The sequence below is a fragment of the Nisaea acidiphila genome, assembly GCF_024662015.1.
In the GTDB taxonomy this organism is placed as follows: domain Bacteria; phylum Pseudomonadota; class Alphaproteobacteria; order Thalassobaculales; family Thalassobaculaceae; genus Nisaea; species Nisaea acidiphila.
Genome location: NZ_CP102480.1, coordinates 1245750 through 1302833 on the forward strand (window position 1 = coordinate 1245750; position 57084 = coordinate 1302833).

General features: G+C 62.6%; 55 protein-coding genes, 1 tRNA gene and 1 riboswitch (2 of these 57 running past the window's edge). Of the genes, 23 read left to right on the top strand and 33 right to left on the bottom strand.

What is annotated here, in order from left to right; genetic code table 11:
* The 4 genes from NUH88_RS05745 to NUH88_RS05760 all read right to left on the bottom strand — a co-directional run.
* On the bottom strand, positions 1–195 hold the 5' portion of the coding sequence (locus tag NUH88_RS05745) for an efflux RND transporter periplasmic adaptor subunit (protein WP_257770539.1). 921 nt of this gene lie to the left of the window's left edge; the window shows 195 of its 1116 coding nt (coding positions 1–195); it begins with the start codon at positions 193–195; its stop codon lies off the left edge, out of view.
* Between the two features lie 129 nt (positions 196–324).
* Entirely contained in the window at positions 325–1170 is an 846-nt protein-coding gene (locus tag NUH88_RS05750; protein WP_257770540.1) for a magnesium transporter, read from the bottom strand.
* Entirely contained in the window at positions 1163–1717 is a 555-nt protein-coding gene (locus tag NUH88_RS05755) for a magnesium transporter MgtE N-terminal domain-containing protein (RefSeq protein WP_257770541.1), read from the bottom strand. The genes NUH88_RS05750 and NUH88_RS05755 overlap by 8 nt, the downstream gene beginning before the upstream one ends.
* A gap of 85 nt (positions 1718–1802) precedes the next feature.
* A tRNA-Val gene (locus NUH88_RS05760) sits at positions 1803–1877 on the bottom strand.
* Positions 1878–2061: 184 nt separating this feature from the next.
* Between NUH88_RS05760 and NUH88_RS05765 the strand changes: the two genes are divergently transcribed.
* The 6 genes from NUH88_RS05765 to NUH88_RS05790 all read left to right on the top strand — a co-directional run bounded on the left by NUH88_RS05765 (position 2062) and on the right by NUH88_RS05790 (position 8517).
* Entirely contained in the window at positions 2062–3054 is a 993-nt protein-coding gene (locus tag NUH88_RS05765; protein ID WP_257770542.1) for an N-formylglutamate amidohydrolase, read from the top strand.
* A gap of 63 nt (positions 3055–3117) precedes the next feature.
* A complete protein-coding gene (locus NUH88_RS05770) occupies positions 3118–3954 on the top strand; it encodes a transglycosylase SLT domain-containing protein (RefSeq protein ID WP_257770543.1) in 837 nt (278 codons plus the stop codon).
* A gap of 93 nt (positions 3955–4047) precedes the next feature.
* Positions 4048–4770, top strand: a complete 723-nt coding sequence (locus tag NUH88_RS05775) for an HAD family hydrolase (protein WP_257770544.1) — start codon at positions 4048–4050, stop codon at positions 4768–4770.
* Positions 4771–5026: 256 nt separating this feature from the next.
* The gene (locus NUH88_RS05780) at positions 5027–6082 is read left to right on the top strand and encodes a TRAP transporter substrate-binding protein (RefSeq protein ID WP_257770545.1); all 1056 of its coding nucleotides are present in this window, start codon (positions 5027–5029) and stop codon (positions 6080–6082) included.
* A 164-nt stretch (positions 6083–6246) separates the two neighbouring features.
* Positions 6247–6861, top strand: a complete 615-nt coding sequence (locus NUH88_RS05785; RefSeq protein WP_257770546.1) for a TRAP transporter small permease subunit — start codon at positions 6247–6249, stop codon at positions 6859–6861.
* 51 nt (positions 6862–6912) lie between these two features.
* A complete protein-coding gene (locus NUH88_RS05790) occupies positions 6913–8517 on the top strand; it encodes a TRAP transporter large permease (protein WP_257770547.1) in 1605 nt (534 codons plus the stop codon).
* Between the two features lie 68 nt (positions 8518–8585).
* Here NUH88_RS05790 and NUH88_RS05795 read toward each other — a convergent pair whose 3' ends face one another.
* The 9 genes from NUH88_RS05795 to NUH88_RS05835 form a co-directional block, all read right to left on the bottom strand.
* Positions 8586–9710 carry a CaiB/BaiF CoA transferase family protein gene (locus NUH88_RS05795; RefSeq protein WP_257770549.1) on the bottom strand — a complete coding sequence of 375 codons (1125 nt, stop codon included), beginning with the start codon at positions 9708–9710 and terminating at the stop codon, positions 8586–8588.
* Between the two features lie 13 nt (positions 9711–9723).
* Positions 9724–10887 carry an acyl-CoA dehydrogenase family protein gene (locus NUH88_RS05800; protein ID WP_257770550.1) on the bottom strand — a complete coding sequence of 388 codons (1164 nt, stop codon included), beginning with the start codon at positions 10885–10887 and terminating at the stop codon, positions 9724–9726.
* Positions 10888–10924: 37 nt separating this feature from the next.
* Positions 10925–11773 carry a class I SAM-dependent methyltransferase gene (locus NUH88_RS05805; protein WP_257770551.1) on the bottom strand — a complete coding sequence of 283 codons (849 nt, stop codon included), beginning with the start codon at positions 11771–11773 and terminating at the stop codon, positions 10925–10927.
* A 3-nt stretch (positions 11774–11776) separates the two neighbouring features.
* Positions 11777–12763 carry an N-acetyl-D-Glu racemase DgcA gene (gene dgcA / locus NUH88_RS05810; protein ID WP_257770553.1) on the bottom strand — a complete coding sequence of 329 codons (987 nt, stop codon included), beginning with the start codon at positions 12761–12763 and terminating at the stop codon, positions 11777–11779.
* Positions 12764–12795: 32 nt separating this feature from the next.
* The gene (gene dgcN, locus NUH88_RS05815; protein WP_257770555.1) at positions 12796–13797 is read right to left on the bottom strand and encodes an N-acetyltransferase DgcN; all 1002 of its coding nucleotides are present in this window, start codon (positions 13795–13797) and stop codon (positions 12796–12798) included.
* A 126-nt stretch (positions 13798–13923) separates the two neighbouring features.
* Positions 13924–15612, bottom strand: coding sequence for a tripartite tricarboxylate transporter permease (locus tag NUH88_RS05820; protein WP_257770557.1), 1689 nt, complete (start codon positions 15610–15612; stop codon positions 13924–13926).
* Positions 15613–15622: 10 nt separating this feature from the next.
* Positions 15623–16111 carry a tripartite tricarboxylate transporter TctB family protein gene (locus tag NUH88_RS05825; RefSeq protein WP_257770559.1) on the bottom strand — a complete coding sequence of 163 codons (489 nt, stop codon included), beginning with the start codon at positions 16109–16111 and terminating at the stop codon, positions 15623–15625.
* 80 nt (positions 16112–16191) lie between these two features.
* Positions 16192–17163 (bottom strand): Bug family tripartite tricarboxylate transporter substrate binding protein, encoded by a 972-nt coding sequence (locus NUH88_RS05830; RefSeq protein ID WP_257770560.1) that lies wholly within the window; start codon positions 17161–17163, stop codon positions 16192–16194.
* 214 nt (positions 17164–17377) lie between these two features.
* Positions 17378–18388 carry a tripartite tricarboxylate transporter substrate-binding protein gene (locus NUH88_RS05835; RefSeq protein WP_257770562.1) on the bottom strand — a complete coding sequence of 337 codons (1011 nt, stop codon included), beginning with the start codon at positions 18386–18388 and terminating at the stop codon, positions 17378–17380.
* 149 nt (positions 18389–18537) lie between these two features.
* On the opposite strand from NUH88_RS05835, the gene NUH88_RS05840 reads away from it, so the two are divergent.
* The gene (locus NUH88_RS05840; RefSeq protein WP_257770564.1) at positions 18538–19353 is read left to right on the top strand and encodes an aspartate dehydrogenase; all 816 of its coding nucleotides are present in this window, start codon (positions 18538–18540) and stop codon (positions 19351–19353) included.
* Positions 19354–19361: 8 nt separating this feature from the next.
* On the opposite strand, the gene NUH88_RS05845 is transcribed toward NUH88_RS05840, so the two are convergent.
* A complete protein-coding gene (locus tag NUH88_RS05845; RefSeq protein WP_257770566.1) occupies positions 19362–21854 on the bottom strand; it encodes a DUF1217 domain-containing protein in 2493 nt (830 codons plus the stop codon).
* A 210-nt stretch (positions 21855–22064) separates the two neighbouring features.
* Here NUH88_RS05845 and NUH88_RS05850 point away from each other — a divergent pair, with 210 nt between their 5' ends.
* Complete coding sequence (locus tag NUH88_RS05850; protein ID WP_257770568.1) at positions 22065–23846, top strand: gamma-glutamyltransferase family protein; 1782 nt, start codon at positions 22065–22067, stop codon at positions 23844–23846.
* Between the two features lie 29 nt (positions 23847–23875).
* On the opposite strand, the gene NUH88_RS05855 is transcribed toward NUH88_RS05850, so the two are convergent.
* Complete coding sequence (locus NUH88_RS05855; protein ID WP_257770570.1) at positions 23876–24136, bottom strand: hypothetical protein; 261 nt, start codon at positions 24134–24136, stop codon at positions 23876–23878.
* Positions 24137–24273: 137 nt separating this feature from the next.
* Between NUH88_RS05855 and NUH88_RS05860 the strand changes: the two genes are divergently transcribed.
* Positions 24274–24777 (top strand): flagellar basal body-associated FliL family protein, encoded by a 504-nt coding sequence (locus NUH88_RS05860; RefSeq protein ID WP_257770572.1) that lies wholly within the window; start codon positions 24274–24276, stop codon positions 24775–24777.
* On the opposite strand, the gene NUH88_RS05865 is transcribed toward NUH88_RS05860, so the two are convergent.
* Complete coding sequence (locus NUH88_RS05865; protein WP_257770574.1) at positions 24770–25486, bottom strand: lysophospholipid acyltransferase family protein; 717 nt, start codon at positions 25484–25486, stop codon at positions 24770–24772. The genes NUH88_RS05860 and NUH88_RS05865 overlap by 8 nt on opposite strands.
* 82 nt (positions 25487–25568) lie before the next feature.
* Here NUH88_RS05865 and NUH88_RS05870 point away from each other — a divergent pair, with 82 nt between their 5' ends.
* The 8 genes from NUH88_RS05870 to NUH88_RS05905 all read left to right on the top strand — a co-directional run bounded on the left by NUH88_RS05870 (position 25569) and on the right by NUH88_RS05905 (position 32165).
* The gene (locus NUH88_RS05870) at positions 25569–25958 is read left to right on the top strand and encodes a hypothetical protein (RefSeq protein ID WP_257770576.1); all 390 of its coding nucleotides are present in this window, start codon (positions 25569–25571) and stop codon (positions 25956–25958) included.
* 77 nt (positions 25959–26035) lie between these two features.
* Positions 26036–26380, top strand: coding sequence for a cupredoxin domain-containing protein (locus NUH88_RS05875; RefSeq protein WP_257770578.1), 345 nt, complete (start codon positions 26036–26038; stop codon positions 26378–26380).
* A 9-nt stretch (positions 26381–26389) separates the two neighbouring features.
* On the top strand, positions 26390–28690 hold the full coding sequence (locus NUH88_RS05880) for an ATP-binding protein (RefSeq protein ID WP_257770579.1): 2301 nt from the start codon (positions 26390–26392) through the stop codon (positions 28688–28690).
* A complete protein-coding gene (locus NUH88_RS05885) occupies positions 28687–29103 on the top strand; it encodes a response regulator (protein WP_257770580.1) in 417 nt (138 codons plus the stop codon). Before NUH88_RS05880 ends, NUH88_RS05885 begins: the two co-directional genes overlap by 4 nt.
* 82 nt (positions 29104–29185) lie before the next feature.
* Complete coding sequence (locus tag NUH88_RS05890; RefSeq protein WP_257770581.1) at positions 29186–29983, top strand: DUF4394 domain-containing protein; 798 nt, start codon at positions 29186–29188, stop codon at positions 29981–29983.
* A 2-nt stretch (positions 29984–29985) separates the two neighbouring features.
* The gene (locus tag NUH88_RS05895) at positions 29986–30333 is read left to right on the top strand and encodes a cupredoxin domain-containing protein (RefSeq protein ID WP_257770583.1); all 348 of its coding nucleotides are present in this window, start codon (positions 29986–29988) and stop codon (positions 30331–30333) included.
* Positions 30334–30430: 97 nt separating this feature from the next.
* Positions 30431–30892 carry a DUF3237 domain-containing protein gene (locus NUH88_RS05900; RefSeq protein ID WP_257770585.1) on the top strand — a complete coding sequence of 154 codons (462 nt, stop codon included), beginning with the start codon at positions 30431–30433 and terminating at the stop codon, positions 30890–30892.
* A 205-nt stretch (positions 30893–31097) separates the two neighbouring features.
* On the top strand, positions 31098–32165 hold the full coding sequence (locus tag NUH88_RS05905) for a hypothetical protein (protein WP_257770587.1): 1068 nt from the start codon (positions 31098–31100) through the stop codon (positions 32163–32165).
* A 188-nt stretch (positions 32166–32353) separates the two neighbouring features.
* Here NUH88_RS05905 and NUH88_RS05910 read toward each other — a convergent pair whose 3' ends face one another.
* From NUH88_RS05910 to NUH88_RS05940, 7 genes are all read right to left on the bottom strand, one after another.
* A complete protein-coding gene (locus NUH88_RS05910) occupies positions 32354–32584 on the bottom strand; it encodes a hypothetical protein (protein ID WP_257770588.1) in 231 nt (76 codons plus the stop codon).
* Positions 32585–32817: 233 nt separating this feature from the next.
* On the bottom strand, positions 32818–33831 hold the full coding sequence (locus tag NUH88_RS05915; RefSeq protein WP_257770590.1) for a methyltransferase: 1014 nt from the start codon (positions 33829–33831) through the stop codon (positions 32818–32820).
* 152 nt (positions 33832–33983) lie between these two features.
* Positions 33984–35798, bottom strand: coding sequence for a phosphomethylpyrimidine synthase ThiC (gene thiC, locus NUH88_RS05920; RefSeq protein WP_257770592.1), 1815 nt, complete (start codon positions 35796–35798; stop codon positions 33984–33986).
* A gap of 116 nt (positions 35799–35914) precedes the next feature.
* Positions 35915–36035: riboswitch (TPP riboswitch) on the bottom strand.
* Between the two features lie 105 nt (positions 36036–36140).
* Positions 36141–37853: a methyl-accepting chemotaxis protein gene (locus NUH88_RS05925; RefSeq protein WP_257770594.1), complete on the bottom strand. Its 1713-nt coding sequence runs from the start codon at positions 37851–37853 to the stop codon at positions 36141–36143.
* A 189-nt stretch (positions 37854–38042) separates the two neighbouring features.
* Positions 38043–38972, bottom strand: a complete 930-nt coding sequence (locus tag NUH88_RS05930; protein WP_257770596.1) for an amidohydrolase family protein — start codon at positions 38970–38972, stop codon at positions 38043–38045.
* 7 nt (positions 38973–38979) lie between these two features.
* Complete coding sequence (locus NUH88_RS05935; protein WP_257770597.1) at positions 38980–39471, bottom strand: NUDIX domain-containing protein; 492 nt, start codon at positions 39469–39471, stop codon at positions 38980–38982.
* Between the two features lie 19 nt (positions 39472–39490).
* The gene (locus NUH88_RS05940; RefSeq protein WP_257770599.1) at positions 39491–41038 is read right to left on the bottom strand and encodes a UxaA family hydrolase; all 1548 of its coding nucleotides are present in this window, start codon (positions 41036–41038) and stop codon (positions 39491–39493) included.
* A gap of 122 nt (positions 41039–41160) precedes the next feature.
* On the opposite strand from NUH88_RS05940, the gene NUH88_RS05945 reads away from it, so the two are divergent.
* Positions 41161–41901: an SDR family oxidoreductase gene (locus NUH88_RS05945; RefSeq protein WP_257770600.1), complete on the top strand. Its 741-nt coding sequence runs from the start codon at positions 41161–41163 to the stop codon at positions 41899–41901.
* Positions 41898–42854: a threonine ammonia-lyase gene (locus NUH88_RS05950; protein WP_257770601.1), complete on the top strand. Its 957-nt coding sequence runs from the start codon at positions 41898–41900 to the stop codon at positions 42852–42854. The genes NUH88_RS05945 and NUH88_RS05950 overlap by 4 nt, the downstream gene beginning before the upstream one ends.
* A 2-nt stretch (positions 42855–42856) precedes the next feature.
* On the opposite strand, the gene NUH88_RS05955 is transcribed toward NUH88_RS05950, so the two are convergent.
* Complete coding sequence (locus tag NUH88_RS05955) at positions 42857–43471, bottom strand: LysE family translocator (protein ID WP_257770602.1); 615 nt, start codon at positions 43469–43471, stop codon at positions 42857–42859.
* Positions 43472–43562: 91 nt separating this feature from the next.
* Here NUH88_RS05955 and NUH88_RS05960 point away from each other — a divergent pair, with 91 nt between their 5' ends.
* Complete coding sequence (locus NUH88_RS05960) at positions 43563–44327, top strand: AraC family transcriptional regulator (RefSeq protein ID WP_257770603.1); 765 nt, start codon at positions 43563–43565, stop codon at positions 44325–44327.
* 12 nt (positions 44328–44339) lie between these two features.
* Here the strand turns inward: NUH88_RS05960 and NUH88_RS05965 are convergent, their stop codons facing one another.
* From NUH88_RS05965 to speB, 8 genes are all read right to left on the bottom strand, one after another.
* Positions 44340–44705, bottom strand: a complete 366-nt coding sequence (locus tag NUH88_RS05965) for a cache domain-containing protein (RefSeq protein WP_257770605.1) — start codon at positions 44703–44705, stop codon at positions 44340–44342.
* Between the two features lie 117 nt (positions 44706–44822).
* Positions 44823–45056, bottom strand: coding sequence for a sulfurtransferase TusA family protein (locus NUH88_RS05970; protein WP_257770607.1), 234 nt, complete (start codon positions 45054–45056; stop codon positions 44823–44825).
* Positions 44968–45966, bottom strand: a complete 999-nt coding sequence (locus NUH88_RS05975; protein ID WP_257770609.1) for a DUF1194 domain-containing protein — start codon at positions 45964–45966, stop codon at positions 44968–44970. The genes NUH88_RS05970 and NUH88_RS05975 overlap by 89 nt, the downstream gene beginning before the upstream one ends.
* Positions 45967–46279: 313 nt before the next feature.
* Positions 46280–47260 (bottom strand): hypothetical protein, encoded by a 981-nt coding sequence (locus NUH88_RS05980; RefSeq protein ID WP_257770611.1) that lies wholly within the window; start codon positions 47258–47260, stop codon positions 46280–46282.
* Between the two features lie 104 nt (positions 47261–47364).
* Complete coding sequence (locus NUH88_RS05985) at positions 47365–47904, bottom strand: hypothetical protein (RefSeq protein ID WP_257770612.1); 540 nt, start codon at positions 47902–47904, stop codon at positions 47365–47367.
* Positions 47901–49544 (bottom strand): hypothetical protein, encoded by a 1644-nt coding sequence (locus NUH88_RS05990; RefSeq protein WP_257770614.1) that lies wholly within the window; start codon positions 49542–49544, stop codon positions 47901–47903. Before NUH88_RS05990 ends, NUH88_RS05985 begins: the two co-directional genes overlap by 4 nt.
* Positions 49545–49651: 107 nt before the next feature.
* Positions 49652–50452 carry a hypothetical protein gene (locus NUH88_RS05995; RefSeq protein WP_257770616.1) on the bottom strand — a complete coding sequence of 267 codons (801 nt, stop codon included), beginning with the start codon at positions 50450–50452 and terminating at the stop codon, positions 49652–49654.
* Between the two features lie 37 nt (positions 50453–50489).
* Complete coding sequence (gene speB / locus NUH88_RS06000) at positions 50490–51440, bottom strand: agmatinase (protein WP_257770617.1); 951 nt, start codon at positions 51438–51440, stop codon at positions 50490–50492.
* A 130-nt stretch (positions 51441–51570) separates the two neighbouring features.
* On the opposite strand from speB, the gene NUH88_RS06005 reads away from it, so the two are divergent.
* Positions 51571–52689, top strand: a complete 1119-nt coding sequence (locus NUH88_RS06005; protein WP_257770618.1) for a serine hydrolase domain-containing protein — start codon at positions 51571–51573, stop codon at positions 52687–52689.
* Positions 52690–52784: 95 nt separating this feature from the next.
* Positions 52785–55112: a sensor histidine kinase gene (locus NUH88_RS06010; RefSeq protein WP_257770620.1), complete on the top strand. Its 2328-nt coding sequence runs from the start codon at positions 52785–52787 to the stop codon at positions 55110–55112.
* Between the two features lie 9 nt (positions 55113–55121).
* Here the strand turns inward: NUH88_RS06010 and NUH88_RS06015 are convergent, their stop codons facing one another.
* Positions 55122–56525, bottom strand: coding sequence for an FAD-binding oxidoreductase (locus NUH88_RS06015; protein ID WP_257770622.1), 1404 nt, complete (start codon positions 56523–56525; stop codon positions 55122–55124).
* 191 nt (positions 56526–56716) lie between these two features.
* Between NUH88_RS06015 and NUH88_RS06020 the strand changes: the two genes are divergently transcribed.
* Positions 56717–57084 carry the start of a TerB family tellurite resistance protein gene (locus tag NUH88_RS06020; RefSeq protein ID WP_257770624.1) on the top strand. Its footprint extends 376 nt past the window's final position, so 368 of the gene's 744 nt are visible here — the first part of the coding sequence; it begins with the start codon at positions 56717–56719; its stop codon lies off the right edge, out of view.

Below are 57084 nucleotides of genomic sequence, written 5' to 3' on the forward strand. Positions count from 1 at the left end.
GACATCGACCTGCTGCGAGGCCGCCGTCTTTCCGACATACTCAATCGTCGTGGACACATCCTGCGCCTCGACTGTCTTGACGACCACGCTCGGCGGCGTCTGAGTCTGCGCATTTTGCTGTCCCGCATCGTCCCCGCAGGCCGCAAGCCCCACGAGGGAAACACCGAGTATCAGGATTTTCGCCAGTTTCGCCACGCGTCACCTCTTGTGCCAGTTCGCAGGCTGTTTCCCTTGAGGGTTTCCAGCAGCTTCCTACTCTTGCCTATGCAAATCAACCGGGCATGGAGAGAGTTCGCTCTCCGCGCGCGCATCCGGCGGAAATCCTCAGAAATAAAATAGCTCGGCCATGACGAAAAAGACGAAAACGCCGAGCACGTCATTGCCTGTGGTGATAAATACGCCGGTCGCAGCCGCCGGATCTATGCCCGCGCGATCGAGCGCAATCGGCACCAGCGCTCCGACAAGAGCCGCTATTGTGGTCACGGTCAACAGCGAGAAAGCGACCGCAGCCGCGAGCTGGACAGGCGCCTGAAGTCCGACGGCCGGCCCGGCAAGTATGACAAGCACCGCGAGCACCGTTCCGACCGCCGCGCCGTTGGCCAGCGCACCGCCAAGCTCTCGGAGAAATCGCCAGAACACGTCGCCAGGCCAGAGCGTGCCCGACGCCAGCGCCTGCACTGAGACAGCCGAGGCCTGGAGGCCCGAGTTTCCCGCCACGGACATGACGACCGGAATAAAGGCAGCGAGGATCGCAGCCTGCTGCAAAGACTCCTCGAACGAGCCGATTACCAGCGCGGCGAAGGTCGCGCCGATCAGCCCGGCCAGCAGCCAAGGCAGTCGGCCGCGCACGATCCGCGCGACAGAGTCCGTCGTCCTGGCATCGCCCGAGACGCCGCTCATGAAGAGCAGATCCTCCGCCGCCTCCTCGCGCATGATTTGATCCAGCTTCTTGTGGGTGATCTGGCCGATCAGTTTTCCGGCCGCGTCGACCACGGGAAAACTCTTGTGATCGCGGCCGTGGGAGAGCCGGGCCACTTCCTCCTGATCGAGATCCGCCGAAACGACCACGGGGTCGGGCTCCATGATCTCCGAGAGCGGACTGTCCGGCGGGGAGAGCAAAAGCTGGCGCGGCTTGAACTTGCCGACCGGCCGCCCATCCGGATCAAGCACAAATACCGTATTGAACCGTCTCCGCCGCCTGCTGGATCTCCGCCACCGCCTCGGCAACTGTCGTCGTCGCCGGCAGTGCGACGAGCCTCCGGCTCATCATCCGTCCGGCGCTGTCCCCTCCGTAATGCGCTGCGTTCAGGATCTCAGCGCCGTACCGCAGGCGTTCCGCGACCTCCCGCTGGACCTCGTCCGGCAGGGCGGCCACCGTCTCGGCTGCGGTCTCCACCGGCATCCGGTCTATGATCTCCGCAAGCCGTGCGATCGAGGCGCCCTCGGTGATCACGGCGCGAAATTCCGGCCGCAGCTCGGCCAGCACCCGGTCCGACGGATCGTGCGGCAGCCAGGCGAAGAGTTTACGGGCCGTAGAGAGCGGCAGGTGAACCAGCAGATCGAGGATCGTCTCAGGTTCCCACGCCTTCAGATTATGGAGCAGCTGCTTCCTGCGCCCGCCCTTGATCAGCCCGCGCACGGCCTCCAGCGTGCCTTCATTCGCCGCCGCATCGCCGACCTTCCAGGGGGCAAGAATGATCGCGTCACTGTCGTTCATGGTCCGCTCCCAGACTGCACGAACAGCATTACGCCAAAGCGTGACAGCTTGGTGAAGCGGAATAAAGGAACGTTCGGGGGAAGGATGGTGGGCGCGGCTGGGATTGAACCAGCGACCCCTACGATGTCAACGTAGTGCTCTCCCGCTGAGCTACGCGCCCTATATCTCGCGGCATCGGGATGTGCGCCGCGCGAAGGAGGCGTGTGTATAGCCAGCGTCAGTTCGATTTGCAAGACCTGTTTTGCGGCTTTTCGGACGGCCTCGGGAGGTGGTTGCTGGAAGCTTGCCATCAGCGGAATCCATATTAGGTTTGAGGGACGCCGAGAAGATGCGGAGAGCACGGTTTGACAAGTCACAATCCGATGGACGACAGGGTTGCCGCGATCATCGAGCCGGGTTTTCTTTTCTCAGGCAGCGTCGCCGCCGATCCGGTCCCGCCGGTGCCCGACGAGATCGCGGGGATCTACCGCATCGAGCGCCCTGCACGTCCCGACAGTCCGCTCGTGATCGCGTCCCCGCATAGCGGCCGCGACTATCCGTCTGACCTGATCGAGGCGACCCGGCTCGGCCCGCTCGATCTGCGCTCCTCCGAGGATGCCTTCATGGAAGAAGTGCTCGAGGGGGCGGCAGATGCCGGCGCGCCACTTCTGAGTGCGCTCTTTCCCCGGGTCTATGTCGATGTCAACCGCGAGCCTTACGAGCTCGACCCCGACATGTATTCCGACCCCTTGCCTCCAGGTGCCGTCACCGACAGCATCCGAATCTCGGCCGGTCTCGGTACCATCGCCCGCGTGGTCGCCAATTCGGAACCGGTCTACGGCCGGAAACTGACAGTCGCAGAAGCCGAGGACCGGATCCGGCGCTGCTATGCGCCTTATCATCGGGCCCTGCAGCGGCTGATCGCCGAAGCGATGGAACGGTTCGGGTTCTGTCTGCTGATCGACGGGCATTCCATGCCCTCGAGCGCGGTCCGTCACATGCGGAGCGAACGCCGGCCGGTCGATATCGTACTCGGCGACAGTCATGGCGTCACGGCGGCGCCGCGCTTCATCGAGCGAGCCGAGAATTTCTTCCGGGCCCGGCATTACACGGTGCGGCGCAACAGCCCCTATGCAGGCGGCTTCGTGACCCGGCATTACGGCCGCCCGGCGCTCGGCGTTCATGTGCTGCAGATCGAGATCAACCGGGCACTCTATATGGACGAGCGCCGGATCGAGCCGCGCGGCGGGATAGAGCCGCTGAAACGGCACATGCGCGCACTGATGGCTGCGCTCACGGAGACGGCGCTCCAGTTCGCCGCGAACGGAGCTGGAGGCGTCCGCGACGCGGCGGAATAGCTTCCCGGCCTCACGAATTCGGCACGGTCCTTGCTTTATTACTCCCGAAAAGGGAGTCAGACCATGCGCTTACTGTTGAAGCTGGCCTTTATTGCCGCCCCGCTGGCATTACTCGCCGCCCCGGCGGTTGCGAGCGAGACCTCGGACAAGATGTGCGCGAACGCGGCGCGTCATGCCGAGGGGGAACATCGCATGCCCAGGCACCTGCTGTTTGCGATCTCGCTGAAGGAAACCGGCCGTTGGCACGACGACCGGAAGGAGAGCTACACTTGGCCCTGGACCGTCACGTCGGGCGGCGAAGGCAAGCATTTCCCGCATAAGATCGCGGCGATGGCCGAGGTTCGGCGCCTACTCGCCGAGGGCACGACCAACATCGATGTCGGTTGCATGCAGATCAATCTGCACTATCACGGCAAAGCCTTCGACAGTCTCGAGGACGCGTTCGACCCCGAACAGAACGCCGCCTACGCCGCCCGCTTTCTAAGCGAATTGAAGAAGCGTCACGGCTCCTGGCGCGAGGCAATCGAGCATTACCATTCCGGCAACGAGACACGCGGAAGAAATTACCGCCAGGCGGTCTCGCGTCTCCAGCAGCAGGCCTATAAGGGAGTTGCCGTAACCATGGCCGATCCCTCGACCGACGACATCGAACTCGCCGCCGGCGTAGCGAAACGAGCCCAAGAGCTCGACGCGGCGGCCGAAGAGCGCAAGGAACGCCTGGAACGAGAAGCCGCGATCCGAGAAGCGCGCGCCGCCCGCCAGCTCAAAGTCGCGGCGGCCACCGCGCAGCGTCTCAAGAACGAGTTCGAAGACCGCAAGGCGAGCAAACTTGCCGCCTGGAAGAAACTGAAAGCGGAACGCCAGGCAGCAGCCGGTTTCGTTGCAAGCGCCGTGAACTGACGCGAACGGACGGTCGCACCAATCCGCCCTTGCGCCCGCGCGCGCGGCACGCGAGCCTATTGCCTCCGCAACCCGCCGAACCGGAGCCGTCCCTTGGCCCAATCCATTCGCGGCGTGGCGTTCGACAAGGACGGCACGCTCATCGATTTCGAGAAAACCTGGCTGCCGGGATTGATGTCGGCCGCCCGCGACCTTGTCGGCCTGCACGGGATTGACGCCGATCCGGACGCTCTGACCCGCGCCGCAGGAGGGGATCCCGAGGACAACAGCATAGCTCCCGGCACGCTGCTTGCCCAAGGGACGGCTCTCGAGGTGGCGACGCTCTGGCACGGGCTAGCGCCCGGTTTGCCGGATCCGGTGCCGATGGCCGAGTGGCTGGACGATTACTGGCTCAATTACGCTGCCGGTAACCTGACCCCGGTCTGCGACCTCGGCGCCCTGTTTTCAGACCTGCGCGACCGTGATATCCGAATCGCGGTGGTGACCAACGATGCGGAGCGCGGCGCGCGGGACATGATCGCGCGCATGGGGCTCTCCGAACTTGTGGATTTCGTCGCCGGCTACGATAGCGGACATACGCCGAAACCCGCCCCGGACATGATCCGGGCCTTCCTCGCCGCGCATGCACTCACCCCCCGGGAAGCCATCATGGTCGGAGACAACGCGGCGGATATGCAGGCCGGCCGCGCCGCCGGCTGTTTCGCAACGATCGGCGTACTTACCGGTGCCACGCCGGAGGGTGAATTGAGTAAAATTGCAGATTTCGTGTTGCCCGATGCGGGCCATTTGCCGGACTTGATCGCCCGGGCGCTTTGACGCAGAAACCTGCGGATTTCAAGCAAATTAACGTATACATCGACGTATTTCCTCATGCCGGGAAATCTCCTTTTCCAGTCATAGGTTGGGACTCGAAGGCTTTGACGGCGTGAAAATTCGTGGCAATACTTCGCGCTCCACGGGACCAAACGGCCTCGGACAAGCAACCGGACGCCGATAAGAAACCGACTGTGGGGTTAAGCAACGAGATCCGGAAAACCGGATCCGGCTAGACATTGGATTAGGGAGGTAACTCATGAAATTGGGTTTGCTTAAGACTGTCGGGGCGCTTGCGATCGCTTCGACGGTGGCTATCGGTCTTGGCTCCGGCGATGCCGAGGCCAAAAAAGTTCGCTGGAAAATGCACGCTGCGTTCGGTCAGAACGTGAAAGTGATCGGCCCGCCGCCGCACCGGATCTCCGAAGCGGTCGGCAAAATGTCCGGTGGCGATTTCGACATCAAGGTGTTCGAGCCCGGTGCACTGACGGGCGGTTACGCCTATTACGACCCGATCAGCCAGGGCGCGATCGATGCCGCGTTCGGTACCCCGGGCGCCAACCAAGGCAAGAACTCCGCCTACGCGTTCCTGTCGACCTGGCCGTTCGGCCCGGCGGCTCCGGAATTCGTTTCCTGGTTCAAATATGGCGGCGGCGTCGAGATCGGTACCGAATTATACGCCCGCGACAACATCAAGTATCTGCTCTGCGGCATGATCCCGCCGGAAACGTCCGGCTGGTTCCGTGAGGAGATCAAGAGCCTCGATCAGCTGAAGGGCCTGAAAATGCGCTTCTTCGGCGTCGGCGCGAAGGTGATGCAGAAGTTCGGCGTCTCCACCCAGCAGCTCGCTGGCGGCGACATCTACCCGGCGCTGGAGCGTGGCACAATCGACGCCACCGAATTCTCCATGCCGGCGATTGACCGTTCCTACGGTTTCTACCAGATCGCGAAGTACAACTACTTCCCGGGTTGGCACCAGCAGTCCACGTCCAACGAAGTTCTCGTGAACATGGACAAGTGGAACGCTCTGCCGGACGAGAACAAGGCGATGCTCGAAGTCGCTTGTGACCAGTCCCTCATCACCATGATCGCCGACGGCGAGGCTTCCCAGTTCGAAGCCATGATCGCCAACGAAAAAGACGGCGTGAAGAACATGACCTGGCCGGACTCCGTGCTCGACCAGCTCCGCGGTGCATGGGAAGAGGTCCTTGCCGAGGAACTCGCCTCCAACCCCGACGTCAAGAAGCTCTGGGACAGCTACACCAAGTTCCATGAGGGCTACAAAGTCTGGGGTGACCGCGGTTACCTGAAGTAAGAGAAAAAGGTTGCGGGAGACCTTCCCCGGAGGGTCTCCCGCCTTTTCCGTTTTTATTCAGATCATCCCCTTGCGACAGGGCCGGACCAACCGGCACCGAGCCTCCAGCAGACGAGCGCGCCAGGGAAATGGCTACCCACCATCAGGCAATTGAGGTTTCGTTCATGAAAGCCGCGCTGAACCTCGCGAGCGTTCTGGATCGCTGGTCCCGCAAGGCGGGTCAATCCATGGCTTGGCTGATCCTGCCACTCGTCTTCATCATCGTTTTCGACGTCGTGACCCGGAAGGTGGACTTCATCCGGCTCTACTTCTCGGATTTCTCCATCGAATACGGTTATTCCGTTTCCACCATCCTGCAGGATTTCCAGTGGCACCTGCACGGCGTGATCCTGCTGATGACCTTCGGCTTTGGCTATCTCGCCAACGCCCATGTCCGCGTCGACGTCTTCCGCGAGCATGTGCGGCCGCGAAAGCAGGCCTGGCTTGAGTTTCTCGGGCTGCTGCTCCTGGCGATTCCGTTCCTCTTCACGGTCGCATGGGAATCCTGGGTTCTGGTCTCGATCTCCTACGCACAGGGCGAAGGATCGGAGTCCCTGACAGGCATTCCGTGGCGCTATGTCATCAAGTCCTTCATGCTGATCGGCTGCTTCGTTCTCGCATTGGCGATCTTCGCCACCCTCTTCAGGCTTGCCGCCTATCTGTTCGGCACCCGCGAGGAGCACGAGGAAGCGCGCGACGCGTTGGAAATCTTCAACTACGAACACCATAAGCCGGAATGATCGGAGCGATCATGACAACCGGCGGACAATCCAGGGGCGGCGAAATCCAAGATGTTTGAGCTTCTATACGATCATTTCTACGAGTTTCTCGGGGCGTACATGTTCCTTGCGCTCGCCCTGATGCTCTTCACAGGGCTTCCGGTAGCGTTCGCACTCGGCGGTGTCGCGGTCTCGTTCGGCCTTATCGGGATCTGGCTCGAAGTCCTCGACTTCGCGGTCTTCTTCCAGGTCGTCCAGCGGATCTGGGGCGGTGACGGCGCTTCGGGGGCGATCCAGAACCCGATCCTGGTCGCCATTCCCTGTTTCGTCTTCATGGGCACCATGCTGGAGCGTTCGAAGGTGGCGGAAGACCTGCTGCACATCCTGCAGGTCCTGTTCCGCCGCGTCCCTGGCGCCCTCGCTCTCGCCGTGACGGTCATGGGCACGATCATGGCCGCGACCACCGGCATCATCGGCGCGTCGGTCGTCATGATGACCCTGATGGCGCTGCCCACCATGATCTCGCAGAAATACGACCGCTCGCTCGCGACCGGTACGCTGGCGGCGAGCGCAACCCTCGGCATCCTGATCCCGCCCTCGATCATGCTCGTCCTGATGGGCAGCTTGCTCGCGGTTTCGGTCGGCAACCTCTTCGTGGGCGCCATCTTCCCGGGACTGGTGCTGTCCGGTCTCTATGTCGTCTACATCGTCGTAATGGGCATCATCTCGCCGGAGAAAGCGCCTGCGATCGCTGAGGACGCGATCCAGATGGAGCCGACCAACAAGACGAACGTCATCAAGTTCGCCGGTTACAGCGCCGCGGCCATCGCCTTTTGCTACATCATGGCCGAATCCCATCTGGCGGACGTCTTCAACTGGGGTCTGATCGGCTTCCTCTCCGTGTTCGGGATTTCCATGATCATCGGCCGGAAGGAAGGCGACAGCTATCTCGGCGGTATCCTGAAGGGATTCGTGCCCCCGATCTTTCTGATCACGCTGGTTCTCGGCTCGATCTTCGCCGGCTGGGCCACGCCGACGGAAGCCGCCGGTGTGGGCGCCTTCGGCTCGCTGATCCTCGCATTTGCCAACGGGACCCTGACCAGGGAAGTGCTGACAGACGTCGTGCACCGCACGGGCCTCACCACCGCGATGATCTTCCTGATCTTCGTCGGCGCGACGGCCTTCTCGACGATCTTCCGGAACGTCTATGGCGAGGATCTGATCATCGAGTTCATCGAATGGCTTGAGCTTGGCCCCTGGCCGCTGCTCTTCATGCTGATGTTCGTGGTCTTCCTGCTCGGCTTCTTCTTCGACTGGCTGGAAATCACGCTGATCATCCTGCCGGTCTTCGCTCCGGTCATCCAGACCATGGCGCCGGCCTTCGCGCCGCACCTTGGCCTAGAAGTCCCGACCAACATGGCGCAGACCGAGTTCGTTCAGCAGCAGGTGCTCTACTGGTTCGCGATCATCGTCGCGATCAACCTGCAGACCTCGTTCCTGACGCCGCCCTTCGGTTTCGCGCTCTTCTACATGAAAGGCGTAGCCAAGGAGATGGTGTCGATGCAGCAGATCTATCGTGGCATCATCCCGTTCGTGATCCTGCAGTTGATCGGTCTGGCGATCGTGGTTGCCTGGCCGGAGATCACGCTCTGGCTACCGAGCGTCCTGCTGAAATAGCGGGAGCACGCAAAACCAAAAACGCCCGGCCTTGTGCCGGGCGTTTCTTTTTCAGGCGTATACGGGTGTCAGGCTAGGAACTCGCTCCGGATCGCCGCGCTATGCTCCCCAAGGCGCGGAACCGGGCCGAAGCTCTGATCCGCTCCGGCGAAACTCGCCGGCGGCGCAACGGTCTCTATGGTTCCGACAGGCGTCTCGATGGGCACGCGGCGCAGTGCCGGGTGCTCCAGCACGTCGGCGACGCTATTAATCGCGCCGAAGGCGATCCCCGCCGCCGAAAGCATTTCCCTAACCCGGTCCCTGGACAACGTGCGGAAGACTGCATTGATCTCGGCGTTGACGCCGTCGCGATGGGCGACGCGGTCCGTGTTGGTGCAGAACCGCTCGTCGTCGGCGAGGGCCTCGTTGCCCAGAACGTCGCGGCAGAGCTTGCGCCATTCCCGGTCGTTCTGCACCGCGATCAGGATCATGTCCCCGCCGGCGCAGGCATAGGCGCCATACGGCACGATGGCCGGATGGTTGAGGCCGATGCGTTGCTCTTTCAGCACCCCGTAGGCCTCGTGCAGAAGCCAGGGCGACATCCATTCGGTCATACCGCCGAAGAGCGAGACCTTGATCTGGCTTCCCTCGCCCGTCCGTTCGCGCAGCAGCAAGGCTTCCAGCACCGAGATCCGGGCGAACATCCCGCAGGCGATATCGCAGATCGAGACCCCGACCCGGCCCATCTCTTCCTTCGAACCGGTGACGGAAATCAGCCCGCTCTCGGCCTGGACGAGGAAGTCGTAGGCCTTCATCTCCGCATAAGGACCCTCGTCTCCGTAGCCGCTGATATCGACCGTGGTCAGGCGCGGATAGCGTTTGCGGAGCTCGTCCGAGCCGAGCCCCATGCGGTCCGTCGCGCCGGGCGCGAGGTTTTGGATGAAGACATCCGCCTTGGCGAGAATCCGGTGCAGAAGCGCGCGGTCGTCCGGGTTCTTCAGGTCCGCGACTAGGCTTTCCTTGCCGCGGTTGAGCCAAAGGAAGAAGGCGCTTTCGCCATGCACCTCGTGGTCGTAGCCGCGGGCGAAGTCTCCTTCCGCCCGTTCGACCTTGATCACCCGGGCACCAGCATCGGCGAGGCGGGACGCGCAATAGGGCGCCGCCACCGCCTGGTCGATGGAGAGCACCAGCATGCCGTCGAGAGGCTTGGTCATCCCATGCCCCCGCTCAATAGGAGCGCGGCATGCCGAGGACATGCTCCGCGATATAGGCGAGGATCATGTTGGTCGAGATCGGCGCGGTTCGGAACAAACGCGCCTCTCGGAACTTGCGCTCGACATCGTATTCCTCGGCGAAGCCGAACCCGCCATGGGTCTGCATGCAGGTGTCCGCCGCCGCCCAGGCCGCTTCCGCCGCCAGCATCTTCGCCATGTTGGACTCGGCGCCGCAGGGCTCTCCGGCTTCGAAGAGCTGCGCCGCCTTCTCCGCCATCAGCGCCGCCGCCTCGGTCTCCGCATAGGCCTTCGCGATCGGGAACTGGATACCCTGGTTCTGCCCTATCGGCCGGCCGAAGACTTTGCGCTCGCTCGCGTAATTCGTGGCTTTCTTGATGAACCAGCGGGCGTCGCCGAGGCTCTCGTGGGAGATCAGGATGCGCTCCGCGTTCATTCCGTCGAGGATGTAGCGGAAACCCTTGCCTTCCTCGCCGATCAGGCTGTCCGCCGGGATCTCCAGGTTGTCGAAGAAGACTTCGGTGGTGGAGTGATTCACCATGGCGCGGATCGGCCGGATCTCGAGTCCGTTGCCCTTTGCTTCGCGCATGTCGACGATGAAGACGGAGAGACCTTCGGTCCGCTTCTTCACCTCCTCCTTCGGCGTGGTCCGGGCAAGCAGGAGCATGAGGTCGGAATGCTCCGCGCGCGAGGTCCAGACCTTCTGGCCGTTCACGAGATAGCTCAAGTTGCCCTGCTTCACCGCCGTGGTGGAGAGCGAAAGCGTGTCGGTACCGCTGGTCGGCTCGGTCACGCCGAAGGCCTGAAGGCGGAGCTCGCCGCTCGCGATCTTCGGCAGGAATTTCCGTTTCTGCTCTTCCGAGCCGTGCCGGAGCAGCGTGCCCATGATGTACATCTGGGCATGGCAGGCACCGCCGCTACAGCCACTGCGATGGATCGTCTCGAGGATCGCCGCGGCGGCGCTGATCGAGAGGCCGCTACCGCCGTACTCCTCCGGGATCAGAACAGCAAGATAGCCGGACTCCGTGAGCGCCTGCACGAACTCCGTCGGGTAGGCCCGCTCGCGGTCTTTCTCGCGCCAATACTCGCCCGGAAAATCGGCGCAAAGCGCGGCGACCGCGCGTCGGATCTCGGCAATGACATCGCCATCGGTGGTCATGGTTCCTCCCTGCTGCGGCATCTTCGGCCGCTTTCGGTCACGCGTCTTTCAGACGGAAGATACCAAGACGAACCGCGATCCGGCCCTCCTTCAAATTGCGATAGATGTGTTTCTGTTTCCGGGCAAAGGTCTCGCCCATGATGACCGGGGCACCGGACGGCGGTTCTGGCTCGCCTTTTTCCACCCGCTCCTGCCGCGCCGTGCGCTGCGCGTCGAGATACGCCTCCACCAACGCGGACTGGTCCTCAAAACGTTCGGTCTCGAAACCGGCCGCGATCACGGCCGCCTCGACATCCTCCGCCGGAATCAGGTGCGAATGCTCGGGCAAACTCGCCCAGGGCACCGGCAGATGCACCGGTTCGCTCGATCCCGCAACGATGTCATAGAGCCCGAACCGTCCACCGGGTTTCAGAACCCTCGCGATCTCGCGGTAGAGCGCGGGCTTGTCCGCGATATTCATCGCCACATGCAGGGTGAAGACCCTGTCGAAACTGTCGTCTGCGAAGGGCATAGCCAGCGCATCGCCCTGCTCGATCCGGATGTCATCCAACCCGACCAGGGCGTTCAGTTCCCGCGCCGCGTCGCAGAAGTCGGTCGTCAGATCGATCCCCGAAACGTCCGCGCCGTAGCGCGCCGCGGCCATGCGGGACGGTCCGCCGAGGCCGCAACCGACATCGAGAACCTTGTCTCCGGGCCGGATGCCGAGCGCGTCCAGGAACTCCTCGGCGGCAATCCGCCCGCGCAGGTGCAACTGATCGACGCTATGGAGACTGGCCTCGGTGATCTCCGCCCGGGCAATCCCGGATTTCTCGAGGATCTCGATCAGCCGGCCGGCCAGTCCGCCTTCGGAGCTGTAATGGCCCGTGACATCCTGCCGGTCGCCCACGGATCAGCCCCAGAGGCCGAATTCCGGCGGTTGGATGATGCTGCCGTTGAAGACGAGGCCCGGGTCCCTGTCTTTCGCCAGCAGCAGCGGCCCGTCCAGATCGACGACCGCCGCGCCCTGCGCGACGACCACCCCCGGCGCCATTGCCAGAGAGGTGCCCACCATGCAGCCGACCATCACCTCGAAGCCCATGGCGAGCGCCCGGTCGCGCAACTTCAGCGCCTCCGTCAGACCACCGGTCTTGTCGAGCTTGATGTTGATCATGTCGTATTTGCCGACCAGCTCGTCCAGCGTCTTGCTGTCATGGCAGCTCTCGTCGGCACAGACCGGCACGACCCGGTCCAGCCCCTTCAGCCCCTCGTCCTTGCCGGCCGGCAGGGGCTGCTCGATCATGGTGACGCCGAGCCTGGCGAATTTCGGCGCATACTCATTGTACTGCTCGACCGTCCAGCCCTCGTTCGCATCCACCACCAGCTTCGCGTTCGGGGCATTCTCGTGGATGAGCGTGACCCGTTCCAGGTCCTTGCCGTCGCCGGTCATCTTCAGCTTCAGCACCGGACGGGAAGCGTTTTCCTTCGCCTTCGCGCCCATCGCCTCCGGCTCGTCGACGCCGAGGGTGTAGACCGTGGTCACCGGCTCCGGCTCCGGCAGGCCTGCAAGTTCCCAGGCCCGCTTGCCGGTCTTCTTCGCCTCGAAGTCCCAGAGCGCACAGTCGATCGCGTTGCGCGCCGCACCCGGCGGCAAGGCCGAGAGGAGTCCCTCCCGGTCCATGCCGTTGGCGATCTCTCCCGCAACGGATTCGATCTGTGCCACGACGCTATCCAGCGTCTCGCCATAGCGCGCATAGGGGAAGCACTCGCCGAGACCGTCGACATCGTCGCCGGCAATCTCAACCACGATCACGTGCGATTCCGTCCGCGCCCCGCGGGATATCCGGAACACGCCCTGCAAGGGCCAGCTTTCGCGCCTGACCGAGACCGACCGGTACATGAGACTTCCCCTTTATTTCACCGTGCGCCGGATCAGAGCGGCATGTTGTCAACGATGGCGCCGACGCCGTTGCGGATCGGATCGACCGCCGGAAGACCGGTCTCGTCGCTCGCCTTCTTGAGGAAATCCTCGGCCGCCGCATCGTCGAGGCTGGAAGTGTTCACGCAGACTCCGACGAATTGCGCGTCCGGGTTCGTCAGGCGGGCCGCCTGCAGATAGTAGGGAATGCATTCGGAGAGACTCGGGACCGGATATTCCGGCAGGCCGCGCATGTGCGGACGGTTGGCCTCGTGGCAGAGCACCATCGCGTCCGGCTGGGCGCCGTGGATGAGGCCCATCGTCACGCCGGCATAGGAAGCGTGGAAGAGTGAGCCCTGCCCCTCGACCAGGTCCCAGTGATCGGCATCGTTGGCCGGCGCAAGTTCCTCGACCGCGCCGGAGATGAAGTCGGCGACGACCGCATCGACGGAGACGCCGGAGCCGGCGATGAAGATGCCGGTCTGGCCGGTCGCCCGGAAACTCGCCTTAACGCCGCGATTGTGAAGCTCCCGCTCGATGGCGAGCGCGGTGAACATCTTGCCGACGGAACAGTCGGTGCCGACCGGAAGCAGGCGCTTGCCCGGGCGCCTCTTACCGTTGGCAATGGAGAAATTGCCGGTCGGATGGCGTACGTCGTAGAGACCGAGTCCCTTGGCTTTCGCCTTTTCCGCCAGCGACGGAATGGTGCTGATGCGGGTGTGCAGGCCGCTGGCGATTTCCATGCCGAGGTCGAGCGCCTTTTCCAGCTCGACGAGCCAGCTGTCCGGCATGAAACCGCCGCGGTTCGCGACACCGAGAATGACCGTCTTCACACCGGCGGCCGCCGCTTCCTCGATGCTCATATCGGGAAGCTTCAGATCGGCGTTGCAGCCCGGAAGGCGGAACTGTCCGAGGCACCAGTCCTCGCGCCAGACCTTCACGCCGTTCGCGGTCTTGGCTGCGAGCTGATCGGGCGCATCGCCCAGGAACATGAGATAAGGATGGCGGATTTCCACGACGTCACCTTGAGATAAAAATGGTTACGCATCGCCCCGGACGGGGCAGTTCGAGCCGTGCATGGCCTTCGCGGACGCGGGGCGGCCCGCTCCCGGCACCGTGGCCAGGACGCGAGCCGCTGCGGCTCAGGTTTCTTCGAGATGGACTTCGTGGTCGCCGTCGGGCGTCACTTTCCATCCGTTTTTCGCACTTCGCCACAGAAGATAGGCGGAAAGCGCGAGCAACGCCACACCGATAATCGGGCGCACGATGCCTTCCATCATGAACATCGGCACCGACACGCAGGCGAGCAGGACCGGCAGATAGGCCAGTGTCCAAGGCTGCGAGCCGCGCAGCTTCTGGTACCACGGGAACGCTACCGAGAAAGCCGCGACCACGAGGAAGAACAAAGACCACGGACGGCTGACGAACAGCATCAGATCGCTGTCGATCGAGAGCGCCCGCGAAAGGTTCAGCTCCGCCACATGCCCGAGCACGACACCGAGAATGATCGGCGCCAGCGGGAAGCCGAGCAGTCGAAGCACGTAGCCCGCGATGCCGAAAAAGAACAGCACCCAGATATCGTAGACGATGTTGTTCAGCGCGAAGACGCCGATGGCGCAATAGGCGAGGATCACCGAGGCCAGCACATACATCGGGATCCGTGTCACCAGCAGGAACAGCTTCAGCGTCACCGATTGCATGGCGATCATGATGAAGTGAGCCAGGAAGAAGGCGATGAAGATCGCGTAGGCGAGATCCGGATTGTCGCTGATGAAGGTCGGGCTCGGCTGCACGTTGTGGATCAGCAGAGCGCCGAGCATCACCGCGGTGACGATGTCGCCCGGAATGCCGAGAGCCATCATGGTGATCAACGCTCCGCCGGCCGTCGCGTTGTTGGAGGCTTCCGGCGCGATGATCCCGTCGGGTTCGCCTTTGCCGAATCTCTCCGGGGTCTTGGAAGCCTTCTTCGCCTGATCGTAGGCAAGAATATTCGAGATCGAGCCGCCGGCGGCGGGAAGAACACCGGTAAATACGCCGATGAAGGAAGAGCGAATGAGGTTGGTCCAGCGCGCGAAGATCATCCGGATCGCCGTCAGGTGCTCGACCCGGACTTTCGCGTCGGTCTCGCGCGTATCCATCAGCGCGGCGCGCGCCTTGACCCGGTCCTGAATGTCGGAAAGCAGCTGGCTGAAAGCGAAGAGGCCGATCAGCACCGGAAGGAAAGAAAAGCCCGATTCGAGATCGTCGACGCCGAAGGTGAAGCGGGCGACGCCGTTCACCTCGTCCTCGCCGACCGTCCCGATGAAGAGGCCGAGTGCGCCGGCGATCATGCCTTTCATCAGGTTCTCGCCCGAAAGGCTCGCGGTGATGGTCAGCGCGAACAGCACCAGCGAGAAATAATCCCACGGGCCGAACTCGAGGCCGATGACCGCGAGGCTCGGCGCCAGGGTGACCAGCAGCGCCGCGCTGATCAAGCCGCCGAAGAAGGAGGACCAGACCCCGAGCCCGAGCGCCAGCCCCGGCTTGCCGCCGCGGGCCATCGGGAAGCCGTCAAAGGTCGTCGCGATCGAGGACGGCGTGCCGGGTATGCCGGTCAGCATGCCCGACATCAGGCCGCCTGAGAGACCGCCGACAAAGACGCCGATCATCGTGGCCAGCCCCTCGACCGGGCTCAGTCCGAATGTGAACGGCAGCGTGAGCACGATCGCCATGGCGATGGTGAAACCCGGAATTGCGCCGGCGATCAGACCCGCGGTCACCCCGATCGTCATCAGCATCAGGTTTCCGACGGCGAAGACATCGGAGAATGCGTACAGAATGTTCTCAAGCATCGGTCTCTCCTCAGTTCAGCTGCAGGATTTCGCCGTCCGGCAAAAGGACGCCGAGACCGAAAGTGAAGATGCTCCACATCACACCCACCGTCGCGACCGCGACGAGGAGATGCAGAGGGACCCTTTTCAAGCCGGGTTCGCCGAGCAGCGTAAGCGCGAGGAACACGAAGGCGACGCCGCCGAGCAACATGCCGAGGATGTCGAGGGTGAAGAGGAAGAGGAAGAACAGCGCATAAACGATCGCGGCGTTGCGATACTTCCCGATCCCGCCGGGCGCGCTTTCCGCTGTTTCAGCGCCGGGAGCTTCGGCTTTCAGAACGCTCTGACCGAGCAAACCGAGGCTGAAAACCGTCAGGACAGCCAGGACCACCTGCGGCCAGACATGCGACGGCATGGTGCCGTAATTGGTCACTTCGATGTCCTGGCTGGCGGAGAACATCACGCCACAAAAGACCAGGAGCAGAAGCGCGATCAGCGTATCTCGGTTCAACCGGCCCACCAGCGTCCCTCCGAATTATCGTTTGAAAACGCAAACGGCGGCCCCCGGGATCGGGAGCCGCCGCCCGCAGAGCTGTTTAATCAGCTGCCTTTGTAAAGTCCAACCTCAATCGCGATCCGCTTCCAGTCCGCGAAGGTCTTCTCGAAATAGGCCGTGTAGTCTTTCGGGCCGAGATAGTTGACCGAAGTGCCTTTGGCTTTCATCGCCTCGACGACCTTCGGGTCTTCGGCGGCCTTCTTGAAGACCTCGGCATAGTGCGCGATCACTTCCGGGCTTGCGCCTTTCGGCAGAACGACACCGCGGTCCGTACCGTAGATCAGGTCATAGCCCTGCTCTTTCAGGGTCATGACGTCCGAGATCTCCGGGTTGCGTTCCGGAGTGGTGATACCCAGCGCCTTCAGCTCATTGGTCTGAATATACTTCTTGGCAGCGGCGAGGTTGATTTCGCCGATCTCGATATTCTTCGCCAGAAGCGCGGTCATCCGCTGGCGGGTGCCGTCATAGGAAACGTGCTTGAACTTCACACCCGCAGCGTCTTCCAGCAGCAGGAAGATGAAGTGGCTGGTGGAGCCCAGCGTTCCGCCGGCGGTCACGGTGCCCGGCGCCTTCTTTGCGGCTTCGACCAGTTCCTTGACGTTGTTGAACGGGACACCCGAGTTCGCGCCGATGATGGCCGGGGTCCGGGTAAGAAGCGCGACCGGCTCGAACGCGTCCCAGGTGAAATCGACGCGGCCGTTGAAGAAACTGGTCAGCGCGCTCTGGTGAATGGCGAACAGCGTGCAGCCGTCCGGCTTCGCCTTGCGGGCTTCCTTGGCACCCTTGTTACCGCCCTGGCCGCCGATGTTCACGACCTGCAGTTTCGGCTTCGCACCGGCTTCGTTCACGGATTCCACGAACTGACGGAACACGACATCGGTACCGCCGCCGGCGCCCCACGGAACGATCAGCTTGGCGGTGCGGCAGGACAGATCGGCGGCCTGCACGCCGGGCGCTCCGGAAAGAGCGACAGACGCGGTCGCAAAGGCCGCGAGAAGTGCTGTCTTGATCTTCATTTCTTGTCTCCCTGAAATCACGTTGGCCGAAAACCAACGCTTAGATATCTCGCGAGCGCACCGCCGGCACGCCCGTCCAGTGGCAGTAACCCTATGAATAAGGTTTCGGGTGTCAACCTTTCGCGACTGCCGCAAAACCGAGTCATCGCGCGGTCGAATGTCGCCCGATCTAAGTCGTCGGATTGCAGTGCGTTGATTCAACTAGAGAACTTCTTCAGCTCTTCTGGCCAAGTCGCCCCCGGTTATTCTGGCGCTGCAACATTTCCTTCCAATCAGCCGCGAGATTTTCCAGGTAGCGGGAAAAGCCGTCGGCGGTGATCAGGCGCGACTCAGTGCCGTACTCCTTGTGTAGCTCCGAAAGCACGCCGCGGGTCTCCATTACCTTCTGGAAAATGTTTGCGTGCGCCGCGACCAGTTCGGCCGGCAGCCCCGCGGGACCGTAAATGCCGTGGTCGACGCCCAGCGTCAGCCCTCCGGCGTGCATCCCGAGAGTCGGGATGTCAGGCATGTCCTCGGACGGCGCGGCCCCCGTTACGGCAAGGGTGTGAAGCTGTTTCTCGTGCATGCGCGCCTCGGCGGCCCGCAGCGAGACAAAGGACAGAAGACCGGCGGGTCCATTCAGCATCTCCCTGAAACGCGCCATTCCGGTCGGAAAGCTTCGGATCCGGAACCGGACATCCAATGCCTCCTCCATCTGCAGGAAGAGCAACTGCTCCAGGGGGTCGTCGACCAGCGCGAAGGAGACGGACTCCGGCTTGGCGCGAAGCTCGGAGACAATCTGCGCCAGGCTCGGGGTCTCCGGCTCCTCGCCTTTCGGCGCCGGCTTCGCCGGTCCACCGGACGAGAGAGCGATCGCCATCGGCGTTCGGGTCAGCAAAGCGACAGGCGTCAACGCGCGCCACGCTTCGCGATCACCCTTCAAGATCTCGAAAGCCACCCGAATCTGGGTATCGAGCAACAAGGTGCATCCGTTCGGAGCGGCACTCTCTATCAGTTCGCGCGCGATACCGCGCGGTCGATTGCGGACCCGGTACGTGGTTGTACCGACCTTGCTTGCACCCTCCGCAATCGCCCGGGCCACCAGATCGCTTCCGGATTCGACCGCTGCGGGGACGATAATCGATACCGTAATGCAGGAGAGTTCCTGAGCGCGCACAGTATCGGCCCGCGCAAAAATCGCCGCTCCCGCCAGAACCAGAGACAATAAGAACCTGAACCGTCGCATCCTGCCCCCACCCGAATCGCGCCAGACTATACGTTGCCTCCGATTGCCGTCCAGCGGCGCGCCGCTGCAACCTCATTTGAACGACGGCGAAATTGAGCTACAGAGGACCCTTCATCATGAATGCACCTCAATAGCGGGAAACCGAATCCATGAGCGAGAAGCTGAAAGTTGGAATTGGCGGCCTTGGTGCCATCGGACTCACGCTTGCACGCGCGATCGCCGACGGCACTTTGCCGGATCTAACACTCGGAGCTGTTTCCGCCAGAGATGCCGAGAAAGCCAAAGGCAATCTCGCTGCCATCGGCGCCGAAGCACCGATCGTGCCGCTGGAGAGTCTCGCCGAGACCTGCGACATCGTCGTGGAATGCGCGCCCGCCTCGGTGTTCGAGACCATCGCCCGCCCGGCGATCGAAACCGGCCGGATATTTGTGCCGGTCAGCATCGGCGCCCTGCTGAACCACATGGATCTGGTCGACCGCGCGAAGGATACAGGCGCGCGTCTCGTGCTTCCGACGGGCGCACTGATCGGCCTCGATGCGGTACGCGCCGCCGCCGAAGGCGAAATCGAGTCGGTGACGCTGGAGACCCGCAAGCCGCCGCTTGGCCTCGCCGGTGCTCCCTATCTGGTCGAGAACGATATTTCCGTCGAGCGGCTCAACGAGGCCAAGAAAGTTTTCGAGGGCAATGCCCGCGAAGCCGCCAAAGGCTTTCCGGCCAATGTAAACGTCGCCGCCGCTCTCAGCCTCGCAGGCGTTGGCCCGGAACGCACCAGCGTCGAGATCTGGGCCGACCCGGACGTGACACGGAACACTCACACGATCAGGGTCGAGGCGGACAGCGCACGTTTCACGATGACGATCGAGAATATTCCGACGGAGGAAAATCCGAAAACGGGGAAGATCACCGCGCTTAGCGTGATTGCCACCCTCCGGCGACTTACAGCACCGCTGACCGCGGGCACCTGAGGGTCGGGTCAGCTGGTCAGATTGAGCAATCCACCGCCGCCGCTGATATTCGTGAACAGACTCACCAAGTGAGCATTTGACGATCCGGCCGAAGTCGAGCCACCGACCGCCTCAAGATCGACCTTGATCAGATACTGCTCAATGAACTTGATGGCGTAATTGGTGTTCTCAAGCGGCTTCAGGAAGCTGAGATTCTCGGCCGAGCCGCTGGTTCCGGTCAATGCGCTCTTCTGCTCTTCCAGAATCGTGTTCTGAATGTTCAGGGTATACTGCTCTGCCTTGATCCGGCTCAGCGTGGAACCCACAGAGAAGAGTGCATCGTTCAGCAGTTCCTCGCGGTCCTCCGCAGTCGCACCGCTGACGGCGAGATATTGCAACGAACTGAGTGAACTCTCGAAGTTGTCCTTGAAGTCGTTCTGAGCATCGACGGTAATCACCGTACCAAGCGTACCCAGCGTCACCTTCAGGTCGCTCGCGAACTCTTCCAGCAGGTTGTCACCGCTCTCGCCCGCCTGCTCGATGATATTATCCAGATCGCTGCGGATCTGCCGAATCTCCGCATCGATCGAGCCCAGCGGGTCGGCGATGTTCGCCGCAAAATCGAACACCCTCCGGTCCGTGACCAGATTGTCCTTAAGTTCCGATAGGGCGTCTGTGAATGTGGTGTCGACGTCCGAAATGATGCCGTTAGCGTTTGCGGCCGAAAGAGTCGTCGGCAAGGCCGCGAGAATATCGGCATTAAGCGTGCCGCCGCGCGCATCGATACTCTTGCCGGAATTGGCATCGGCCTCGTAGATGAGCGTACCGCTCGTGAGCAAGTTATCGAATGTATAGGTACTCACGCCATCGGATGCAGAGCCCGCTTCATTGATTAGCGCGCTCAACTCGTCATACTTGGCGCCATATTGGGTATTCAGTTCCGTTATATCGGCATCGTCCTGCTGCGCCTCGAAGGCGAGAGCCCGAATCTCGGAAAGCACGCTGGCGGCATCGGCGAGCCGCGTCAAAGCGTCGTCTACGGCGGAAACTCCCTGAGACAGCTCTTGTGAGTTCAGGGTGTACCCGAAATTCACGTCGTCGATACTGTTGGTGAAGCTTGAGCCGTTGACCGCGTTCTGGATCTCTGCCGAAGCGAACGCGGACTCCGCATCATCAAAAATCGACTCGGCGGCAGCAATGCCCGACGACAGCGACCCCAGAGCAACCGACTGGAACGCGGTGTTCGCATCGTCAAGATCGCTCAGAAAAGTGGAGAGATCGTAAGATGACGTAACGACGGCAGTGCCTTCCGAATCTACCGCGGTCGTGACCTTGGACGAGGGAAGCGCATCGATACCGCTCCCTCCATCGCCCGCCGGCACAAAAAGGTTCTCCGTCGTACCTGAAGTACTGTCTATATAATTCGCGCTCTTGATTGTGCCGTCTGCGGCAGTGATCTCACTGACCAGATCTGCGAATTCAGCCTTCAGACTATCCAGTTCGTCCTGGTCTTCCACGTCGGCGGCAGCATCGAAGATCTCGTTAAGACGTGTAAGTTTCGGATCCGTATCCGCCAATGCCTGGTCCGCGGCAGCGATCAGCCCTTGCTGACGAATTAGTTCTGGAATCGCGGCTTCCTGAACGGGTATCTCGCTCGCGAGAACGCCGCCAGGATCGGTGACATTATCGAAATCCTGGAGCCTTATCCGCAAATCCTCCAGTTGCTCCTGGAGGGAAGTGAGCTCAATGCTCGCGTTCGTCGTCGCAGCCAGTCCTGACTTCAATTCAGCAAGGTCGTCGTTAACCTGATCGAGCTGCGTCTTGCTCGCATTCTCCTCGTCACGGTCGAGCGTGTTCAGCTTGTCAAAATCAAGCTTCGCATCCAGCAGCGCTTCCTGCTTCAGGACGGACTGATTGGCGATCTCGGCCGGCAGGCCGAGCGCCGTAGTGACGATACTGCGAAGCGCGATATCCCCGAGAACCTCGAGAGAGGAGTCGACTTCGTTTATCTTCCGCAAGAAGTAGAGCGCTTCGCGGGCCGCCGGGTTTTCGTTGCCGATCTGGATCTCGAACGCGTTGGTCAGATACTTGTCGATAACCTCGGTCTGCGTTGTCGCGTCGCTGAACTTCGACACGCCCTCGTTCGCGACATTGAAGAAGGACGCGAGTTCAGCGTAACGCGGATCCGCGAGCCGGTTCGCGTAGGAGTTCGGATCGTCCTTGTCACTGTTGAAAATCGCCTTCAGCTTGCCCGGATTGCCGATCTCGGACTCGAGACCGAAAGCTGTCAGAACGAACTCAAGTGCCTTCCGGTCCTCGAGCAGATCGTCGAGCGACGAAATCTCGTTCGCGGATTCCTGAAAGTTGGAAATGTTTTTCTGGACGTCGGCGCGATTGTAGAACGCGAGGCGCGCAGCTTCGGGATCTGCCTTGTATTTTGCGAATGCGGCGACACCGGTCGTCGAGTAGGACGACGAGGCGCTTCCGCCAAGAATGGCCAGTGCGACCGATGCGTTTGACATGATACCCTCTGCTTCTGCAGCCGGTTCTACGGCCCGACTCTAGCCGCATTATGATGTGCAGGAATCGGACCACCCCTTCTGAGGCCCCTAATCTGTAGCATTTAGGAGGTTAAAATTCAATTTAAGAAATGTTATGGGGCAGGAATTGCGAACCCGCAGTTTACAGCCTTATAGTCGGTCCTCCTCGACACCTCCGTTCCAGGAACAACGATGTTTACGACCAGACCGGAAATCCGCGGCACCTTCGGTGTCGTCGCCTCGACCCATTGGCTCGCCTCCTCGGCGGGCATGGCCATCCTTGAGCGCGGCGGCAACGCCTTCGACGCGGCCGTCGCGGCAGGTTTCGTGCTGCAGATCGTCGAGCCGCACCTGAACGGCCCGGGCGGCGACCTGCCGCTGATCATGCACAGCGCGAAGGAAAACCGGACGCGGGTGATCTGCGGCCAGGGCCCGGCGCCGCAAAACGCGACTATCCCGGCGATCCGCGATCTCGGCCTCGATCTCATTCCCGGCAGCGGCCTGCTCGCCGCAGTAACGCCCGGCGCGTTCGACGCCTGGATGCTGATGCTGCGCGATCACGGCACGATGGGCCTCGCCCAGATCCTCGAATATGCCATCGGCTACGCGCGCAACGGCTACCCTGTGGTACCGAAAATCACGGACACGGTGGAGACCGTGCGCGACCTCTTCCTGAACGAGTGGAAGACCTCGGCCGCGATCTATCTGAAAGATGGAAAGGCGCCGGTTCCGGGCGGCATGTTTTCCAACCCGAAGCTGGCCGACACCTATGAGCGCATCGTGCGCGAAGCGGAAGCCGGCGGCGGAAGCCGCGAGGCGCAGATCGACCGCGCCCGCGACATCTGGTACCGCGGCTGGATCGCCGAGACGATCGACCGTTTCTGCCGCGATGCCTACATGGACGCCACCGGGCGCCGCCACAAAGGCCTGCTGACCGGCGACGACCTTTCCGGCTGGTCGGCCACCTACGAGGCCCCGCTCAGCTACGATTATGGCCGCTACACGGTGATGAAACCGGGCGCCTGGAGCCAGGGCCCTGTACTGCTGCAACAGCTGTCCCTGCTGAAGTCCATGGGCCTTGCCGATATGGACCCGACCGGTCCGGATTTCGTCCATGCCGTGACCGAGACGTCCAAGCTCTCTTATGCCGACCGCGAGGCCTATTACGGCGATCCGAATTTCGTCGACGTGCCGATGGAGACGCTGCTGAGCGACGCCTATGCCGAGAGCCGGCGGGCACTGGTCGGCAAGGAAGCCTCCGATGCCTTCGTCGCCGGCACGATCGAGGGCTACAGCAACAACATCGCCTTCACGCTGGAGCCGCATGCGGCGGACATTTCCGGCGCCGGCCTCGGCGTCGGCGAGCCGACCGTCGGCAAGATGGGCGAGGCCAAGGGCGACACCGTTCATATCGATATCATTGATCGCGACGGCAACATGGTCTCGGCGACGCCGAGCGGCGGCTGGCTGCAGAGCTCGCCGATCATCCCGGAACTCGGCTTCTGCCTCGGCAACCGGGCGCAGATGTTCTGGCTCGAGGAGGGCTCGCCCTCCACGCTCGCACCGGGCAAGCGTCCGCGCACCACGCTCTCGCCCTGCTTCGCGCTACGCGACGGCGAGGCCTACATGCCGTTCGGCACGCCGGGGGGCGACCAGCAGGACCAGTGGTCCCTGCTGCTTTTCCTGCACCATGCGGAGCACGGCATGAACCTGCAGGAGGCGATCGACTGCCCGGCCTTCCACAACGAGCATTTCCCGAGCTCCTTCTGGCCGCGCGGCCGGATCGATAAGCGACTGGTGGTCGAAGGAAGGTTCCCGGAAGAGACCGTCAAGGAACTGCGCCGCCGCGGCCACGATGTCGAGGTCGGCGAGGACTGGTCGGAAGGCCGCCTTACGGCCGCCGCCAAGGACGGCGAGATGCTGCGCGCCGCTGCAAATCCGCGCGGCATGCAAGGCTACGCGGTCGGACGCTGAACGGAGATTTGAGGCCCCAGGCGGCCGCTTTAGCGGCCCCGTGCGGCCCGCTCCATCAGCCCCGTCGTCAGATATTCGCGCAGAAACAGCGCTCGGTCTTCGCTGAGCGCGATCGCGCGCTCGCGCCCGTCGTCGAAGCGGAAGGTGATGTAGAAGCGGTCATCGACAAGATCAATCACGAAGGATTCCACGCCCGGCGCCTCGGCCCGAAGCTTCTCGGCATGGCGCTCTTCCGGCTGCTTCATATAGAATTCCAGCCACTCTCGCGCATCCTTGTCTTGCATCGACACACTCATCCTCCGTACGCAGAGCCTATCATAGGACCGAAAGACCGGCCCTTTGCACCGGAAATGCTGTTCAGACGAACAGCATAGCTGCTAGTTGAAGGGCTTGAGACAGTCCATCGCGCGAACGGAGCCTGTACCAAGTGAAGAAGCTGATCATCTTCGTGACCCTGCCGCTGATGCTCATCGTCGGCGCCGGAATGGGGGCCGTGATGTTCGGGCTGATCCCGGGATTCGATCCACTTGGAAAGCGCCGGGCCGCGATGAATGGCGCCGAGATGGCACCGAAGGAAGAGCCCTATCTGAACAAGGCGCCTCCGCCTTTCGCCGAGACCACCCCCAACGCCGTCGTTTTCCAGCTCGAAGAATTCGTTATCAACCTGCAGACCGAGCGCCGTTACCCGGTTTTCATGCTGCTGAGTCTCGCGCTTGAGCTGAAGGACCCGGCCGCTCAGGCCCGGGTCGCAAGCCTGGAACCGCGCATCCGCGATGCGGTCATCGTCTATGCGAGCCGTTTCACGCAGGACGACCTGAACGGATTCGACGGCATCAACAAGATCCGGGACGGGCTCTGGGTCCGGTTGCGCGACATCATCGACAAGGATGACCTGCTGAACGTCCAGGTCATGAAGATGACGATCAAGTAGAGGCCGCCGCCTCCAGTCTTGCGGTCTCTTCCTCGATCGCCGCTTCGAGCCGGCTCATGAAGCTCTTGCGGTCCAGTCCCGGCGGGATCGGCGCCAGCACACGGACATCGATCGTTCCCGGATATTTTATGAAGCTGTCCTTGGCCCAGAATTTCCCGGAATTGAGCGCAATCGGCACGGCCGGCAGGCCAAGTGCGCGATAAAGCGCGTAGACGCCCGGATGATAAGCTCTCTCATCGCCCGGCGCGACGCGGGTTCCTTGCGGGAAGATCACCACCGGGCGCCCCTCGGCCGCCCGCTCCTCCGCGGCTTTCACCATCAGCTTCAGGGCTCCGGCGCCGGCGGAGCGATCGATCGGGACCATGCCCACCTTGCGGAAATACCATCCGACTACCGGCAGTTTCAGCAATTCCTGCTTCAATACGATCGCCGGATCGGGGCAGAAGAGCTGCAGCGCGATGGTTTCCCAGGCAGACTGATGCTTGCAGGCGACGAGACACGGGCCTTGCGGCAGGTGCTCCGTGCCTTCGATCCGCCAGCGCAACCCGACCGTCAGCGCCAGCAGGGCCAGCGTGCCGCGGCACCAGGCATCGCGCACCCAGCAGACCCAGCTCCGCGGGCCGAGAAAAGCCGGAAGCGCCAGCAGGCCGATGATGGGGGTGAAAATGTAGAAGAGGACGTTGAAAAGCGTCGCCCTGAAAGCCGTCATTTTTGGTTCCACATGCTTTGCTTCACCCTTTACTGAAGAAACCGTCCCCTGTCACGTAGCCCTTCCGGCCGAAGAGGAACAGATGACCGCGCCTGAACCGGAAACTCCGCCCGCACCGGACTGGTATCCGCGCCTGCTTGAGGTCCTCGAACGGTATGCGCGCGAGCGACGCTGCATCGCCTACGCGGAACTCGCCGCCGAGGCCGCGATTCCCGGCCCGAAGGCCATTCACAAGCTGACAGAAGCGCTTGAACGGCTGGTGAGCCGGGATCATGCGGAAGGCCGGCCATTGCGTGCGGCAGTCGTTGTCTCGAAATCCGGCAGGAAGCTCCCGGCCCCGGGCTTCTTCCAGCATTGCGCCGCTCTCGGGCTCTATTTCGGTCCCGACAGGGGAGCGCAAGCCGAGCTGTTTCATCGACTCGAGCTGGATCGCCTGTTTGTGAACGACGGCATCGGTCACGAGGATTTATAGACTTGGAGGCTTCTCTCAAGTAAACCCGCGGAAATTGCGGTATAATGATTTTTTCCGGCCACAGATTGGACGTTCGCATGTCCCTCAGGAGAACACTTGGCGCCGCTCTGCTGGCAGCCACATTGTCGCTGACAGCGGGCGTCGCGGTTCCGCTTGCCGCCGATCCCGCCGCCATTGTCAGTCAGAAGGGTCGCCACTTCACACCGAAGGAAATAGAGGTGAAGCGGGGCGACATGGTTCGCTTCGTGAATGACGATTTTTATGGCCACAACGTCTATTCCGAGACCGAAGGCGCGGGTTTCGATATCGGCCTGCAGGCCCCCGGCGAAGAGCGCGACGTGGTGCTCGAGAAGCTTGGCATCGTCGATGTGCGCTGCCGCATCCATCCGCGCATGCGGCTGAAGATCACCGTCACCGAATAGTCCGGGCCAATGTCCCTCCGCTTCAAACTGATCGGCGCGTTCCTGGTGGCCGTGCTGGCTGCGGGCGCCCTTGCGGGAACGAGCCTCTTCGCAACATGGTCGCTCGGCGACATCGCCAAAGCGATGTATGACAAGCCTTTCCAGGCGATCAATTTCGCACGCGCCGCGCAGTCGGATTTCCTGATCCTCGAACTCGAGGAACGGCTTTCCGTCGGCGCCAGCGAGGACAACCTTCAGCGTCTTCGGGAGGACTTTTTCCTCGATCTCGACGTCGCGCTGGAACGGCGGATGTCCGAACGGACCAAGGAACTCGCGACCAAGATCGAACGCGAATTCAATGATTGGTGGAAGATCGCGATGGCGGCCCGTGCCGATCCTCAAAGAGTCGAGGAACGGGACCGAATCGCTGAGCGGGTAAAGACCGATCTCGATATTCTGGTGCAGACTGCGGCCGAGGACGGCTATCGGTTTTGGCTTGCTGCCGAAGACGAAGTCGACCAGACAAGACGCTTCATCATCTGGATCCTGATCGGCGTGCTCCTGGTCTCGCTGCTCGTGGCGGCCCTATTGGCGCGCGATATCATTCGCCCGCTGAACCGGCTCGGACGGCGCACCATCGAGCTCGCCTCCGGCGACCGCTCGATCAAGGTCGACCCCAAGGATCTCCGCCGCGGAGACGAAATCGGCGGCATGGCGCGCTCGCTCATGGTGTTCCGCGACGTGATGACCGAGGTGAGGGAAGCGCGCGATACGGCGGAGGCCGCGGCGAAGGCGAAGTCCGACTTCCTCGCCATGATGAGCCACGAGATCCGCACCCCGATGAACGGCGTCATCGGCATGACCCGTCTGCTGCTGCGCAAGCCGCTCGGCAAGGAGGAGCGGCATTTCGCCGAAACCGTGCTGGAGAGCGCCGAGGGGCTGATGCACCTGCTGAACGGCATCCTCGATTTCTCCAAGCTGGAAGCCGGCAAGCTCGACCTGGAAGTGCTCGACTTCGATCTCCGCCGCCTGATCGAGGGCTCGCTCGCCCTGATGCAGGGCCGCGCCGAGGAGAAAGGGCTTTCCTTCAGCACCGAGATCGACGCGGACTGCCCGGCGCACCTTAAGGGCGACAGCGCCCGGCTCCGGCAGATCCTCTTGAACCTTGTCGGCAACGGGTTGAAATTCACCGAGAGCGGCGGCGTCACCATCGCCGTCGCACCGGGTGCTCAGCCGGGTTTTTACCGCTTCGCCGTCAGCGATACGGGGATCGGAATTCCCGAGGACAAGCTCGGGCGGCTCTTTCAGGAATTCAGCCAGGCCGATAATTCCACCGCGCGGCAATATGGCGGCACCGGGCTCGGGCTCGCGATCTGCAAACAGCTTGTCGAGCTGATGGGCGGCACCATCGGCGTCGACAGCGTCGCCGGCGAGGGCAGCACCTTCTGGTTCGAACTGCCCCTCGCGCTCGGCGAAGCGCCGGACGAGAACGCCGATGCCGTCACCGCCACGCTGCCGCCGCTCTCGCTCCTCGTTGCGGAGGACAATCTGGTGAACCAGCAGGTCGCCCGCGGGCTGCTCGAAGCCGAGGGGCACACGCTCCGCATCGTCGGAGACGGCGCCGCCGCACTCGCCGCGATCGAAATCGAGCCGGCCGGGACCTTCGACGCCATCCTGATGGACATGAACATGCCGGGTATGGACGGACTGGAAGCCACGCGCCGCATTCGCGCGCTGCCGCCGCCCCGCTCCGATATCCCGATCCTCGCCGCGACAGCCGCGGCGACAGCCGAGGAGATCTCCCGCTGCATGGAGGCCGGCATGGACGGATACGTCGCCAAGCCGATCCATCCGGGCCTGCTCTTCGAGGCGCTGGCCCGGGTGCTCGGCCCGGTCATTCCGGAGACGGAAACGGGCGAGGATCTGTTCCCCGATGCCGGGGACGCGCCTCCCCCCGCCTCGCCGGTGGCGGAGAAACTGATGCAGGACGGCCCGGCGCTGGAGCCGGAGGTGCTGGACACCTACCGCGCCCAGCTCGGCGACGACTTCGCGGCCGAAATGGTGACGGATTTTCTCTCCGGCCTCGGCGACCACAGCGCCGCGATATCCGGCCATCTCGCGGCGCAGGATGCGGCCGCGCTCGGCGAAGCGGCCCACACATTGAAAAGCGCGGCCGCCTCGGTCGGCCTCCGCCGGGTCTATCGCGACGCGCTTTCGCTTGAAACTGCCGCCGGAACGCTTCATGTAGACGAATACGCGGCGGCGGCGGAACGGCTGCTCGCCGCGCTTGAGGAAAGCCGTACCCTTTTGGAGAGCCAGGCCGCTCAATGAACAGCCAGACCGATCCTCTCGCCGCCATCCGCCCGAATTTCTCGGAATTCCAGGTGATCGTCGCCGAAGACGAGCCGATGGCGACCAAACTCGCCCAGGGCTCCCTGAAACTGATGGGCTTCAAGCGCATCTTCCACGCGCCCGATGGGTTGAAGGCACTGAAGATCCTGCGCGAGCTCGACGGCGACGTGCAGCTCATCGTCTCAGACTGGAACATGCCGGAGATCAACGGGCTCGAATTCCTGAAGGCGGTACGCAAGATCTTTCCGAAGATGAAATTCATCATGCTGACCGGGAACGCCAACAAGGACTTCGTCATCGAGGCCCGCCGCGCCGGGGTCGACGCCTATATCGCCAAGCCCTTCACCCCGGACCAGCTGAAGGCCAAGGTCGAGGCGATCTTCAAACTCTGATCCGCCGCCCGGCGAATCCGATCCGTTCCCCGTGCCGCGTCGTATGCAAGGCAAGTCGCAAACGGGAAACGGACACAATCCGATGATTCTCTCCAAGACTCTTGCCGCGGTTCTGCTCGCCGCCGGCATTGCCTGGGCGGCCCCCGCCGCCGCGCTCGACCTGATCGCCCTCACCGCCCGCAACCAGCTCGTACTGCTGACCGACAGCGCGCCCTCCAGGACCAGGATCGTCGATATCACCGGTGTCGACACCAAGGTGCTCGGGATCGATATCCGCCCGGCCGATCTCGCGCTCTATGCCGTGACGGCCTCGGGGGCGATCTACACGATCGATCCGGAGAGCGGCGCCGCGACCCTGAAGTCCAAGATCTCCGAGCGGCTGGAAGCGGTCGATAATCTGGTGGTCGACTTCAACCCGCAGGCCGACAGGCTCCGGGTGATGGCCTCGAACGGTCAGAATCTCCGCGTCAATGTCGAGACCGGCGCCGCCATCGTGGACGGCCGCCTCGCCTATGCCGCCGGCGACCGCAACGCCGGCAAGACGACCGGCGTGCTGGCCGGCGCCTATATCAATGCCTATAAGGGCACGAAATACACCCAGCTCTTCGACGTTGACAGCCTGCACGGAATCTACGCCGTGCAGGACCCGCCGAACGACGGCGTGCTGAAGAGCGTCGGCCCGACAGGACTCGCGCCCGGAACGACGGTCGAGGCGATCGACATCCACACCGACCCGCAGGACGAGTATCACGGCTTCGCCGTCGCCGGCCGGGAGCTCTACCGCCTCGACGTCGCGCGCGGCGGGCTCGCGAGGATCGGCCGCATCGCCTCCGGCGGCGGTGCGGTAATCGACATCGCCGCGCCCGTGGTGAACCGTTGACGATGGCGCCCCGGACGCGGACACGCATCGCCCGAAGCCTCGCCCTCGCGACCGCGGGGGCCTGGCTTTCCGTCGGCGCCCTTTCTGCCGCGACGCCGGCGGTGATCGAGCAGGCCGGTATCGCCTTCCGGCCGAAAGCGGTCACCATCAAGGCGGGCGAACATGTCCTCTTCCTGAATTCCGACGTCTTCGGCCACAATGTCTATTCCGATACCGAGGGCGGCGCCTTCGATATCGGCCTGCAGAATTCCGGCAGCGAGGTCGCCGTGACTTTCGAGAACCCGGGCCGCTTCATCCTGCGCTGCCGGATCCACCCGAAGATGCGGGCGACGGTCACCGTCACCGAATAGGTTCGCGCCGGGCCGTTCCGCGATGCGGAGCGAGCGATTTCCAAGCGCCGGCGAAACGGCCATACTCCCATTAACGATAAACGGGAGGACCGGCCCCATGAGCCATATCCAGACGGAACATCTCTTCGACATCACGCTGGAAGTGGAAGCCCCGCTCCAGCTCCTCGGCCACACGCCCTACGGCGAGCGCAAGATCGCCAAGGTCACCGGCGGCACGTTCGAGGGCCCGGGGCTCAAGGGGACGGTGCGCGGCGGCGGCGGGGACTGGATCCTGGTCCGCCAGGACGGCGTCACCCAGCTCGACGTCCGCCTGGTGCTGGAAACCGACGACGGCGCATTGATCTACATGACCTATGCCGGGCTCCGGCACGGGCCGGAAGAGGTGATGGCGCGGCTGAACGCGGGCCAGCCGGTGAACCGCGACGACTATTACTTCCGCATCACGCCGCGCTTCGAGACCAGCGCGGACAAGTATCTCTGGCTGAACAAGGCGGTCTGCGTCGGGACGGGGGACCGGACGCCGAGCGGTCCGGTTTATAATGTGTATCGGGTGTTGTGAGGGAAACCCGAGCTGATCCACTCCTATATTGTTTGCCAACATAAACTGACTTTGTTCAGCAGAACTTTCCGCACGGCCCGATCCGAGCTTCTGCAAACTCAATTTTTGCGAAAACAACCATAGAACCGTACGATTTTCTCGGGATTGACTGCACTTTTTTCGTGTGAAAATAATATGAAAAGAAAAACTTTATGTGAGCTTGTTAGTGTTCGACGTTAAAGAATTTGAGCAAGGTGACAGCACCAAAACCCTGCGAAATGTTCTATTCTGGTGGAAGATTGTCGGCATCGCAGCCAATATGGCTGCTGTTTCCAGCTTAATCGACCGGTTTGTGAACTATCAACCTGGAAAAATACTCTCCAATATTATTATTTCCTATAATTTCTACATTCTTCCATTTGGCGAAACGATATCATATTCGATTTGGAAGATTTGTTATTTTTTCAATATTTCAATACCATTACCGCCCGCGCACTTTGTAATTCCTTATTTTATAATGTGGTTTACTCTAAGTAGAGCCATTATAGAAGCATATGCTAGAATTAGACTGACCGGAAGTCAGTTCGATAAAATGTATCGTGAAATATTATTGTCCAAGCCCGATATAATTGAAGCTCATAAATTAGCAGAAAGACTCTCTCTTATTCGAAAAATGATTTTAATGCGCAGCGCATCCATTCTCACAAAATACACCCATGGCCTTTCAAGCTTCTTTGATGAAATATTAGAAACCGAAATTGGCAAAAAACTCTCCGTATACGGAAATAAATATCAATACTATAGTGAAAACTATATATCACCAATACTAATTGCATTTTATTGGCCATTATCACCACTTTTTTTATTATTTGCCATCGCATTCAATGCTGAAAAAAAATTTACGTCTTACCTAGATGTCAGGATCAAATATATCGAACATAAACTTACAGAATTAATCCCCAAACGGGACGAAGAAAGAGAAAAAATTATTGCTATATTGAAAAAATACGACCCCGAAAGATTTGGAGAACAAATATCAAAAGACGCTATATCTAAAGCCCGCAAAGATATTGATGTTATTTTATCCAAAATAAATAAAGAAATAAGCATTTATGAGAACACATTAAGCACATTAATTCGCTTAAAAAACGGCGGACCCATATTAAAACAAGGACTGAAAACGTGGCTATCAGAACTTTTCATAATAATAATGCTACTCAGTATTTTATTAATATTTGGCGGAGAGCTCATCGATGACACTGATAGCTCAATATATATTGACATTCTATTTTAAATAAAAATTAATTGGACGCACTACTTAATTCTCGACTCAATTCTCCATTGCCAGCGTTAAAAGATACAACGCCTGCATTCTCGATTTACCCGGAGTCTCTCCGAGGGGAAACAAGGGGACACACTACCGAATTCTCTAACTAATTCTCCATTGCCAGCGTTAAAAGATACAACGCCTGCATTCTCGATTTACCCGGAGTCTCTCCGGGAACGCATCTCAGCCTTGAATGCCGCGAGGTCCATTCGGACAGGCGCGCCGCTGGCAATGCCTTCGTCGATTGCCGCCTGAAACGCTGCGAAGATTTTTTCACCGTCGATCGAAGCCTGCCCGTTATCGAGACGCCGACCCATCTCCGCTATGATCTCGGTGCGGCGCGCTTCGAGATCAGGTTTGTCGGCAGTGTCGGTTTTCTCGCTCATGGTGCCTGCATCCTAGCGCTTCGGGACCATGGGGGCACGACACGCTTCTGCCAAATCCAGACCGTCATCCCGGACCTGATCCGGGATCCATTTCCGCGCCGTCACCGCTCTTCGAAATGCTGGGTCCCGGCTCTCCGGCCGGGATGACGACTGTTGTGGGGCCGGGATAGAGACCGGGTGGGGACGGCGGTCAGGTGCGGGAGCGGCGGGCCGTGGGTGGGGAAACGGCGGGCTCACCCCGGCTTCACCGCTTCCGCGAGCATCGTCATGCCGGGGATCATCGGCTCGACCTTCACGTCGACAAAGCCCGTCGCTTCCAGTTTCTCCTGCAGCCACGCGTCGTCGAGCGAGCGCGCCTCCGGGGTGAAGGCCGTGTGCTGGAGCTGCCAGAGGGCGGCGAGTTTCGGGCCGGTGCGGTCGGCACTGACGATGAAATCGTGGATCAGCAGGCGGCCGCCGGGGACCAGCTTGTTCCAGGCGCCCTGCAGCAGGTTCTCGTGCTCGTCGCCGGGCACGCCGGAGAAGAGGTAGGACATCAGGATGGCGTCCTGCCCCTCCGGCCACTCGGTGCGGAGCGCGTTGCCGCGGATATATCTGATCCGGTCGGAAAGGCCGGCCTTCTCGATATATTGCTCGCCGAGATCGGCGACGTTCGGGAAATCGACGATGGTGGCGGTCAGGTCCGGGAAAGCCCTGGCCAGCGTGATGGCGAAGGCGCCGGTGCCGCCGCCGACATCGAGCAGCTTCTTGCCGCCGGAGAGATCGACCTGCTTGGCGAGGCCGCGCGCCGGGCCTAGGGAGCCGGCATGCTGGCTCCTGGAATAGAGCCGCGCCTGCTCCGGGTCGGAGAACCAGTCGGCATAGGAGCTGGTCGCGTCGTCCGGCAGGTTGTTGGCGATCGCGTCCTCGATCTGGTCGAGCAGCCCGTACATCTGCCGATCCACCTGCAAGCGGAGATAGTCGCCGAAATCGTATTTCGCGCCCTTCACCAGGAAGGCCTCGGCGGCGGGCGAATTGGCGAAACGGCCGTCCTCGGTCGAGACCACGCCGAGCGCGGCGAGCGCGGTCAGCAGGGTCTGCACCCGGTCGGGATGCAGTCCGGTCGCCTCGCCGATCTCCCCGACGGAGAGCGGGCCGTCGGCCAGGGCGGTGAAAACTCCATGATGCAGCGCAGCGAAAAGCGCCTTCGAGCCCATGAACCCGAAGGCAATATCGGAAATCTCTTCCGCTTTCGTCAGCAACGCCATGACCTTCACCTCTCCCGTTTATCGTTCTTACGACATAAGTTATCCGATAACGACAGAAGAGGCAAAAGCACTGGGGATTTCCGAGGCTCTGGAAGGGGTTAGCGCGTTGCGGCGCAACAAAATCACGCCGCAACGCAACATGAAATGCGGCCTCAGCTCTCCCCAACCGGCATGTAAAGATCTCCGCCGGCGCGATATTTCTCCGCCATCGCCGCCATGCCCTCCTTCTGCGCCTCGCCGCGGATCTCGTGACTGATCCGCATGGAGCAGAATTTCGGCCCGCACATGGAGCAGAAATGCGCCAGCTTGTGCGCCTCCTTCGGCAGGGTCTGGTCATGGAAACTGCGCGCCGTTTCCGGGTCGAGGGAGAGGTTGAACTGGTCCTCCCAGCGGAACTCGAAACGGGCCCGGCTGAGGGCGTCGTCGCGCCGTTTCGCCGCCGGATGGCCCTTGGCGAGGTCGGCTGCATGGGCGGCGATCTTGTAGGTGATGACGCCGGTCTTCACGTCGTCCCGGTCGGGCAGGCCGAGATGCTCCTTCGGGGTGACGTAGCAAAGCATCGCGGTGCCGAACCAGCCGATCATCGCCGCCCCGATGCCGGAGGTGATGTGATCGTAGCCGGGCGCGATGTCGGTCGTGAGCGGGCCGAGTGTGTAGAACGGCGCCTCGCCGCAGACCTCGAGCTGCTTCGTCATGTTCTCCCGGATCTTGTGCATCGGGACGTGGCCCGGGCCCTCGATCATCACCTGGCAATCCTTCGCCCAGGCGATCTGCGTCAGCTCGCCGAGGGTCTCCAGCTCGGCGAACTGGGCGGCGTCGTTGGCATCCGCGATGGAGCCCGGACGCAGCCCGTCCCCGAGGGAGAAGGAAACGTCATAGGCGCGGGCGATGTCGCAGATCTCCCCGAAATGCTCGTAGAGGAAGCTCTCGCGGTGATGATGCAGGCACCATTTCGCCATGATCGAGCCGCCGCGGCTGACGATCCCGGTGACCCGGTCCACCGTAAGCGGCACGTGATGCAGGCGCAGGCCCGCATGGATGGTGAAATAGTCGACGCCCTGCTCCGCCTGCTCGACCAGCGTGTCGCGGTAAAGCTCCCAGGTCAGGTCCTCGGCCACGCCGCCAACCTTCTCCAGCGCCTGGTAGAGCGGCACGGTGCCGATCGGGACCGCCGAATTGCGGAGGATCCAGTCGCGGATATTGTGGATGTTCCGCCCGGTGGAGAGATCCATCACCGTGTCGGCGCCCCAGCGCGTGGCCCAGACCATCTTCTCGACCTCCTCCTCCATCGAGGAGGTGACCGCCGAGTTGCCGATATTGGCGTTGATCTTCACCAGAAAGTTCCGGCCGATCGCCATCGGCTCGCTCTCCGGGTGGTTGATGTTGGCCGGGATGATCGCCCGCCCGCGCGCCACCTCGTCGCGCACGAACTCGGGCGTGACGAAATCAGGGATCGAGGCGCCGAAACTCTCCCCATCACGCTCCAGGGACTCGCGCGCCAGCGCCTCCTTCGCGGCGGCACGGCCAAGATTTTCGCGGATCGCGACGAACTCCATCTCGGGCGTCACGATCCCGGCCCGCGCATAGGCGAGCTGGGTCACCGCCTTGCCGCCGGTGGCCCGGCGCGGCGCATAACGGACCGGGAATTCCGGTGTCAGCCGGGTTCCCTCGGCGAAACCGTTATCCATCGCCTGCACGCGGCGCCCGTCATAGCCCTCTGTATCCCCGCGCACCGCGATCCAGTCCTCGCGCAGCCTAGGCAGACCTTTTGCGATCTCGATATCCGTCGCCGGGTCGCTGTAGGGGCCGGACGAGTCATAGACCGTCAGCGGCGGCTCGCCGGCACTCGGATGGACCGCGATTTCGCGCATCGGCACACGGATATCGGGATGCAGCGTGCCGGGCACGTGGATCTTGCGGGACGCGGGCAGCGCACCGGTGGTCACTTTCGGATGGATGGCATTCATGGGCTCGGAGCCTCCTCAGCTCGCTCGGGCGTTGGAGACCCAGTTCGCGGAGTGAGGGGCTTTGGCTTCGGGTGTTTCGAGGGTCTGCCCCTGTCCGTCCGCACTCATGCAAGAGTGCCCCGAAGCGCGCACCGTCCCTACGCCAGTATGAACTGGATCAGGTTCGTCGGGTCATTGCGCTGCTCCGGAGAGCCAGCAATATCTCAGCCCCTTGTCGGGACCCCCCGGGTGATAAGGCGATGATGGGAGGCGGCACGGCGCTTTGTCAATCCGTACCCCGGACAGGAAAAAGGGCGGCCGCAAATGCGGCCGCCCATCAGGCTGTTGAATGTTCCGTCCGCGTCAGCCGCGGATGCCCGCGAGGAAACGCTGGATCTCGGCCTTGAGCTGCTCCGATTTCTCGGAGAGCGCCACGGACTCGGTCTCGATCCGGTGGGCCAGATCGCCGGTCGTCTGGGTCGCGCCGGAGACCTCCTGGATATTACCCGTCACCTGCGTGGTGCCGGCCGAGGCCTCTTCCACGTTTCGGGCGATTTCCTGGGTCGCGGCGGTCTGCTGCTCGACCGCGGCGGCGATGGCGGCAGCGATCGAGTCCACCTGCTCGATGGTCTGGGTGATGGCGCCGATGGCGGTCACCGATTCCTGCGTCGAGGACTGGATGCCCTGGATCTGCGCCGAGATCTCCTCGGTCGCGCTCGCCGTCTGGCTCGCCAGGTTCTTCACCTCGGAGGCCACGACCGCGAAGCCCTTGCCCGCCTCGCCGGCCCGCGCCGCCTCGATGGTGGCGTTAAGGGCCAGCAGGTTGGTCTGCTCCGCGATGTCGGTGATGAGACCGACCACCTCGCCGATCTTCTGCGCCGCCTCGGCAAGCCCCTGGACCTTGTTGTTGGTCTCCGCCGCCTCGCGGACCGCGCCGGACGCGACATTTGAGGCCTGCGCGACCTGACGGCCGATCTCGGTGATGGAGGCGCTCAACTCCTCCGTCGCCGAGGCAACGGTCTGGATATTGCGGGAAGCGTCCTCGGAAGCGGTGACGACGATCCCGGCCTTCGCCTTGCTGTCCTCGGCGGTGCTGGACATCTCCCGGGCGGAGCGGCTGAATTCCTGCAGCGCGCCGGAAACCTGATCGACCGTGCCGCCGACCGATGCCTCGAACTCTTCCGCCGTGCGGCTCATCATCTGCCGCTTCTCGGCTTCGGAGCGTTGCTCGTCCTGCACCCGCTGCTCGGCGATGCGCTGGGTCTCGAGAGAAGCGGATTTGAACATCTCCACCGCCTTTGCGAGGTCCCCGATATCGTCCTTGCGGTCGAGATAGGGCACGGCGACGTCAAGCTCGTTGGAGGAGAGGCGCTGGATCACGCCGCGCAGGACCGGGAACGGCTTCATAAGGCGTCCGATCAGCAGAACGGAAATCGCGACGGCGATCACCGCCAGCACGGCCATGACGCTGAGCAGGCTAACCCTCAGTTCCTTTTCGATCTGCTCGATCGCGCTACGCCCAACGCCGACATAAAGAATTCCGACGACCTTGGTCTTGTCTTCGGCGGAGAAGATCGGCTGATAGAGCGTGAAATATTCCTTGCCGAGAATGGTCGCGAGGCCGCGATAGGTCTCACCCTTCATGATCACCGAATAGACCTTGCCGGTCTTGCCGAGCGGCGTGCCTATGGCGCGGCTGCCGTCATTCTTTTTGATGTTGGTGGTGCGGCGCCAGAAATCCTCGCTCTCCGGATCCCAGGCGAAGATGGTTGCCGTCTCGCCGGTCGCGAGTCCGACATCATCGATCGCAGCATGTTCCTCGAAAGCCGGGATCAGGCCTTTCCAGGATACTTCCAAGCTGTCGCTCTTGCGCTCCACGACGAGGTCCGGGTAGCGGTCGCCGAGCATGAGCGCCGCCGTCCGGTAATTACCGGCCTGAGCCGAGGATGCACGGCCTTGAACATAGTCGCCGATCACGAAGATCGCGGATGCGGCGGTGGCCAGCATCGCAACCACGACGAGAACAACCGAGACCGCAGTTACCTTGTTGCGCACGCTGATACTTGAGAACGTCATCTATCTGCCTTTTGCAAGAGAGCCGAAGCTTCTATCACACCGAATTGGCGAGCAAACTAGACGATCAATATTAACCAATAATTACCAAATCTTGCTCGATGCGTTGATTTTGCAGGCCAAATTAACCATAAATTAATTGTGTTAATTTGACGCCGGGGGCTTCAATCTGCCCGCAGGCGCGCCGCGATGTTATTGCTCGGGCGCTATGGGCCACGGCTCGAAACCGTAGAGTTCCTCGGGGTTGCGCAGCAGAATGCGCGTCCGCGTCTCTTTCGACGGTGCCCAGTCGGCGAGCAGATCGAGCAGGACCGCAGCCCCGCTCCTCTCTTGTTCGTCTTCCCGGGCCGGGGCTCCGTCGGCATTCGGCCAGCCGCTGCCCCAGAGCATCCGCTCCGGCGCCCAGTCGACGAGTGCGCGCGCAATCTCGCCGACTTCCGTATCGCCTGCATCGCCGGTCTTCGAGATCCGGTAGGGACATGCGAGCTTCACCCAGAGACGTCCCCGGTCGATGAGACGCCGCAGTGCCCGGAAGCCGGGCTGGGTCAGGCTTCGGGAAAAGCGGAACCCGCCGCAATCCGACAGGATCGTCTCGCCGGGCCAGCCGCGGATCGTCTGCTCCAGTTCATGCAGGTCCGATCCGTCGAGCGCGATCTCCCGGTTCCAGCCGGTCAGGTCATGGGTCCGCCGGACATGGCGGTCGAGATCGTCCCAGGAACAGGTCTCGCGCCCCCGCAGCATGGTCAGTTTCAGCCCGCCAATCCCCGCTTCGGCCAGATCCGCCAAACGCGCCGGATCCTCCCCCGACCCGAGTCCGGCGAAGACGCGCACGCAATCCTCGACGAGGTCACCGCGCGAGACCGCGAGCGCATCCCTCGCCTTCAGCAGCAGATCGGTATCGCCCCCTCCCTCGGGCGGCAGCAGAACAAGCCGGTCGAGACCGAGCTCTTCCTGAACCTCGCGATAGGCATGCGGCGGATGCTCCGGCTGGCCCGCCGGAGCCGCCTCGCCATCAAGGCTGGTGACCGAGACCGCGCAATCGACGGCCCCCGGCGGCGGTGCGACCCGCGCTTTTTCATCCGCGTCCGCGCGCAGTTCGCCGAGAAAACTTTCAAACGACATGACGGCCTCAGAAGAGTTGAAACGCGCCGGTTTCGCGGTAGCGCCGGAAGTAATCCAGCGTCAGCCGATGCGAGGGCAGCATCTCCGGCAGGTCGTCCAGACCGAACCAGTCGAGCGCAAGGGTCTCCTCCCCGTCCGCATGCAGCTCGCCTTCCCATTTCCGGGCGACGAAGTCGAGGCCGAAACCCTGGATCATGTCCCCGTTCGGATAGGTCAGCGTGTTGCTGTCCGGATCCGAGGCATGGCCCCAGGGCACCGGGTCCAGAACGGTCAGCCCGGTTTCCTCGGCAACCTCGCGAACCAGCGTGGTCGCCACACTCTCTCCGGCCTCGCAGAAGCCGGCAGGCAGGCCCCAGACATGCATGTCGCCGCGCAGCTGCAGCAGCACGCGTCCCGCCTCGTCCTCGATCACGCAGCGCGCGCCCGGCATCAGCACCAGCCGGTTGCCGATCAGCTTGCGCAGCTGGCCGAGATAGCTCTGCTCGAAATCCTCGCTCACGGGCGGCTGGCCCCGCCGCTCACATTACCGCGCCGATCTGCCACGGAATGAACTCGTGATCGCCGATCCCGAGCCGCTCGCTCTTGGTCTTCTCGCCGGAGGCGACACGGAGCACCTGCTCGAAGATCTGCGTGCCCATCTCCTCGATCGAGACGCCCTGGTCCATCACCGGGCCGCAATTGATATCCATATCCTCGGACATGCGGTCGTACATGGCGGAATTGGTCGCGAGTTTCATCGAGGGAGCGGGCTTGCAGCCGTAACAGGAGCCGCGCCCGGTGGTGAAGGCGACAACGTTGCTGCCGCTCGCCACCTGTCCGGTGATCGACGCCGGATCGTAGCCGGGGCTGTCCATGAAGACGAAGCCCTTGGTGTCGATCTTCTCGCCGTACTTGTAGACCCCGGTGAGGTTCGTGGTCCCGCCCTTGGCGGTTGCGCCGAGGCTCTTCTCGAGAATGGTCGTCAGCCCGCCCGCCTTGTTGCCGGGAGACGGATTATTGTTCATCTCGCCGCCGTTGCGCGCGCAGTACTCTTCCCACCACTTGATGCGCTCGACCAGTTTCTCGCCGACCTCCTTGCTGACGGCGCGGCGAGTCAGCAGGTGCTCGGCACCGTAGATCTCCGGCGTCTCCGCCAGCACCGCGGTGCCGCCGTGGCGCACCAGCAGGTCGGCCGCGTAGCCGAGCGCCGGGTTCGCAGTCATTCCGGAATAGGCGTCCGAGCCGCCGCATTGCAGCGCCAGGGTCAGTTCCGACGCCGGACAGGTCTCGCGCCGGCTCTGGTTGGCGAGCGGTAGCATCTCCTCGATCAGGGAGAGCCCCTTCTCGATGGTCTTCCGGGTCCCGCCGGTTTCCTGCAAGGTCATGGTGCGCAGGCGCGGGCCGCGTTCGAGCTGGTTTGCTTCCAGCAGGAAGTCGATCTGGTTCACCTCGCAACCCAGGCCGACCATGATAATGCCGGCGAAGTTCGGATGCCCGGCGAAGCCCCAGAGCACACGCTGCAGGTTCGCATAACCCTCGCCCGTATCGGCCATGCCGCAGCCGGTCGCATGGCTTAGCGCCACCACCCCGTCCACGTTCGGATATTTCTCCAGCAGCTCCGGCTTCACCGCTTCGGCGAGATATTTCGCCGCCGAGGCCGAACAGTTCACGCTGGTAAGCACGCCGATATAGTTCCGCGTGCCGACCCGGCCATTGGGGCGCTTGAAGCCCTGGAACGTCGCCCGGTCCTTTTCCGGCACGTAATCCGTATCGTGCCGGTCCATGCAGAAGGCGTAGTCGCGCTCGAAATCCTTCATCGCAACATTCTGAGTATGGACATGATCGCCCGGACGGATGTCCTGGGTCGCGAAACCGATCACCTGGTTGTATTTCCTCACCGGCTCGCCGACCCCGATCTTGCGGGTCGCGATTTTGTGGCCGCGCGGAATCGGCGCCAGCGTGGCAACCATCTCCTCCGCGATCTTCACATTCGCCGCGATCTCGGTGCGCGACGTGACGACATTGTCCGCCGGGTTGAGCCTCACCGTCAGTCTTTCGCCGCCGCGGTTCCCGTCAGCTTCGGCCATCACACATCTCCCTTGGATTAATTGCTGCAATGATAGCTCAGCAGCGGTGCCGCGCAAAAGCTTGCGACGTGGAATGCCGATGCTTACTCATTGGCCATAATCATATCAAAGCGGGGGAAATCATGGCAGGACGTCTGGAAGGCAAGAAAGCCCTGATTACGGCGGCGGCGCAGGGCATCGGCCGCGCCAGTGCGGAGGCTTTCGTCCGGGAAGGCGCGGAAGTGATCGCGACCGATATCAACATGGATGCGCTTGGCGCGCTCAAAGACCAGCCCGGGGTAACGCTGCGTAAGCTCGATGTGCTGGACGGCGATGCCGTCAAAGAGGCGGCGGGGCAGATCGGCGCAGTGGACGCGCTCTTCAACTGCGCCGGGTTCGTCCATCACGGCACACTGCTCGACACGACCGACGAGGATTGGGATTTCTCCTTCAATCTCAACGTGAAGGCCATGTTCCGCATGTGCCGTGCCTTCCTCCCGGCGATGCTGGAGAATGGCGGCGGCTCGATCATCAACATGTCCTCGGTCAGCTCCAGCCTGAAAGGCATCCCGACGCGCTGCGTCTACGGCGCCAGCAAGGCCGCCGTACTGGGCCTCACCAAGTCGATTTCGGCCGATTATCTGAAGCAGGGCATCCGATGCAACGCGGTCTGCCCCGGCACCGTGCAATCGCCGTCGCTCGACGGCCGGATCAATGCCTTCGACGATCCCGTCCAGGCCCGCAAGGATTTCATCGCCCGCCAGCCGCTGGGCCGTCTCGGGACCGCCGAGGAGATCGCCGCCATGGTGCTCTACCTCGCCTCGGACGAAAGCGCGTACACCACCGGTCAGTTCTTCGTTGTCGATGGAGGCATCCTCAATTGAATTCCCAGACGTCCCTCAGCCGCGTCGATTTTGACGCCGCCGCCGCCCGTATCCGCGGAAGGGTTCGCCGGACACCTACGCTCGAGGCGCTTGCCTGCAGGAGCGAGGCAGCGCCGGGTACCCGGCTGCTGCTGAAACTCGAGAACCTGCAGCCGACCGGGTCGTTCAAAGTGCGCGGCGCGACCAATACGGTGATGTCGCTCTCGGAAGAGGAAAAGGCGCGCGGCCTGATCACGGCCTCCGGGGGCAATCACGGGCTCGGCGTCGCTTTCGGAGCACGGATGAGCGGATGTCCGGCAGTGATCTATCTGCCGGAAAGCACGCCGTCGGCAAAGGCCGCGAAACTGAAGGACTGGGGTGCCGAGGTGATTGTGCATGGCGCCGTCTGGGACGATGCCAACGAGGCGGCGATGGTCCGGGCGGATGCAGACGGTCTGACCTATATCCATCCCTTCGCAGATCCCCGCGTCGTCGCGGGCCAGGGGACGATCGCGCTGGAAATGCTGGCCGACAATCCGGAGATCGACACGCTGGTGGTCGCGATCGGCGGCGGCGGACTGATCGCCGGGATCTCGACGGCGGCGAAGCTGCTGAAGCCGGGTATCCGCGTGATCGGCGTCGAGCCGGTCGGCGCCCCCACCCATCACGCGGCCCGCGCCGCCGGACATCTGGTCACGCTGGACAAGATCGAAACCGCCGCCGGCACGCTTGCTCCGCGCACCTCGGCCGAGCTCAATTTCGGGCTGATCTCGGAAAATGTCGACGAACTGGCGCTGGTTTCCGACCCGGAGATGAAAGCCGCCGCCGAATGGCTTTGGAGCGAGGCCGGTATCGCGGCGGAACTCAGCGGCGCGGCCGCGCTCGCTGCTCTTCGGACAGGTGCCGCCAAGGTCGCGGAAGGCGCCAATATCGGCGTCGTTGTCTGCGGTGCGGGAACCGACGGGATCGGCTGACGTCAGATCCCCGAAAGGGCCAGCGCGACCGACGCCAGCAGCATGGCGGCGAACGCGATGTTCGCCGCACGCCCGAGCCTCGGGTCGTTGAGCAACCGCGCGAAGAGCGAACCGAAGGCCAGCCAGGATGTGTTGACCACGAGGATCACGATCGTGAGCGCTGCGATCTTGGCGAGCGAGTCGGTCAGATAATCGCCCGGCAACAGGGTCTGGCTGGCAAAGACCGCGCCGATGGCCGCGAAGGCCTTCGGATTGGCGAGCGCGAGGAACAGCGCCGGGAGAAATCCCGGCGCCGTGCCTTCGCCGTCGCTCCGCACGCCGGCCGGCGCGGATGCGATTTTCCAGGCTAGATAAAGAATATAGACGGCGGCCGCAGCGGTCAGAACCGTCACCAGAGCCGGCTCCGCCAGAACCAGAGCGGTGACGCCGCTCGCGATCATCAGCAGAACACAGGTCGTGCCGAGGACGATCCCGCCGAGATACGGCAATCCTGCCCGGAACCCATAGGCCGTGCCGAGCCCGGCGAGACTGAGAGTCGCCGGACCGGGGCTTCCCATGAGCGGAAAGGCGGCCAGCCAGAGCAGGAGAAGGCTGCTTGTCATTTCCATCACCGTCATGAATGCTTTCCGAACATTGCACGCGGCCAACGAGGGCGGTCTTGAACGAATGTGCAGCCTGAACGCCCCGCCCGAACCCGGGCGGATACGCATGCTCTCCCTCGGCGACGGAGTTCAGATCGTGGAGACCGGCGACCTGCGTCACGCCTTTGCGCCCCACCGCCACGACGAGTACGTCATCGGGATCACAACGCAAGGGGTCCAGAGCTTTCGCTACCGCCGCGAGGATCGCGCCGCCCTGCCCGGCCAGGCCTTCGTTATTCATCCCGACGAGCTCCATGACGGCCGCCCCGGCACGGAGTCCGGCTACGGGTATCGCGCCGCCTATATCTCCCCCGAACTGATCGGCGAGGCTCTCGGCGGCGTCTCCCTGCCGTTCGTCCGGCAGGTCGTCGGCTCCGACAGAGGATTGTTTGCGGCGATCTCCGGACTTTTGGAGGCAGGGTCGGAGACGGAGCGTGAGCCGGCAGCCGCCCTCGCCCGTCTAGCGGACGTACTGGCCCGGATGTCGGGCATGCCGCCCCGACGTGCCCCCGAACATCGCACGGCCCTTCTGCGGATCCGCGATCATCTCGCGGACTGCTGGCGCGACGGGATATCCATGGCGGAGATCGAGGCGGAACACGGCCTCGACCGTTTCACCGTCGCACGCCATTTTCGCCGCTATTTCGGAGTCAGTCCGCACCGCTTCCTGACTCTGCGCCGGCTGGACCGGGCGCGACACATGATCCGGAACGGGGCGGAACTCGCCGACGTGGCGGCTGCGGCCGGCTTCGCCGACCAGAGCCACATGACCCGCCTGTTCAAGAAGGCTTTCGGTGTCACGCCGGGTCAGTGGCGAACCTTGATGAGCTGAGCCGGTCGGTCGTCAGACATCCGCTCCGGCATAACCGGCACAGACGATCACGCCCCCGACACGCTTGGCATAGGTCTTTTTCGGAACCAGGGTCCCGGTCACCGGATCCGGCCACATATAGAGCGTCCAGGCGCCGGCTGGACGCAGCGTCGTGGCCTCGATGATCTCGCGGATGAAGTATCTGCCGTTGCGGTCCTTGCTGCCGGCGACATTGTCGCCCTCGACCCGCTTGTTCGGATGCAGCAAAAGCGCGCCATCCGGATCCATGACATAGACATAAAGCCCTTCATCCGGCCTCGTCCAGGCATGCCGCGGGCTCTCGGAGAGTGCCTTCGGAAAACCATGTGCCGCGATCGCCGCCGAAGCGGTCTCGACCATCTCTATGACCGACTCGCGTGTGCCGTATGCCCATGCGCGCGCCGGTAACGCGGCGGCAATAGTTCCTGCCAGCAGCCAGCAAAGAGCGCCACGGCGTGAGACATCATGCACGGCGCGTCATGCCCCCTTGCGGATCAGAAAGGTGAAGGTTCCCTCGGACTCGGCCTCGCTAACCAACTCGTGTCCGCTGCTATTACAGAAATGCTTGAAATCGAGGGGAGAAGCCGGGTCCGTCGAGTGAACGGAGATCGTCTGGCCAGCCTCAAGGCCTTTGATCGCCTTTCGGGCCTTCAGGACCGGCAGCGGACATTTTAGTCCACTGGCATCCAGCGTCAGGGCCGGTTCGCTCATCGTCTTTCGCCTCGCATGTCGTCAGGTCCGCTGAATATTGGTGTGGATCATCCCGCCTGCCAACCCCAGCAAGACTGCGGCCAGCGCCGGTCGGCCGGGCATCGGCGATTTCCCTGATGATTTTCGCCAGCAGGACCTCGGCGAACGGCGTCTTCTCGTCCGCCACCATGACGAAGGCTCCGACGCCGCCAATGATGTCGAGCCGGTAATGCATCTCAAGCGGCATGCCGCCGGGCCCCGGGCGGTTCCGGCCCCGGCTTTTGACCGCGAGCGCGTTTACCGTGATACCCGCATCGACCGCGCGGTCACGCGCCCAGTCGATCGGCCGGCCGCCGATCTGCGGCCCGTCGCCAGAGACGTCGATCACGAGACGGGCGCCATCATAGGCGTTTTCGACGATCCGGTCGGTCGAGAACGCGATCGCCTCGCTGATTGAGTTATATCCCCAGGCCGCCCGCGGCGCGGCGAGCAGGGCTTCTCCGAATGCGCGAGCATCTTCAACGCCCGCAATTTCCGTCCAGTCAACGATGATATGCTGCGACGACGGATCGCCCCATTCGATATAAGTGACCACAATCTTCCCTGTGCGACCTGAATTCACCGCGTCGACAACTCTGGGGTCGATCAGAGCATCCGCGTAACCCTTGCGTTGAAGATAGAGCTCGTCGTCGTCGATCGAACCGGACCCGTCCGCCGCAAAAACCAATTCAAGATCGACGGCTTCTGCGTGAGCGGGTCCACTGCGGGAACAGGTCAGAGCAAGCGCAAAAACAGCGCAGGGAATCGTGAATCCTGCGCCGCAAATGCCGCGTAATATATTTGAAACACAACGGATTCTTCCTGTGGATAACTTTTTTCGCGCTGCAGAACACCGCGAAGTCCGGGATATCGAAGATACGGTTCGGCCCATGTCCACCCGCCTCGAAACATTGCATTCAAAAAGTCAACCCAGCCTTTAGCTTTAAAAAACGAAAGAGCCTCATTATTCACAAGCCATTCACAGGCGCGATCCAATCCTCCATTGCGATCTTGCCCCCGGCACAAATGGACAGTCAGCACGAGACCTCGCCAACAACTATAGAATTCGGAGTCGCGCTGGAAACCTGAAATCGGATTGCGGCCCAATCAAGAGTCCGTCAGGAGCCGCAAGACCGCATGCGATTTGAACGCATTTTAAGACAACGAGAAAATCAGTAAAATTTTACTCAGATGCGGATCTCCGTTTATTCGGCCACCCTTCCGGGGTGCACCTCAATACTTCTACGGGCGGTCAGAATGCGCGCCCCATCCAGCGACAGCTGGGTGACTTCGGCCTCAAGCGTCATGGGGCGCCGCACCCAATAGGGGAAATCGATGCGCCGAACCAGCCAATCGCCGCCGCTCGCATAACCATGATGCTCAAGCCGATACCTTTGAGCGTCGACGTATTCGAGGAAAGCACCGGAAACAGACATCATTATCCAGAACTCCCCGTCCCGCCGGACGGAGACGATCGCGGCGCATGCCATGCCGTCGAACCGGTCGACGTCCGGGCCTATCGGAAGCGGCGCTCCGCATCCCTCGTGGTCCCTCGGAATGATCTCCACCGCCATGATCGACTGCCCCGCCGGAGCGGGCGCGCGCGCCGCATCTCCAGTGCCGGGCAATTGTCGAACCGCGAACGCACCGCCCAGCAGACAGGCCAATCCCAGACCGGCCGCGAACCACAGCCTTCCGGGCCACGGCGCCGCGCGCAAGGCAGTGGCAGCCGGTTCAAGCAGCCGATTTGCGCGCGCCTCACCGAGGCAGGCGCGCAAGGCGTCCTTGGCATCGGCAACCGGCCTGCAATCCCATCCCGTGTTTTCCGGGGGATGCTCGCCTTCCAGCGGAAACAGGAACAACCCGCCGCCATCGTCAGTCGGGCCGGCCCGGGCCAGTTTCTCGGCGACAAAGTCGACCGGACCGACATCGAGGTCTCGATTGAGACGCCCCGTCACGAGAACCTGCAGCGCGGCCGGCTCGTCTCCTTCGGCCAGTTTGTCCTCCCGTTTCAGGAGATGCGCCAGGAACAGCCCGAGCTGCCAGCTGTCACCGCTTTCGATCGCGGCGGACAGATCGGTGCGATACACCGGATGGCCCGTATATTGTTCAACGATCCCCGTCGGCCTCCGTACGAATGCGTCGTAATCGCGGCTGACCGGCAGGGAAGCCAGCGAACCGGACACGCAGACCACCGAATTGACTGAGGGATGCTCCGGCTGGATACGCACAACCGCGACCGGTCCGCGGGTTGTCGCGACAAGAATGCGGACGCGCGTGGTCGCACTTGTCACGTCAGGAAGAACCTGGTGTCCGGATCGCGGAAAGCCTCGACCAACGGCGCATCCGGTGCGAGCAGGAGCTGGAGCGGATAGTCCCCGTCCTCCGGCAAGGGCGTCAGAACCGGTTCACCCCTGACCGGAATGCAGACAAGCAATCGCGGGGCGCCCGCTCCGGCCTCCGTCCGGTCGACAAGAAGGTAGAGCGGACCGTCTTCCGCGAGCGATGCCAGCAGACGGAGGTTGAATCCGTCCGCCGTTCGATGAGCAAGATCGCCGGAACTCGCCGCCGCGACCTCCGCGAATGTGGCAACCGCGACCCTGCGCGCCACCTGTTCCAGCATGCGGGCCGCTATCGGGTCCTGGACCGCTCGATCAAGAACGACTTGCGCTTCCGGCGTGTCTGGCACCAAGAGGCTGTGGGCCAGTTCGGATAACCCGATCCGGGGAACCGCCTCGAAGACGGCCGCACGCAGGTCCTGCGCCAGAGAAGATGCAAGAAACAGCTGCTCCTCAAGCGAAGCCCTTTCGTGCCCACCTCCCGTCGTCATGCCGGCTCCCTGTAGAGCGCGGAGAGTGCGGCACGGAAGCGGCGGCAATCATCGATGAAAACCTGATCGGCCGGAATGAGATCGAAATGCCGTGTCAGCGCCCCGAGCAGGTCCTGCAGCGTTGCATTACACCTCTCGATCAAAGGATCGCTTGCCTCCGCAGCCTCGACGGTCTCCGGATCGAAGACCAGATGCTCTTCGAAGCCGCGCCGGTTTACCTTTGCGAACGCGATCCGCGCCGAGCGATAAAGCGCGGCTTCGGGACAGGTATCCGGGTCTCCTGTCAAAGCGCTCCCGATCAGATCCCTCGCGGCCCGGTCAGGGTGCAGGAGCACGACATTTTCCGTGTATTGCCCGTCGCCCGTGAGGCTTGCCCTGAGAGCCGGGAGCGCGTCCGGGCAGAGCGCGGCCGCGATCGACAGCGCTTCCGGCCTGCGGTTCCGGAATAGAATATACATCAGGGCCTTACGGGTCTTGCGGAGCTGAGTTGAAATCGCGGAATAACCGGTAACCGCCGCATTGTAGGTTTCGTCGGGCTCGGCGCCGATCAGACCGGCCGCGGCCTCCCCCATGCCGTCTCCGCCATGCCGGCGCAGCGCTTGGATGATGCGCGCCTGATGCGCGCCGAAAACTTCGGAGCGTAGAATGGTCAAAGGCAGGAGACCGGCCGCTTCTCCGGCTTCGAGAACCGTTTCAAGCCTGGCCGCCTCGCGCTTGTTCACCGATTTCAGCCTGTCTGCGGGCGGCGCCGCGAGCTCCGCCAGGACTGCGCGCTTCTCGTCTATTGTCTCCAGCGCTTCCCGAACCTGCTCCGGATCGACCTCCCCCTGATCCCTCGCCGGCCCGATTGGCGCCGCGCTTTCCACCGCCCGGCGGGCCGACGCTTCCTTCAGAGCCGCACGCAAACGCAGGCAGTCTAGCGCGACCGTGCGGAATCCCCTGAAATCGCCAACGGCGCCATGCTCCTTGCAGCGCTGCTCCCAGAAAGCGAGCACCGTCCGGTCATCGACATCCTCGGCAATGGGCCGCTGCCCCGTCCGTTCCGAGATGAAGCCGCAAATTGCATTGAACTTGCGTTCATATTGCTGGGACGGCAGATGCCCTTTCAGGAACTCGTAGAGCTTCCGGGAGAGCGCATTCGCAAGCTCCTGAGCCCCGGAATGATCCCTCGGCCCAGCGAGATAGGACGATATCTCGCCATCGACGACATCGAAGCCGAGCGACGTAACGCAGAAATCGAGCAAAGCCGCCAGAAACGGAATACGGCTGTAGCTGATGCGAAATTCCGGCCGCATATTGAGCAGGACCAGTTCTCCGGCCTCTGCCCTGACATCGTCTCCCGTGGCCGGAGAGGCCAGTGCTGACGCTTTGAAGGCGGAAGCCGTCGCTGCGCGCACCCCCCAGAGAAACCCGACATAGCTGCCCCGACCGGCAATCCGGTCCGCCGCGCCAATGAGAAAGGCAAGTTCCAGAAGCGGACGTCCATAAGCCCGGGCGGCGATGGTCTGCACCAGAGAGCGGCAAGCCCGCGCCCCGTATCTTCGTCCGCCCTCCGCGGAGGTTTCAACCACGGCGGCGAGCGCGGAGGCCAACTCCCCGCTTATTTCCGTTCTGAGCCCGAATGCGCTTCCCTGTTCCAACTCACCTCCGGACATCACCCTTTGATGAATATATTATTATTTTTTCATGCTTTACGTGTTCATCTTCGGTGATTTGATCGCGTCCCGCAACGGCTCTCTGGCCCGGGCTAGTCCGGAGACCGGTACTCCGCGGTGACGCTGACTTTTCCGGGGGCCGACGTGATGGCAACCGGCGAGCTTACCGCATCGAGATCCGCGACGATGGCTTCCAGAAGGCTGGCGATATGATCCGCGCCGAGCACCGTGCCGACACGCATTTCCACCCGGCCCGCTCCCTCGAGGCGGACCGGAAATACCGGCGCGGGGACACCACCGGTCTCGACCGACAGGATATCCGCAACGCTGAGAACCCTGTCGAGCGGGAAGCCGGAAAACGAGACCAATACTTTCCTACCTTCCTCCCAGATCCTGACTGTCTCTGAGGTGTTCCGCTCCGCCGAGATCTCATATGGGACGATGTGAGTCTCCACATCCGCGATCCAGGACGCCTTCGCAAGCCTGCGGAAAAACAGGTCGACCTGCGGTGCGTTGTCCGGCACCAGCGCGCGTGCAATCGGCGCGAGACCGCCCAGGTCCGGCACGGCACCGGCCACGACCAACACGATCAGCGCCTCACGGTCGACGGATTTTCCGCTGCGGGGAACCGCGAAGTAGCCTGAACTTCCACCGACCCAGAATCGGCGCTCCGGTCCCGAACGGACACGGAGCACCGGGCCGTCTTTCAGATCCAGGGCCACCACCCGTCCGGCGCCGGTTCGCACATAAACGGCAGCGGTCCGGTCCACCGGCCAGGGCGCAAAATGCAGTTCGGGTACCGCGCCCGTATTGAGCCGCGCATTGGCCAGATATACCCAGTGCCCCGTCTCACCGGCACTCGCAAGGGCACTCCATGCGAGCCCCAAAACCACAAACGACAACCGAGAAAACGGGTGCCACCACATTGGCTCAGCCCTTTCGGGCGGCGACCGCTTCGGCGAGGATGCAGAGAAGCTCGAACATGATCGTCGCACCGGTGAGAGCGGTGATGCCGCTCGGGTCGAAAGGCGGGGCGACCTCGACGATGTCGGCGCCGACAAGGTTCACCCCGCTCATGCCGCGGACCAGAAGCTGCGCCTCCAGCGCGGTGAAGCCCCCGATTTCCGGCGTTCCCGTACCTGGCGCATAGGCCGGGTCGATCCCGTCGATATCGAAGGTGAAATAGGTCGGCCCGTCGCCGACCACCCGGCGCGCCTCCGCGATCACCGCGTCGAGCCCCATCTCGTGCGCCTCGTGCATCTGGATGACCCGCATCCCGTGCTCATAGCTGAAGGCCCACTGATCCCGACCGTTGATACCGCCGCGGATGCCGATCTGCACGCAGCGCTTCGGGTCCAGTACGCCCTCATCCACCGCACGAGAGAAAGGCGAGCCGTGATGGAAACGCGAGCCGAGATAATCGTCGCCGGTATCGCAATGGGCATCGATCTGGATCAGCCCGACCGGCCGATCGCGTCCGAGCACACGCAGGATCGGCAGCGTGATCGAATGATCGCCGCCGGCGCTGAGAGGAACGGCGCCGGTCGCCGCCAATTTTTCATACCATGCCTGTATCTGCTCGTGCGCCTGCTCGAGCTGGAACGGCCTTTCGACGACCGCATCGCCCACATCCGCGATATCGCAGAGCTCATAGGGCGAGACACCGGTCGCCTGGTTGATGGTCCGCATCAGGCTGCTTTGATTGCGGATCTCCCGCGGACCGTGACGGGCGCCGGGACGGTTGGTGACGCCACCGTCATAAGGCACTCCGATCAATGCGATGTCGAGACCGGCGGCGCTTTCCCGGTAGGGCATGCGCATGAAGGTCGGCACTCCTGTATATCGCGGCGCCTGCATCGCCTTCAGGTCCTGCTCCGACATGCCCATCGTTCTCTCCTCCGGCTGCTTTCGTTCCAGTCTGCGATTGCGCCTGATCGGAATGCAAGTCTGGACCGCTTCTCCGGAGCGGCGCTACTGTCGCGCCTCCCGCCGCGCTAGCTCAGAGATCGAGATGACACAGTATTTTCCCGCCTCCAGCACTTCCTGGGATCGTATCGACCCGCGCGATGCCGGCTTCGACGCCGACGGTCTGAAAGCCGCGAGCGACTTTGCGGTCGCCAATGAATCCCAAATGGACCGTGACGTGCGCAAGGCTCTCGACAACGATCTTTTCGGGGAACCGGAAGGGCTGCGCGACGTCATCGGCATCACCCGGCCGCGCGAGGATCCGCACGGACTGATCGTCCGCGGCGGAAAGATCGTGCACGAATGGGGCGACACACAGCGCCCGGACATCACGTTCAGCATCGCCAAGAGCTATCTCTCGCTCTGCGCCGGCCTCGCACTGGACGAAGGCCTGATCCCGAGCTTCGACCGTCCCGTCGCAGAACTGGTCGACGATGGCGGCTTCGATAGCGACCAGAACAGGGAGATCACCTGGGCGCAGTTGCTGCAACAGACCAGCGAATGGGAAGGCACACTGTGGAGCAAGCCGGACTGGATCGACCACAACCGCGATCTCGACGCCTCGGCCGGCGAAGGCACCATGAAGGGCAAGGCCCGCGACATGCAGGCGCCGGGTACCTTCTGGGAATATAACGACGTCCGCGTGAACCGCCTCGCGCTGGCCCTGCTCCGGGTCTGGAAGCGTCCGCTGCCGGAGGTTCTCAAGGAAAAGATCATGGCCCCGATCGGCGCCTCGTCCGATTGGGAATGGCACGGCTACGAGAATTCCTGGGTCGAGATCGACGGCAAACGCATCCAGTCCGTCTCCGGCGGTTCGCACTGGGGCGGCGGCATGTTCATCAGCTCCCGCGACCAGGCGCTCACCGGCCTGATGATGGCGCGCGGCGGCACCTGGAGCGGCAAGCGGTTGGTCTCGAAAGCTTATATCGAGGCCGCGACAACGCCCTGTCCGATCAATGACGATTACGGCTATCTCTGGTGGCTGAACGGCGCCGGCGGCAGTGCGCCCTCCGCCCCACGCTCCAGCTATTTCGCCAAAGGGAAGGGCTCGAACGTCATCTGGATCGACCCGGAACTCGACCTGGTCGCCGTCGTGCGCTGGATCGAACGCGATGCGTTCGACGGCTTCTGCGGCAAGGTGATGGAAGCCTTCAGAGAAGCGTAAGCAATTTCTTAACATTAACCGAGGATTGTTAAGCGACCGGTCGAGTGACCGGAGCGCGGAACCTGCTCGCGCAAAGGACAACAGAAGGGCATCGAATGCGCGGACGTATCCTCAGGTTCGCATTCCTTCTGCTGGCGGCAATTGCCGCGACGGCAGCGCTCGGCCCTGCCCGCGCGGAGGCCATGCTCGCCGATAAGCGGGTCCTGTTTGTCAGCTCCTATCACCTAGGATTTCATAGCGTCCCCAAGCAGATAGAGGGAATTCGCGCAGGCTTCGAAGAGTTCCTTCAGGGAGGGACACAGCCACTTATCGATGTGGAGTTCATGGACACCAAACGCCTTGGCTCCGCCATTTACGGCCGGGTGTTCAAGGAAAGCCTGCAAGCGAAACTCGACGCCGTCGAACCTTACGATCTCGTCATCATCGGTGACGACAATGCGCTGGATTTCGCCATTCAGGAACGGGACGGCCTGTTCAAGGGGCTGCCGATCGTCTTTCACAGCGTGAACAATGTCGAGAAGGCGAAGTCCCTGGACGGCGATCCGCAATTCACGGGTGTTGTCGAGATCCTGTCCCTGTCCGATACGGTTCGCCTGATCAAGGACCTGATACCGTCGTCGAAACGGCTCTATGTCATCGGCGACGCGACTCCTACAGGCCGCCTGAATCTTGTCCAGATGGAGAAGATCCCAAGCACGGACATGCCATTCGAGATCGTGCCCCTTTCGCTCGAAAGCATGACCCACGAAGACCTCGCGCTTGCACTCGGGGTTCTGGAGCCGGACCAGCCCGTGCTCCTGCTCTCCGCCTTCCGGGATTATACCGGTCGCTCCCGGTCGCGTTCCCAGGTCTTCGACATGATCAACGCGAACCTGAGGGCGCCGTTCTTTCACCCGATGCCGTTCGTTCCGGGGGACGGTCCGGCCGGCGGGCGTGTTGTCAGCCATTACGAACAGGGCAGGGCATCCGCGGGCATGGCAGCCCGAATCCTCACAGGAACGCCCATAAGCGAGATCGCGGTACAGATCGAGAGCCCGAACGTCACCTATGTCGACATGGAAGCCGTCAGGAAGTTCGGCCTGAACAGCGACGGAATTCCGAAAGGCTCGAGACGCTTCAACGACGTCACGAAGATTGCAGGGCTCGACGTTCAGGTCATCTGGATCGGCGCGCTGTTCATTCTGTTCCAGAGCGCGCTTATCGCGATGCTGGTCGTCAACCACCTCTACCGCAGGCGGGCACGCATCGCCTTGAAACAGAGCGAGCGCCGGTTCCGCGACATCGCGGCAATCTCGTCGGACTGGTTCTGGGAGTCGGACGAGAACATGCGTCTGACCGAACTGTCGGACCGCTTCGAGGCCGTGACCGGAGACACGGCCGCCTCGCGCCTCGGGACCTCTCATCTCGACTATCAGGATCTCGACTGGAACGTTTCGAACGCCACCGACTGGGAGAACCATCGCGCGCAGCTCGAGGCACGTGCCCCGTTCCGGAACTTCGAATATGCGCGTATCGGGTCCGGCGGGGAGCGGCGCTACGAGCGCATCAGCGGCACGCCGATTTTCGATGACGGTGTCCTGACCGGCTATCGCGGCATCGGCTCGGACGTTACGGAAGAGTATGAGCGCCGGAACCAGTTGCTCCGGGCGATCAACGAAGCGGATCTCGCCAACCGGACCAAGAGTGCGTTCCTCGCGAACATGAGCCACGAGCTCCGCACTCCGCTCAATGCGATCATCGGCTTCTCCGAAATTCTCACCGGCCAGTTGTTCGGCAAGATGGAGAACGAGCGCTATCTCGATTACGCCAACGACATCAACGAGACCGGAAAGCATCTTCTTACGGTCCTGAACGACCTGCTGGACATTTCCCGGATCGAGGCGGGCTTCGTAAAACTGGACGAAAGCGTGATCGATATCCGCCAGATGCTGCGCTCCTGCGCCCGCATGCTCGGCGACCGGGTCACCGAAGCCAATCTCAGCCTGACCCTCGACATCCAGGAAGACCTGCCGGCGCTTTACGGGGACGAGACCCGGCTTCGTCAGGTCCTGATCAACCTGCTGATCAACTCCGTGAAATTCACCCCGTCCGGCGGCGAAATCACGATGCGCGCGGCCCTTGCAGGGAAAGGCGGGATCGACATTGAGGTGATGGACACCGGTGTCGGAATCTCGCAGCAGGACATTCAGCGGGTGATGGAGCCATTCCAACAGGCCGAGCAGGCCCTGTCGCGCCGCTATGGCGGCGTCGGGCTCGGCCTGTCCCTCGCCCGCAATCTCACCGAGCTCCACGGCGGCGAAATCACGGTGGAAAGCGAACAGGGATCCTGGACCCGCGTCCGCATTCACCTCCCTGCCGAGCGGGTTCGCGCTTACCCAGAACGGGAAAACGACGACAGTCTCAGCGACGCCGCGGCGTTATAAGCCCGTCGCTCAGACCCTGACGATCTTGCCGGGGTTCATGATGTTGTTCGGGTCGATTGCCTGCTTGACCGAACGCATCAGGTTGAGCGCCGCTCCGTGCTCCTCTTCGAGATAGGGCATCTTCCCGTAGCCGACGCCGTGCTCGCCGGTACAGGTGCCGTCCATCGCCAGGGCGCGTCGCACCATGCGCTCGCTATGCGCCTTCGCCCGGCCCATCTCGTCCGGATTGTCCAGGTCAATGATATAGACGAGGTGGAAATTGCCGTCACCGACATGTCCCACCAGTGGCGCGTAGAGGCCGGTCTCTTCCAGATCTTTCTTGGTCTCGAGAATGCACTCGGCAAGCCGCGAGACCGGAACGCAAACGTCGGTCGGCCAGCCTTGCGCGCCCGGACGCTGGGCGAGCGCGGCGTAATAGGCGTCATGTCGCGCCTGCCAGAGTACGTTGCGATCCTCGGTCCGGGTTGCCCATTGGAAAGAAGAGCCGCCAAATTCCGCGGCGATCGCCTCGACCGTTTCGGCCTGTTCTTTCACCCCGGCTTCGCTGCCGTGAAACTCGAAGAAGATGGTCGGCTTCGCCTCGTAGCCTTCAAGTTTCGAATAATCGATGCAGGCCCCCATCTGCACTTCGTCGAGCAACTCCATGCGCGCCACCGGCACACCCGCGTGGATCGTGGTGATCACCGAGTCGACCGCGCCTTCCAAGTCCTCGAACTGGCAGACCGCGGACGAAATTGCTTCCGGAATACCGTAAACCTTCAGCGTGATCTCGGTAATGATGCCGAGCGTTCCTTCGGAGCCGACAAAAAGCCGCGTCAGATCATAGCCGGCCGAGCTCTTACGGGCGCGCCGGGAGGTGCGGATCACCTCGCCTGTCGGCGTGACGACGCGGAGCGACAGCACGTTCTCGCGCATGGTCCCGTAGCGCACCGCGTTGGTGCCCGAGGCACGGGTCGCGGTCATGCCGCCGATCGACGCGTCGGCGCCTGGATCGATCGGGAAGAACAGACCTGTATCGCGCAGATGCTCGTTCAGCTGCTTGCGGGTGACGCCCGGCTGCACGACGACGTCGAGGTCCTCGGCATTGACGGAAAGAATGCGGTCCATCAGCGAGGTATCGATCGTCACCCCGCCTTTCATCGCCGCGACATGCCCTTCCAGCGAGGTTCCGGTGCCGAACGGGATGACCGGGAAACCGAGCCGGTTGCACACGGTGACGGCCTGGGCGATCTCGTCTTCGGTCTCGGCGAACACGACAGCGTCCGGGGCCATGGGCGTATGATAGCTCTCGTCCTTGCCGTGCTGCTCGCGCACCGCCTCGGCGGTCGTGAAACGGTCTCCGAAAATCTGCTTCAACGCATCGAGCGCCGCCCCGCGGGTCTTCTCATCCACGCGATCTGCCTTCACATCCATCTTGGCGGCCTCCGTATTCGACTGGATTCTTTGGCGTTGCCGGCAACCTACTCCCGCTTGACGCACGCCAGCAAGAGGCCGTCGCCACAGCAAGGCTGGCCTCCACGACTGGCTGTTGACGGAAAGGGCCTCAGCCGACATGTTCCACCTGTGTTCCAATTTCGCACTGTCTTGGCAACCGAGCGTCGAACGTGAGTATCTGGGGTAAAATCATCGGGGGCGCGGCCGGTCTCGCGCTGGGTGGGCCGATCGGCGCGATGCTCGGCGCGACGGCGGGCCATGCCGTGGACCGTTTCGCCAGCGCCGACGCGCCGAAAGACGACAAGGACGAGCAGGCGGCGACCAAGAAGATCGCCTTCACCATCGGCGTCGTCGTGCTGAGTGCGAAGATGGCCAAGGCGGACGGCGTGGTCACGCGCGACGAAATCGCCGCCTTCCGCGAAGTCTTCCATATCCCGCCCGAAGAGGTGCGCAATGTCGGCCGGGTCTGGGACATGGCGCGGCGGGACGTCGCCGGATTTGAGATCTATGCACAGCAGATCGCACGCCTCTTCAATCC

Bases quoted from the DNA above. Each gene is read 5' to 3' on its own strand.
- NUH88_RS05955 (WP_257770602.1), bottom strand. From the start codon at position 43,471: ATGACGGTGATGGAAATGACAAGCAGCCTTCTCCTGCTCTGGCTGGCC.
- NUH88_RS05970 (WP_257770607.1), bottom strand. From the start codon at position 45,056: ATGAGCGAACCGGCCCTGACGCTGGATGCCAGTGGACTAAAATGTCCG.
- NUH88_RS05795 (WP_257770549.1), bottom strand. From the start codon at position 9,710: ATGACCAAGCCTCTCGACGGCATGCTGGTGCTCTCCATCGACCAGGCG.
- NUH88_RS05875 (WP_257770578.1), top strand. From the start codon at position 26,036: ATGTCCCTCAGGAGAACACTTGGCGCCGCTCTGCTGGCAGCCACATTG.
- NUH88_RS05880 (WP_257770579.1), top strand. From the start codon at position 26,390: ATGTCCCTCCGCTTCAAACTGATCGGCGCGTTCCTGGTGGCCGTGCTG.
- NUH88_RS05945 (WP_257770600.1), top strand. From the start codon at position 41,161: ATGGCAGGACGTCTGGAAGGCAAGAAAGCCCTGATTACGGCGGCGGCG.
- NUH88_RS05835 (WP_257770562.1), bottom strand. From the start codon at position 18,388: ATGCGACGGTTCAGGTTCTTATTGTCTCTGGTTCTGGCGGGAGCGGCG.
- NUH88_RS05925 (WP_257770594.1), bottom strand. From the start codon at position 37,853: ATGACGTTCTCAAGTATCAGCGTGCGCAACAAGGTAACTGCGGTCTCG.
- speB (WP_257770617.1), bottom strand. From the start codon at position 51,440: ATGTCGGAGCAGGACCTGAAGGCGATGCAGGCGCCGCGATATACAGGA.
- NUH88_RS05800 (WP_257770550.1), bottom strand. From the start codon at position 10,887: ATGACCACCGATGGCGATGTCATTGCCGAGATCCGACGCGCGGTCGCC.
- NUH88_RS05820 (WP_257770557.1), bottom strand. From the start codon at position 15,612: ATGCTTGAGAACATTCTGTACGCATTCTCCGATGTCTTCGCCGTCGGA.
- thiC (WP_257770592.1), bottom strand. From the start codon at position 35,798: ATGAATGCCATCCATCCGAAAGTGACCACCGGTGCGCTGCCCGCGTCC.
- NUH88_RS05975 (WP_257770609.1), bottom strand. From the start codon at position 45,966: ATGGGCCGAACCGTATCTTCGATATCCCGGACTTCGCGGTGTTCTGCA.
- NUH88_RS05780 (WP_257770545.1), top strand. From the start codon at position 5,027: ATGAAATTGGGTTTGCTTAAGACTGTCGGGGCGCTTGCGATCGCTTCG.
- dgcA (WP_257770553.1), bottom strand. From the start codon at position 12,763: ATGTACCGGTCGGTCTCGGTCAGGCGCGAAAGCTGGCCCTTGCAGGGC.
- NUH88_RS05865 (WP_257770574.1), bottom strand. From the start codon at position 25,486: ATGACGGCTTTCAGGGCGACGCTTTTCAACGTCCTCTTCTACATTTTC.
- NUH88_RS05960 (WP_257770603.1), top strand. From the start codon at position 43,563: ATGCTCTCCCTCGGCGACGGAGTTCAGATCGTGGAGACCGGCGACCTG.
- NUH88_RS05985 (WP_257770612.1), bottom strand. From the start codon at position 47,904: ATGACGACGGGAGGTGGGCACGAAAGGGCTTCGCTTGAGGAGCAGCTG.
- NUH88_RS05770 (WP_257770543.1), top strand. From the start codon at position 3,118: ATGCGCTTACTGTTGAAGCTGGCCTTTATTGCCGCCCCGCTGGCATTA.
- NUH88_RS05915 (WP_257770590.1), bottom strand. From the start codon at position 33,831: ATGGCGTTGCTGACGAAAGCGGAAGAGATTTCCGATATTGCCTTCGGG.
- NUH88_RS05870 (WP_257770576.1), top strand. From the start codon at position 25,569: ATGACCGCGCCTGAACCGGAAACTCCGCCCGCACCGGACTGGTATCCG.
- NUH88_RS05840 (WP_257770564.1), top strand. From the start codon at position 18,538: ATGAGCGAGAAGCTGAAAGTTGGAATTGGCGGCCTTGGTGCCATCGGA.
- NUH88_RS05830 (WP_257770560.1), bottom strand. From the start codon at position 17,163: ATGAAGATCAAGACAGCACTTCTCGCGGCCTTTGCGACCGCGTCTGTC.
- NUH88_RS05930 (WP_257770596.1), bottom strand. From the start codon at position 38,972: ATGTCGTTTGAAAGTTTTCTCGGCGAACTGCGCGCGGACGCGGATGAA.
- NUH88_RS06010 (WP_257770620.1), top strand. From the start codon at position 52,785: ATGCGCGGACGTATCCTCAGGTTCGCATTCCTTCTGCTGGCGGCAATT.
- NUH88_RS05910 (WP_257770588.1), bottom strand. From the start codon at position 32,584: ATGAGCGAGAAAACCGACACTGCCGACAAACCTGATCTCGAAGCGCGC.
- NUH88_RS05845 (WP_257770566.1), bottom strand. From the start codon at position 21,854: ATGTCAAACGCATCGGTCGCACTGGCCATTCTTGGCGGAAGCGCCTCG.
- NUH88_RS05790 (WP_257770547.1), top strand. From the start codon at position 6,913: ATGTTTGAGCTTCTATACGATCATTTCTACGAGTTTCTCGGGGCGTAC.
- NUH88_RS05965 (WP_257770605.1), bottom strand. From the start codon at position 44,705: ATGGTCGAGACCGCTTCGGCGGCGATCGCGGCACATGGTTTTCCGAAG.
- NUH88_RS05850 (WP_257770568.1), top strand. From the start codon at position 22,065: ATGTTTACGACCAGACCGGAAATCCGCGGCACCTTCGGTGTCGTCGCC.
- NUH88_RS05755 (WP_257770541.1), bottom strand. From the start codon at position 1,717: ATGAACGACAGTGACGCGATCATTCTTGCCCCCTGGAAGGTCGGCGAT.
- NUH88_RS05785 (WP_257770546.1), top strand. From the start codon at position 6,247: ATGAAAGCCGCGCTGAACCTCGCGAGCGTTCTGGATCGCTGGTCCCGC.
- NUH88_RS05895 (WP_257770583.1), top strand. From the start codon at position 29,986: ATGGCGCCCCGGACGCGGACACGCATCGCCCGAAGCCTCGCCCTCGCG.
- NUH88_RS06015 (WP_257770622.1), bottom strand. From the start codon at position 56,525: ATGGATGTGAAGGCAGATCGCGTGGATGAGAAGACCCGCGGGGCGGCG.
- NUH88_RS05885 (WP_257770580.1), top strand. From the start codon at position 28,687: ATGAACAGCCAGACCGATCCTCTCGCCGCCATCCGCCCGAATTTCTCG.
- NUH88_RS05890 (WP_257770581.1), top strand. From the start codon at position 29,186: ATGATTCTCTCCAAGACTCTTGCCGCGGTTCTGCTCGCCGCCGGCATT.
- NUH88_RS06005 (WP_257770618.1), top strand. From the start codon at position 51,571: ATGACACAGTATTTTCCCGCCTCCAGCACTTCCTGGGATCGTATCGAC.
- NUH88_RS05940 (WP_257770599.1), bottom strand. From the start codon at position 41,038: ATGGCCGAAGCTGACGGGAACCGCGGCGGCGAAAGACTGACGGTGAGG.
- NUH88_RS05900 (WP_257770585.1), top strand. From the start codon at position 30,431: ATGAGCCATATCCAGACGGAACATCTCTTCGACATCACGCTGGAAGTG.